The organism is Microbacterium sp. ZW CA_36, assembly GCF_044987475.1.
In the GTDB taxonomy this organism is placed as follows: domain Bacteria; phylum Actinomycetota; class Actinomycetes; order Actinomycetales; family Microbacteriaceae; genus Microbacterium.
In genome coordinates this window covers 283,475-329,727 of sequence record NZ_JBJDRL010000001.1, presented here as the reverse complement: position 1 = coordinate 329,727, position 46,253 = coordinate 283,475, and the positions used below count along the sequence as shown (strand labels likewise).

The following is a 46,253-nucleotide window of genomic DNA, read 5'->3' as shown; positions in this document are numbered from 1 at the left end:
GGAGGGGGTGCCGTCACCCGCGGCCGCGGCCGCGGCGTCGGCACCCCCTCCCGTCGAAGCCCCTCCGGTTCCCGCGGGACCGGTCACGCTGGAGCGCCTGCAGCAGGCCTGGCCGCAGGTGCTCGGTCAGCTCGAGAACGTCAGTCGCTCGTCGTGGATGCTCGCCTCCGGCGCTCGTACCGCTGCACTCGACGACGACGTGCTCACGCTCACCTTCTCGAGCCAGAGCGACGTCGCGAAGTTCAAGCAGCTCGCCGCCGGCAAGGGCCCGAGCGAAGACCTGCGCCAGGCGATCCTGGCCGTGCTCGGCATCCGTGTGAAGTACATCGCCCGTCATGACGCGGGCGGCGGTCCGGGTGGTCCGGCGCCATCCGGTCCGGCGAGTCCGTCGGCCTCCGGTCCCGGACGCGAGGCACCGCAGCGCCCGGTTGCTCCTGAGACACCTGCCGCTCCGCGAACGCCTGCGACGGCACCTGCCGCCCCCGCCGCAGCACGACCCTCGACCTCGTCAGGACCCCGTGCGTCGGCATCCGGTCCCACCCAGCGCGGCCCGGTCTCGGCGCCCCGCGCCTCGGCATCCGGGGCTGCGTCGACAGCGTCGGCTGCGGCCGCCCCCGTGACCGACTGGGCCGTCGCGGCGATCCCTTCCGACGACGACGCCCCGCCGCCCGACCCGGGCCCGGCGGCGCTGCCCACCGAGACGCCCGGCCAGTTCGCGGTCGACGACGAGCCCGAAGATGCGGCGACCTCGATGGCGCGCGTCGCAACCCTGGCGCCCCCGCGCGAGGGAGACGTTCTTCCGCGCACCGAGGTCGTCCCCTCGATCGAGCGCGACGACGACGAGCCCGAAGACGAGCCGGATGCCGTCGCCGACGTCCCGGTGCCGCCGACGGTCGCGCCGCCCCTGACTCCGGTGGTCACGACCCGCAACGGCGGCGTGCAGCGCTACGGCGAGGCGGTGGTGCGCCAGGTTCTCGGCGCCACCTTCGTGCGCGAGGAGCCCTACGAGCCGCCGACGAGGTTCAGCTAGCCCATGTACGACGGCATCGTCCAAGATCTCATCGACGAATTCGGCCGCCTGCCCGGGATCGGCCCGAAGTCGGCGCAGCGCATCGCCTTCCACATTCTGCAGACGCCCAACTTCGACGTGTCGCATCTCGCCGAGCTGCTCAGCGTCGTACGCGAGAGGGTGCGCTTCTGCGAGGTCTGCGGCAACGTCTCCGAGCAGGAGCGCTGCTCGATCTGCCGCGACCCCCGCCGCAACCTGACCCTCATCTGCGTCGTCGAAGACGCGAAGGACGTCGCCGCGATCGAGCGCACGCGGGAGTTCCGCGGGCTCTATCACGTGCTCGGCGGCGCGATCAGCCCGATCGCCGGCATCGGTCCGGACGACCTGCGCATCACCCAGCTGATGCAGCGGCTCGCCGACGGCACGGTGCAGGAGGTCATCCTCGCCACGAACCCGAATCTCGAGGGCGAGGCGACCGCCACCTACCTGAGCCGGCTGCTGCACACGCTCGAGATCTCGGTCACCCGTCTGGCGTCGGGCCTTCCCGTCGGAGGCGACCTGGAGTACGCCGACGAGGTCACGCTGGGCCGGGCGTTCGAGGGCCGACGCTCGGTCTGATCTCGACGGATGTCGGAACTCCGCCGTAGATTGGCGGTCGGCCGCCTCGCGCCGGGGTGCCGGTTCCCGGATGCTGAGTCCCGAGGCCTGCGCACCGATCCGTGCCGCGGCGGACGATCACTTGACGGAGAGACACCATATGAACTCCTCGCAGCGCTTCGACACGCGCGCGTGGCTGCTGTTCGCCGCGATGGCAGTGCTGTGGGGCATTCCCTATCTCTTCATCAGCATCGCCGTGGAGTCGTACTCTCCGGCTGCGGTGGTGGCGGGCCGCACGCTTCTCGGCGCCGTGCTGCTCCTGCCGTTCGCGATCCGGCAGAAGGCGCTGCGCCCCGCGTTCGCCAAGATCGGCTGGGTGCTGCTGTTCGGCGCCATCGAGATGGCGGGGCCCTTCCTGCTCCTCGGTCATGCCGAGCAGACGCTGCCGTCGGGGCTCACCGGTCTGCTCGTCGCGACCGTTCCGCTGTTCGCGGCGATCATCGCGTTCGGCGGAGGTGACCGTTCGGTTCTCAGCCCGGCGCGCAGCATCGGCCTCTTCATCGGCTTCGTCGGCGTCTTCGTGATCGTCGCAGGCCCCGGCCTCGCGGTCGAAGGCGGCGGCGGTCTCATCGCGGTCGGCGAGGTCCTGCTCGTCGCGCTGCTGTACGCGATCGCGCCGTTCGTCATCGCGACCAAGCTGCGCGACGTGCCCTCGCTCGGCTCCATCACCCTCGCGCTCCTCGCTGTCGGGATCTTCTACACGCCGATCGCGTTCCTGACGCAGCACCAGGTGCCGACCCTCGAGGGCACGCTGTCGCTCATCGCGCTGGCCGTCCTGTGCACGGCGGTGGCGTTCATCACGTTCTTCGCGCTGATCGCGCGCGTGGGCCCGGTGCGGGCGCCGCTGTTCACCTACGTCAACCCCGTCGTCGCGATCGTGCTCGGCACGCTCATCCTCGGCGAGCCGCTCACCCTCGGCCTGCTGATCGGAGTCCCGCTGGTGATCGCCGGGTGCTGGCTCGCCGCCACCGGCGGCACGGTGCGAGCTCGCAGGGCCACGGCCGACCTGCCGCCGATCGGCCCGAGCTGACCGCTGCCGGCGCGGCCGGCATCCTCCCCGCGTCAGCGGAGCACTTCGACGAGCACGATCCACGACACCAGCAGCGCCGCGACCACCGCGATGAGGGAGCCGGCCGCGAACCACAGCAGTCCGCCCGGCTGACCCGCCGCCAGCAGCGCGCCGCCGACGAAGTAGGCGAGCGGAGCGATGAAGCCGACCGCGGACTTGCCGGCGCGAAGCCGGTTGGCCGGATGCCGGTTCTCGAAGATCCGCCGTGCCGCCTGCACCTGAAAGACGCCGGCGCCGAGCGCGAGCACGATCATCGCGACCCCGTAGGGGAGCGCGCCGACCTCGGGGATGAGTCCGACCGCCGACCCGATGAGCGCGAGGACGAGACCGGAGATGCCCGCGGCGAGACGCGCCGTGAGAGAAGCCTCTTTGATGATGTCGCCGATGTTGACGCTCGCCGCGACGATGACGAGACCGGCCAGAGCCGCCGTCGCGCCGACCATCGCGACGTTGAACTCCGACCATGCCTCGATCTGCTCCATGCTCGGATGCTAGCGCCGAGACACATGGCCGGTGGCGCATGGGAGCGTCCGTAAGATGGAGCGTCGGGTGAAGTTCAGAAGCTCTGGTGCGGCATCCGTTCTCGCCCACCCCTGACATACGCGTGGAGTTCGATGTGGCGCTGATCGTCCAGAAGTACGGCGGATCGTCGGTCGCGGATGCCGAGAGCATCAAGCGCGTCGCGAAGCGCATCGTCGACACGCGCCGCGCCGGGCACGACGTCGTCGTCGCCGTGAGCGCGATGGGCGACACCACCGACGAGCTGCTCGATCTGGCGGGGCAGGTCGCGCCGATCCCCGCACCGCGCGAGCTCGACATGCTGCTCTCGAGCGGTGAGCGCATCTCGATGGCGCTGCTCGCCATGGCCATCCACTCGATGGGGTTCGAGGCCCGCTCGTTCACCGGCAGCCAGGCCGGCATGATCACGACCGCCGATCACGGCTCCGCGCGCATCGTCGACGTCACGCCGATCCGCCTGCGTGAGGCCCTCGACGAGGGCGCGATCGTCATCGTCGCCGGCTTCCAGGGGTTCAACCGCGACACACGCGACATCACGACGCTCGGCCGCGGGGGCTCCGACACCACCGCCGTCGCGCTGGCGGCGGCACTCCAGGCCGACGTCTGCGAGATCTACAGCGACGTCGACGGCATCTTCACCGCCGACCCCCGCGTCGTGCCGAAGGCGAAGAAGCTGACCGTCGTGTCGGCGGAGGAGATGCTCGAGCTCGCCGCCAACGGCGCGAAGGTGCTGTACATCCGCGCCGTCGAGTACGCGCGGCGCCACCGCGTGCTGATCCACGCCCGCTCCACGTTCAGCTCGGGCGTGGGGACCTATGTGCTCGGCCCGGGGATGAGCGTCCCCGAGGGCGAAAAGGGAGAAGAGATGGAAGAGCCGATCGTCGCCGGGGTCGCCACCGACCTGGGTCAGGCCAAGATCACCGTCATCGGCGTGCCCGACGTGCCGGGCAAGGCGGCCGAGATCTTCAAGGTCATCGCGAAGTCCGGGGCGAACGTCGACATGATCGTGCAGAACGTGTCGGCCGCCGCGACCGGCCGCACCGACATCTCGTTCACGCTCCCCAAGACCGATGCCGCGACGGCGCTGAAGGCCCTCGCCGGCGACCAGTCCGACATCGGCTTCGAGAACCTCGTCCACGACGACCAGATCGGCAAGCTCTCGGTCGTCGGCGCGGGCATGCGCACGCACTCGGGTGTATCGGCGACGCTGTTCGAGGCGCTCAGCGTCGCCGGCATCAACATCGAGATGATCTCGACGTCCGAGATCCGCATCTCGGTCGTGGTGCGCGGAGACGATCTGGCCGAGGCCGCGCGCGTCGTCCACACCGCCTACGGCCTGGACGGCGACATCGAGGCCACCGTCTACGCCGGCACCGGCCGCTGACCCCGACTCGCTCGGCGGCGGTCCCGCCTCATGCCACGAGATCAGGTGATGTCACCGGTGCAGGAGGATTCCTCGCGCAACGTCCTGTCCTCGTGAGATCACCTGACCCTGTGACGCCCGCCGCCCGCGGGCAGCAGCTGGCGCCGCGCCCGCCTCACGACGACACGCAGCCCTGGAGCAGCCCGTAACGGCGGACCTCGCCGCTGCGGCAGGGCGGTAGAATCGGGCAACCCCGCGCGTCCGACGGTGCCCGCGCGTCCGCTCCACGCTTGTGCCCACGCTGAGGAACACCATGACCCGCATCTCCGATTCAGGACTCTCCGTCGCCATCGTCGGCGCCACCGGCCAGGTCGGCGGCGCCATGATCGACATCCTCGAGGAGCGCGGGTTCCCGGTGCGCGAGATCCGCGCCTTCGCCACCGCACGCTCGGCCGGATCCGACATCATCTTCCAGGGCAAGGCCGTGACCGTGGAGGATGTCGCCACCGCCGAACTCGGCGGCATCGACATCGCCCTCTTTTCGGCCGGCGCCACGGGCAGCCGTGCGCACGCCCCGCGCTTCGCCGAGGCGGGAGCCGTCGTCATCGACAATTCCAGCGCATGGCGCATGGATCCCGACGTGCCGCTCGTCGTGAGCGAGGTCAACCCGCACGCGATCGCCGAGGCGCGCAAGGGCATCATCGCGAATCCCAACTGCACCACCATGGCCGCGATGCCGGCGCTGAAGGTGCTCGATAACGAGGCCGGTCTCGAGCGGCTCATCGTCAGCACGTACCAGGCCGTCAGCGGCTCGGGCCTCGCCGGGGTTCAGGAGCTGCTCGGCCAGGTCGAGGGCGTGCTCGCTCAGGGCGACGTCGAGCGGCTCGCCCGCGACGGCTCGGCGCTGGACTTCCCCCAGCCCGAGAAGTACATCGCTCCGATCGCCTTCGACGTCATCCCCTTCGCCGGGAACCTGGTCGACGACGGCCTCAACGAGACCGACGAGGAGAAGAAGCTCCGCAACGAGAGCCGCAAGATCCTCGAGCTGCCCGACCTCCGCGTCGCCGGCACCTGCGTGCGCGTGCCGGTCTTCACCGGCCACTCGCTCAGCATCAACGTGGAGTTCGCCCGCGACATCACGCCCGAGCGTGCGCGCGAGGTGCTCTCGAGCGCCCCCGGCGTGAAGCTCGAGGAGGTGCCGACGCCGCTGCAGGCTGCCGGCACCGACCCGGCATACGTCGGTCGCATCCGTGCCGACCAGTCCGCGCCGGAGGGCAAGGGGCTGGTGCTCTTCATCTCGAACGACAACCTGCGCAAGGGTGCGGCGCTCAACGCCGTGCAGATCGCGGAGCTCGTCGCTGCCAACCTGGGCGTCAGCGTCTGACCTTCCCTTCGACGACTCGAATGCGAGCGGATGCCGCGGCCGCGGCATCCGCTCGCTTGTCGTTTCGGCAAGAACCGCAGGACTTTCGGGGGAGGAGCCGGCGCCCGGTCAGGGGTGCTTTCCGGCGGAACTAGAATCATCTGGTGACCGAAACGCCCTCCGACGCCCTGCCCAGCCCTGACGACAGCGATCTCCCCACGGGGACGGTCGACGTTCTGCTGATCGGCGGCGGCATCATGAGTGCGACGCTCGGCACGCTGCTGCAGCAGCTGCAGCCCGACCTCAAGATCGCGGTCTTCGAGCGGCTGAGCGATGTCGCGCAGGAGAGCTCCAACCCCTGGAACAACGCCGGCACCGGCCACGCAGCGCTCTGCGAGCTGAACTACATGCCCGAGGGCAAGGACGGCACGGTCGATCCCGCCAAGGCGATCTCGATCAACGAGCAGTTCCAGCAGAGCCGTCAGCTGTGGTCGTCGCTCGTCGAGGCCGGCGTGCTCGACGCCCCGTCGACGTTCATCAACTCCACCCCGCACATGACCTTCGTGCGCGGTGAGAAGGACGTCGCCTACCTCAAGAAGCGCTACGAAGCGCTGAAGGACGAGCCGCTGTTCGCCGGCATCGAGTACAGCGAGGACTCCCGGGTCATCAACCAGTGGGCGCCGCTGCTCATGCAGAAGCGCCGCAAGGGCGAGCCGTTCGCGGCGACCCGGATGCCGGCGGGCACCGACGTCGACTTCGGTGCGCTGACCCACCAGCTCATCGACCGGCTCGCCGAGAACGGCGCGGACGTGCGCCTCAACACCGAAGTCCGTCGCCTGAAGCGCCTGCCCGACGGCTCGTGGCGCGTCAAGTACCGTCGCACCGTCGGTCGCACGCCCGGCGAGATCCGCGCGAAGTTCGTCTTCGTGGGCGCCGGCGGCTGGGCCCTGAAGCTGCTGCAACGGTCCGGCATCCCCGAGATCTCGGGCTACGGCGTGTTCCCGATCGGGGGGCAGTTCCTGAAGACCTCGAACCCGGCGGTCGTCGCCCAGCACAAGGCGAAGGTGTACTCGCAGGCGTCGGTGGGTGCCCCGCCGATGTCGGTGCCGCACCTCGACACGCGCGTCGTCGACGGCGAGGCGTCTCTTCTCTTCGGCCCGTTCGCGACGTTCAGCCCCAAATTCCTCAAGACCGGGTCGTGGTTCGACATCGTCGGCCAGGTGCGACCGGGCAACCTGGGTCCGATGCTCAAGGTCGCGTGGGACAACCCCAGCCTCATCACCTATCTCGTCGGTGAGCTGCTGAAGAACCACGCCAAGAAGGTCGACAGCCTCCGCGTCTTCATGCCGACCGCGAAGGACGAGGACTGGGAGATCATCCAGGCCGGCCAGCGCGCCCAGGTCATGAAGAAGGACCCGGAGAAGGGCGGCGTGCTGCAGTTCGGCACCGAGGTCGTCACCGGCGCCGACGGCACCATCGCGGGCCTTCTCGGTGCGTCACCGGGGGCGTCGACCGCGGTGTCGATCATGCTCGGTCTGCTGAAGACCTGCTTCCCCGACCGCATCGACGCGTGGGAGCCGCGTCTGCGCGAGCTCATCCCGACCTACGGCGACACCCTCAACGCTCGGCCCGAGGTCGCGCAGGAGCTGCTCGGCGAGACCGCGGAGACACTCGCCCTCACCGCCTAGCGCGCGTGGGGCAGTGGTCGCTGCATCCGTCGAGCCTCGACCGGAACGCCCGACCGTGGGAGCGCGAGTGCTCGCCCCCTAGGGTGGGGGCATGCGAGCACGGCTCACCTGGCGCGTCTGGGCGATCGCCGTCGCCCTGATCCTCGTCGTCGTGGTGGCCGGTGCCGTCGTTCTCGTCCGCGCGGCGGCGTCCGACGGTGGCGCCGGGGGAGTCGCCCTGCGATCGAGCGCCGGTGGCGCGGCGGCACTGCGGGTGGCGGCATCCGTCGACGACTTCGCCTACGACTCGTTCGAGGCCGATTACTGGCTCGGAAGGGATGCCGGCGGCCGGAGCCAGCTCTACACGACCGAGACGATCGTCGCCCGCTTCCCGGACTTCGACCAGAACAAGGGCATCGTCCGGTGGATCCCGCAGGCGGATTCGGGCATCGCGCACGACCCCGTGATCGTCAGTGTCACGGGTGCCGGCGGCGAACCGATCCCCTGGTGGACCGAGGAGGACGAGGAATTCGTCTATGTCCTGACCGGGGACGACACCTACGTGCAGGGGACGCAGACCTACGTCATCACCTACACGATGAGCGACGTCGTGCTGCGCTACGAAGACACCGACGCCGATGAGTTCTACTGGGACACCGTCGGCACCGACCACGCGCAGTCGTTCGGCGAGGTGCGTGCGCACGTGCACCTCCTGGGCGACGCGGCCGCAGGGCTGCAGCCTCACCGGGTCTCCTGCTACAGCGGACCCGCCGATTCCACCGAGCCCTGCGACATCCAGGCGGCGCCGCCGACCGCGCCTCCCGATGAGATCGCGGTGTGGGCTCTGGGGCATGGCATCACGGCAGTGGGGGAGCGGCAGCTCGCCTTCACCGCCGCCGAAGCAGGCGTCGGGCAAGACGAGAACGTCACCGTGGCGATCGGCTTCGAGCTGGGTACGTTCTCGGCGCCGACACCGCCACCGCCTCCGCCGTACCCCTGGTGGGAGTGGATCCTGCCCGTCCTGGGGCTTCTCGCCGGGTTCGGCGGACTGGTGTTCGTCCTCGCGATGAGGCGCTTCCTGCGCCGCAATCCCGATCGCTCGCCGGTCATCGTGCAGTACTCGCCACCGGTCGATGAGTCGCCGACGCTGTCGGCCGGTGTCCTCGGCGTGCCCGCGAAGGGGCTCGCCGCCCACGTCGTCGACCTCGCGGTGCGAGACAAGGTCGAGATCACGGCATCCGGCGATCGGTCCGACGCCGACGATTTCGACGTCATCCTGCGGGATGCGAACGGGCTCGAGCACGACGATCGACGCATCGTGATGACGCTGTTCGGAAGGGATGCCGCACCGGGCGACCGCGTGGACCTGGGGGTGTTCGCCAAGAAGCCGCCGGTCCGGGCGGTGACCTATGTGCGCCGCATCGAGGACGCGACGGTCGATCGCGGCTATCGCAGCAAGACCCCTGGCTGGGTCGGCGGGGTTCGCGGCCTGCTGCAGTTCGGCGGCCTGGCGGTCGCCGTGATGCTGACGTTCTTCCTGGACGCGGTGCCGTCGGTGCTGACGGATCTCGGCGCACTCGGCGGCTGGATCAATTTCCTCTCGATCGCGAGCGCGTTCGGCGCCTTCATCGTGCTGCCGTTCATCGGCCTCCCCAAGACGACGCTCACGTTCGCCGGCGGCACGCACAAGACGTACCTGGAGGGCATCCGCGCGTACCTGCGCCTGGCTGAGGAGGATCGCCTCCGGGCGGCGCAGACACCGCGGACCGCCGACCTCGTGTCGGGCGGACGCCGCGCCTACACCGACGCCCCGAACGCACCCGGGGCGGAGGTCGTCAACCTGTACGAGCGGCTCCTGCCGTACGCGGTGCTGTTCGGCATGCAGCGCGAGTGGGTCTCGGTGATCCGTGCTGCGCAGCCCGCCGAAACGCCCGTGGCACGCGTCGCCCTGTTCGACTCGGTCACGTCCGACTCGCTGTCGAATGCGTCCTCGTCCATCGGACGCCTCGCCGCCACACCCGTCTCGCGCGGAAGCTCCTCGAGCTCGTCCGGGTCGTCGTTCTCGAGCAGCTGGTCATCGTCGGGCGGTTCCTCCGGCGGCGGATTCTCGGGCGGCGGGGGAGGAGGTGGCGGCTTCGGCGGGCGGTGACGCCGCCACCGACTACGCTCGATCCGTGGCCAAGCTCTACTTCCGCTATGGGGCGATGAACTCCGGCAAGTCGACGTCGCTCCTGCAGGCCGCGTACAACTACGAGGAGCGCGGTCAGCATGTGCTGCTTGCCAAGCCCTTGATCGACACCAAGGGTGCCGACCAGATCGACAGCCGCCTCGGCGTCAAGCGCACGGTCGACTTCCTCGTCGGCCCCGACGACGACATCCGTGCCCTGTTCGCCGAGCACCGCGCGCGTGTGAGGGCGGATGCCGCGGCCACGCTGGTTCCGGAATCCGAGGAGCACGAGGTCGACGTCGCATGCTTCCTCATCGACGAGGCGCAGTTCCTCACCCGCGAGCAGGTGGACGACCTGCTGCGTATCGTCGTGTTCGACGGCGTCCCCGTGCTGGCCTACGGCATCCGCACCGACTTCCAGACGCAGGCGTTCCCCGGCTCGGCGCGGCTGCTGGAGCTGGCCCACAGCCTCGAAGAGCTCAAGACGATCTGCCGCTGCGGTCGTAAGGCGCTGTTCAACGCCCGCCTGGTCGGGGGCCGGTTCGTCTTCGACGGTGACCAGGTCGCCATCGACGAGCTCACTGCGGACCGCATCACGTACGAATCGCTGTGCGCCGAGGACTACCTGCGCGCGTCGGGCGGGCGCCTGGAGTGACCCCCGGGCGGGGGGCGCTCAGGCGGTCTCGGGCGCGCGTCCGCGGCGACGAGGGAGCGGCACCAGCATCGAGGTCGTTCGCTGGTAGTCCCGATACGCGGGGTATTTCGCGGCGGAGATCGACTCGGTGAAGATCGTCGAGCCGATGAAGAGGACCGTGAGCAGCGCGGGCCCGGCGATGGTCCAGTTGAGCCAGCCGCCGCCCTCGGCGACGAGAGCAACCGCACCGAGCGCGTAGAACGCCCACCACTGCGCCTGCTCGAAGAAGAAGTTCGGGTGCCGGCTGTAGGCGAACAGGCCGGTGGTGAGGAAGGGCGGCTCGAGCGTGCCGCCGGCCGCCTTCTTCGCCTGGTGGAAGTTCCATTGCTGCTGGTCGGCCACGGTCTCGCCCACCAGGAGCGCCGCGAAGACCACTGCGAATGCGGCATCCCACCCGTTGAAAGGCGCTGGATGCTGCCAGGCGATGAGGGCCGGCAGCGTGATGAGCACCAACAGGGCGCTCTGGAACCCGACGATGAAGAGCAGGTTGAACACCTGGAACTGCCACCGCTTCATCCGCCCGCGCAGGACCGCCCAGCGGTAGTCCTCCATGCCGGTGTAGCCGCCCTTGCGCGCGAAGTTGAAGGTCAGCCGCACACCCCAGGCGGTCACCAGCACCGCCATCACGACCAAGCGCGTGGCGTCGGCTCCGGCGGCGAGGGCGGCACCGGCGAAGATCCACACGTAGATCACCGGGACGATCGACCAGATCCGGTCGATCCACGACGTCTCGTTCGTGATGAGCGAGGTGATCCAGCAGAACGCGGCAGCGACGCCCGCGACGATGAGGACGAGGGGGAGGGGATCCATGCGGTCAGAGTATCGCTCCCGGGCGACATCGCGCGTCACACGGGTTGTCTGTGGTCGGACCACACGTTATCGTGGTCTGACCACACCGTGCTCTTCATCGAGGAGGGCAGGCGGATCCGACATCGACGAGGAGATCCGTGGCAGGGACCCCCACTTCCCCGGCGATCGCACCGGCGCGCGCCTGGCGTGTCGTGCTCGAGAGGATCGAGACCGACCTGCTCGACGGCACGCTGCGCCCGGGCGATCGGCTCGCCCCCGAGCGCGAGCTCGCCGCCACCCTCGGGGTCGGTCGGTCCAGCGTGCGCGAGGCGCTGCGCGTGCTCGAAGTGATGGGCCTGATCCGCACCGGCACCGGCTCGGGGCCGACGTCCGGCGCCATCATCATCGCGACACCCGAGGGCGGCATGTCGGCCCTGCTGCGGCTGCAGGTCGCCGCGCAGGGCTTCCCCTTCGACGACGTCGTCGCGACCCGTCTCGTGCTCGAATCCGCCGTCGTGGACGCGGTCGCGACCGACCCGGCGCTGTCCACGGCGCGCGCCCGTGACGTCCTAGACGCGATGGACGCCGTCGACCTCACCGCACCGGAGTTCCTCGCGCTCGACGCGCAGCTGCACCTCGCCCTGGCCGAGGCGTCGGGCAACGTCGTGATCGCCGCCATGATGGCGGGCCTGCGCACGGCGATCGAGTCGTACGTGCAGGCGGGCGCCGCCGGCATCGCGCAATGGGATGCCGCGGCCGACCGCCTCCGCCGTGAGCACCACGCGATCCTCGACGCCGTCGACGCGGGCGATGCGGTCCGCGCCCGAACCCTCGTCCACGACCACATCGTCGGCTACTACGCCTCGGCGGGCCTCGCGCGCGCCGCCGCCACCGACCCCGTCCCCGGATCCGCTGCGACGGGTCCGACCTCCTGAAAGGCAACCCCATGGTCCAGCGCCAGCTCCCCAAGCCTGCTGAGCTGCTCGAGCTCATGCAGTTCAAGAAGCCCGAACTCGACGGCCGCAAGCGCCGGCTCGAGGCGGCGCTCACGATCCACGACCTGCGGACGATCGCGAAGCGTCGCACGCCCAAGGCGGCCTTCGACTACACCGACGGCGCCGCCGAGGGCGAGTTCTCGCTCGCGCGTGCGCGCCAGGCGTTCGAAGACGTCGAGTTCCACCCCGACATCCTGCGACCGGCCGAGCACGTCGACATGTCCACCGAGATCCTCGGGGGTCCGTCGGCGCTGCCCTTCGGCATCGCGCCGACCGGCTTCACGCGCCTCATGCAGACCGAGGGTGAGACCGCCGGCGCGGGTGCAGCCGGGGCCGCAGGAATCCCGTTCACGCTCTCGACGCTCGGCACCACGTCGATCGAGGACGTGAAGAAGGCCAACCCGCACGGGCGCAACTGGTTCCAGCTGTATGTCATGCGCGACCGCGAGATCTCGTACAACCTGGCGCGCCGCGCGGCGGCCGCCGGCTTCGACACGCTGCAGTTCACCGTCGACACGCCCGTCGCGGGCGCGCGCCTGCGCGACAAGCGCAACGGCTTCTCGATCCCGCCGCAGCTGACGCTGGGCACGATCATCAACGCCATCCCGCGGCCGTGGTGGTGGTACGACTTCCTCACCACGCCGAAGCTCGAGTTCGCCTCGCTCTCGACCACCGGCGGCACGGTGGGCGAGCTGCTGAACTCGGCGATGGACCCGACGATCAGCTACGACGACCTCGCGATCATCCGCGACATCTGGCCGGGCAAGATCGTGGTCAAGGGCGTGCAGAACGTCGCGGACTCGAAGCGGCTCATCGATGCCGGCGTCGACGGCATCATCCTCTCGAACCACGGCGGGCGCCAGCTCGACCGCGCGCCGATCCCCTTCCGGCTCCTGCCCGAGGTGGTGCGCGAGGTCGGCAAGGATGCGACCGTCATGGTCGACACGGGCATCATGAACGGCGCCGACATCGTCGCCTCGATCGCGCTCGGTGCGAAGTTCACCCTCATCGGCCGCGCGTACCTCTACGGCCTCATGGCGGGTGGCCGCCAGGGCGTCGACCGCACGATCGCCATTCTCCGCAGCGAGATCGAGCGCACCATGAAGCTGCTCGGCGTCTCCACCCTCGCCGAGCTGGAGCCGCGCCACGTCACCCAGCTGACGCGCCTGATGCCGCTTGCGGGCGCGCCGGCTGAGGCTGTCGGCGGCGGGGCACCGCGCGTGCGTGTCGCGTCCGGCGCGGCAGCGCGGGCTCCGAGGACGACGGCGAACGGCAAGACGGATGCTGCGGCATCCCGTCCGGCGAAGACCACGGCGTCGAAGGGCACCACGTCGCGCCCCCAGGGCTGATCCGTTCGACGCTTCGCTCGCTCAACGCCCGCACCGGTCTCGTCGGGCGTTGAGCGAGCGAGGAACGAGCGAGACGAAACGCCCGGGGCTCGGCACAGTCGCGAAGCTCGGGGCGTTTCGTCTCGGTCGCTGGCGCTCCCTCGCTCAACGACCGGGGGGCTCTGCGTCGCATGCTCGACGGTCCGAGGGAGCGGGTCGTCGCAGTCCGGTCGTTAAGCGAGCGACGGCTGAGCCAGGATTCCGGTCGTTGAGCGAGCGAGGAACGAGCGAGACGAAACGCGTGGGGCTCACGCCGGCCCCCGGCAAACGCGTCAGACGCGGACGGGAAGCGTGGGGATGAGCTCTTCGAGGTAGTCGGCGGTGTCTTCCCAGCCCTCGACCGCGTGGCAGCGCACGCCGATCGCGAGGACGGGGTAGTCGTTGCCGTCCGGGTCGAGGCGGTCGCCGACGAAGAGCATGTCGTCGAGTGCGATGCCGGTCTGCTCGGCGAGTCGGCGCATGCCGTAGGCCTTGTCGATGCCCTGCTCGGTGATGTCGACAGACGTCGAGCCGCCCGAGCGCACCTCGAGGTCGGGCAGCAGGGCAGCCACCGCGGCACGCAGGGCGTTCTTCTTCTCGCCGGTCGGGTCCCACGCGGTCTTGGCGGAGACGGGAGCCTGCTGGCCGAGCGCCGAGAAGGTGATCTGCGAGCCGCGGTCCTCGAGGATGTCGCCCCACGTCTCGGATTCCCAGAGCCCGAGGCGACGCGCCTCACCCTCGACGGCAGCGAGTGCCCGCGACTTCTGATCGTCGGTGAGCGAGCGCTTGTAGACCGTGACGACCTCGTCCTCGGTCAGGCGGTAGTACTGGGTGCCGCAGGTCGGCAGCAGGTGCAGTCGAGCGAGCGCGGCAGGGGACGCCTCCGGAAGCCGGTCGACGACCTGCGTCGTGAACTGACCGAGCTGACCACCGGAGATGATCGCCACCTCGACGCGCTCGGCCAGCGCGATGAGCAGCCCGCCGATGCGCTCGTCGATCTGGCTCTTGGAGGGTGCGAGGGTGTCGTCGAGGTCGAAGGCGACGAGAAGGGGCGGGATGCTGTCCGTCACGGTGTCCGTCCTTTCATGCCAGAGGCTCCGCCTCGCGGCGGAGCCTCTTCGCTGTCGGGGTGACAGGATTTGAACCTGCGGCCTCTTCGTCCCGAACGAAGCGCGCTACCAAGCTGCGCCACACCCCGTCGACAACCCCATGAGTCTACCTGATCGTGAGCCGTGCTCCGAACCGAGGGCGTCGGGACGCGACGATCGCGACGCCGATGCTGACCAGGCCGATGGCGATCGCCGGGGCGTGCGGACGGCACTGACATCGAGCCCGGTCGCGGCGAGCGCGGCCGGCGGAGGACTCGGAGCGACGTCGGCAGCGGCGGGGCCAGGCGTCGTCACAGCGGGCGTCGGGGCGGGCGTCGGCTCCACCGCAGGCGGCGCGACGACGGCGACCTGCGACGGTTCGCCGAAACGCTCGGTCCACACGAATTCCGGTCCGGTGTGGGCCGCCACCGCGGCGATCTGGTCGGCACCGCTCACGCTCCACACCGCTGTGTAGAAGCCGGGGGCCGTCATCTCCCACGGTGATGTGACGGTGTACGCCGCTGTCGGACCGAGGACGGGATCGGTCGTGACCTGCAGAGTTCCTGCGGCCGTCGCATCTTCGGGAACCTCCGAGTTCGGAGCCGGCTCAGCATCGGTGCGGTAGACGACCGCACGGGCGGTCACGGGCAGATATGAGCCGTCCCCGGAACGGGGCCACGATCCGTCCTCTGCAGCGAACGTGACCTGGTCGATGTACGGACCTGGAGCCGTCTCCCGCGCCGGCACCTGTGTCGCGATGGACGGCGAGAACGGGGGGACGCGCGGGGCGGCATCGGCTCCCGCGATGTCGAACGGCACAGCGCCGGCGGGACCGGCGGTCTGCTGGCCGCCCGGCGTGGTGTAGTGGCGCACTGCGGCGGGCGGGCCCGCGGTCAAGCGGCCTGTGCCGCTGACGGTGTACGCGCGGCCCGGCTCAGGCTGGACCGTGCGGATGGCGTAGGTCGTGCCCGCCGTTGCGCCCTCCAGCGTGGGTGTACCCGTCGTGGCGAAGACGGCGTTCACAAGGGTCACGGTCCCGGTCGCGGCGCTCGTGGCGTCGACGCGCACCGTGCCGGTCCGGTGGTCTGCGGGGTCGGTCGAGAACGCCAGACTTCCGCTCGCGTCGACCGCGTTCTGCGCCGCGCGGACGGCCTCGTCGTAGTAGGCGACAGCCCGCTCCTGGACGGCCAGGTCATGCTGCGGCGCGAGTGCAGACATCGTCCAGTGGATCGCGCCGGCAAGCGAGTCGCCCCGGTATCCGAACGCGTGGAGCGTCTCCTCGCGGTTCGCGATCGCTTTGACGGCCCACGCCACCGCGGCAGCCTGGACGGGATCATCGGTCTGCCCGTAGGCGGACACCAGGAGATTGATCCCGGCGAGCTGCTGCGACGACAGCCCGGCGGCCGATCCACTGATGCCGTGGTCGCTGCTCGGCCCGGTGGGAGCAGGCGCACCCGGGGTGATGCAGTACGTATGCACGCCGTCGATCAGCATCGAGCCATGCCATCCGTAGGCCGAGATCGGTGCCCACGTGCCGAATCCGGTACCGCGCTCGGCGGCGTCGGCGCGCGGCGGTGCTGCGACGTCTATGACGAAGAGCACCGCCAGGACGACGATGACGAGGATATAGGCGGGCAGAGGGAGAGTGCGCGATCGAAGCAAACGCACGAGGCGGGAGGGGCGACGCGGTGTCAGGGGGAAGGACGGAGGTTCTGTTCTCGGCACATTGCGAGACTGCCCGCCCCGTGTGTTCCCTGGGCCACCGTCGCGCCGATCTGTGGACCAAGCGCGCGAAGCCCCGCTTGGGGAGGAGTCGAGCGCTACGCCTGAGCCACGAGGGTCAGAAGCGATGCCTCGGGCCGGCACGCGAAGCGCACGGGTGCGTAGATCGAGTGTCCGAGACCCGCGCTGACGTTCAACGGCACCGTGCGCCCGCCGTGCGTCCACGAGCTGAGTCCGCGCGCCTGCTTCAGTGGGATGTCGCAGTTCGCGACAAGAGCGCCGAAGCCGGGGATGCGCACCTGACCGCCGTGCGTGTGGCCGGCGAAGACGGCGTCGGCGCCAAGGTCGACGAAGTCGTCGAGCACGCGCCGGTAGGGGGCGTGCGTCACACCGAGCGTGAGGTCGGCGGACTCCTGGCTGCGCAGCGCCGACAGCGGGCCGGGGAGGGCGTCGAGCTTGTCCCACTCGCGGTGGGCGTCGCTGACGCCGAACGCCGCGATACGGCGGCCCGCGGCATCCATCGTTCCGACGCGGTTGTTGAGGTCGAGCCAGCCGAGCTCGTCGGTGAGGTACTCGTCGAGCGCCTGGGTGTCGAGCGGCTCGGACGTGTGCTTGACCTTCGACGGCCCGGTGAAGTACTTCAGGGGGTTGCGGGGGGAGGGAGCAGCGTGGTCGTTCGAGCCGTGGACGAAGACGCCCGGGATGCCGCGCAGCGGGTCGAAGGCCGCGCGCAGACCGCGAAGGCCGTCGACGTGACCCATGTTGTCGCCGGTGTTCACGACGAGGTCGGGCTCGAGCTCGGCGAGGGCCGCGATCCACTCCTGCTTGCGATGCTGCCACGGCGCCATGTGCGCGTCGGAGAGATGGAGGACCCTGATCGGCGCGGAACCGGCGGGAAGCATCGGAACGTCATGGAAGCGGACCGTGAACAGGTAGCGCTCGATGCCGACGCCCCAGATCGCGGCGCCCGCGCCGACCGCCCCCACCGTGCCGAGCACGGTGAGGGCGGTGCGAGTTGCTGCAGGCGGCACTAGTCGTCGTCACCGCCGCCGGGCCCGCGGCCCCCGCCGCCGCAGACTGCGGCCGTGTAGTCGACGGCGATCGACGTGTTGCGGTTCACGACGCTGCCGGCGGACGGGTTGGTCGCGCCCGCTCTCGTCTGAGCGCCCAGTGCGGCGTCGGCCGTACAGCTGCCGTCGCTCACGTTGCCGAAGCCCGCGCTGCGCAACGCCTTCTTGGCGTCCTCGAGCGTGCTCCCCGACACGTTGGGGATCGTGAGACCCTCTCCGTTGCTGGGGTTGATGGTGACGGTGCTGCCGCCCGCGACCTTGCCTGCGCCCGGGTTCTGAGCGCCTACGACACCCGCGGGCTGGTCGGAGTCCACCGGGTCGCCGACGCTCACGCTGAAGCCGGCGTCCTCGAGCGTCTTGGTCGCCTGCTCGATGGTCTGGCCGACGACGTTGGGGAGGTCGGTCAGCACCTGCTTGGTCAGCTCGGAATCCGGGCCTGCGAACCTGTCGCCGCCATAGGCTGCGTTCGCCGCCGCCTGCACGTCTCGCGTGATGCGGTACCGGATATCAGACAGGCGGACGCCGTTGTACGAGGTCTTGAAAATGTCGCCGCCGCCCTGGACGTTGCCTGCCCACGTCGCCGTCGCGACCTTCGTGCTCGACTCGATGAGCCACGACTGGATCTCTTCGTGCGTGCCGGTCTTTCCGATGAGAGGCGTGCCGTCGCGCGGGTTGCCCTGGTTTCCGGTGCCACCGTTCATCACGCCCTGAAGGGCATAGGCCGCCGTCGCCGCAACACGGGGCTCGAGAACCTGGTTGCACGTCCGTTCGGGCTTCGGCAGGTCGTTGCCATCGGAGTCGGTGATCCGGTCGATCACCTGCGGCTGGCAGTAGATGCCATTGTTGGCGACCGTCGCATACGCCTCGGCCATCGCGAGGGGCGAGACGTTCGCGGTGCCGATCACCGAGTTGAGGTTCTCCATCTTGATGGGATCGCCGTTGCCCTGCGTGACGCCCATCTTCGTGGCGACGTTTGCGATGTCGCAGAGGTCGAGCTTCTCCGCCATGGCGAAGTAGCCGGTGTTCAGCGAAGACGCGGTGAACTGCATCGGCGTGCCGACGCGGCCTCGATCTCCGGCGAAGTTCCCTGTGGGCTTGGTCGCCGTGTTCGTCCACGTCTCGCCGCAGACGGTCAGCTTCTTGAACAGGCGGAGCGTGCCGTTGAGCGTCTCGTTCACGGACTTGCCCTTCTCGAGCCAGTCGAGGAGTGTGAAGAGCTTGAACGTCGACCCGGCGTTGAAGCCGGTCGAGTTGCCGAACTGCAGATCGCCGGCGTAGACCTGCGCCGAGTAATTCAAGTCGGGCGCGACGGAGGCGTCCTCACTGAACTTGGTGTTCTGCGCCATCGCGAGGATTCGGCCGGTGCCGGCCTCAACGCTCACGGTGGTGGAACCGAAACGACCGGGCGAGGGAACAGTCGTGCCCTGGCGCATCTCGATCGAGGACGGCGCGTAAGTGGCCATAGCCTGCTCGGCGGGGGCCTGGACGCGCGGGTCGAGCGTCGTGTAGACGTTGAGGCCACCACGCTGGAGCGTTTCCTGGCGGTCCTCGGCGGTCTCGCCGAAAGCCGGGTCATTGAGGATGACGTACTTGACGTACTGGCAGAAGTAGGCGGCGCCGCCGGCGTTGGCGCAGCCGGTCTTGGGCGGGTTGATGGCCGGCGTGATCGGCCAGACCGCGGCCTCGACGTACTGCTCGCGCGTGATCTTGCCGTCGTCGAGCATGCGGCTCAGCACGTACAGCTGGCGGACCTTCGTGGAGGTGTAGCCGTCGGCCGCGGCGAGCTTCTGCTCCTCCGTGATCTCACCCGAGGCAACGAGGTCGTCGAGCACGGTGAGGTTCGCGCCTTCGTCGATGACCCCGTCCGGCGCCTTGTTGAACGTCGCGCCGTCGGCGCCGAAGATCGAACCGCCCGTCCTATCGATGCGGTAGTTGTTGGGGTTCTGCACCATGCCGGCCAGCGTTGCCGCCTGCGCCACGGTGAGGTTCGCGGCGCTGGTGGTGAAGTAGTAGCGCGCGGCGGCCTCGATGCCGTAAGTGATGCCGCCGAAGTTGGCGATGTTGAGATAGCCGAGAAGGATGTCGTTCTTCGAGTACTTCTGCTCGAGGGCGATCGCGTAGCGCATCTCCTGCAGCTTGCGCGTGTAGCCCTCGGAGCCCTCTGCGGTCGTCGCATCGGTCCAGCAGTTGAGGAGCGCCTGGTCGCGACTGACCTTGACCACCGCCGCACCGTTCTCGTCGAGGACCGGCTCGCCGGCCTCGTCGGTCTCGTACTCCGTCTCGGCGTTCTGCTCGCACTTCTGGATCAGCACGTTCTTCACGTACTGCTGGCTGATCGACGAGCCGCCCTGCGTCTCCGAGGCGCCTCCCGCGTTGGACAGCAGAGCGCGTGTCGTGCCGATGAGGTCGATGCCGCCGTGCTGGTAGTAGCGCGGGTCCTCACTGGACAGGAGCGCGTCGTACATGACGGGGTTGATCTGGTCGAAGGACACCGGGGTGCGGTCCTGCTCGAGGAACTGCGTCATCAGGCTCGGCTGACCCGTGGCGGGATCGGTGTAGTAGAAGTTGCTCGGCAGCATGAGCTTGTCGATCTCGAGCGAGCTCGGCAGATTGTCGAACATCGTGATCGCGCGCTCGGCCGCAGTGCTCGTGATGGCGACCGCGGGGGTGATCGTCGCTGCGATGAGGACACCGGCTGCGGCGCTGAGGCCCACGAGCCCGGCGAGTCCGCCGAGCACACCTGTGGCCGTGCGTTTGGTATCAGGCATAGGCTTGATCGTAGGGGAGATACCTGGGCGATTCCCTCAGAGACGTGCGCCCGCTGAGGTGTTTCCCAGCCTTCACCTGCCGTCCTTTCCGCATATCCGAGGAGTCGCGATGACGACGTGGGAGTACCTCACCACGCCCCTTCTGATCCACAACACCGCCGCGATCCTCAACAACTGGGGCAAGCAGGGCTGGGAGCTCGTCCAGGTCGTCCCAGGTCCCGAGGGCGGTCTCGTCGCCTACCTGAAGCGCCCTGTCGGCGGGGGACAGCAGAATGCGGGGCTGGATGCCGCAGCCCAGGCCGCCCAGCAGTTCGAGGGGGCGTGACCATGACCGTCAGCGACCGTCTCGCCGAACTCGGCATCGCCCTTCCCGACGTCGTCCCGCCCGTCGCCGCGTACGTGCCCGCCAAGGCGCACGGCGACCTCGTCTACACCGCCGGCCAGCTGCCGATGGTCTCGGGCGCGCTGCCCGCGGTCGGCAAGGTGGGCGAGGGCGAAGGGCTCGTCCCCGCGGCCGACGCCAAGGGATACGCCCGCCAGAGCGCCCTCAACGCCATCGCCGCCGCGGCGGCCGCCGTCGGCGGGGTCGACCGCCTCACCGGCGTGGTCAAGGTCACCGGCTTCGTCGCATCCGTTCCCGAGTTCACCGGCCAGCCGGGCGTGATCAACGGCGCCAGCGAGGTCCTCGGTGAGGTCTTCGGCGACGTGGGAAGGCACGCGCGATCGGCGGTCGGCGTCCCCGTGCTGCCGCTCGACGCCCCCGTCGAGGTCGAGGTCGTCTTCTCGTACGCCTGACACCAAACGACAGAGCGGATGCCGCAGCCCTGGGCTGCGGCATCCGCTCTTCTCGTTCGCCCGATGTCGGTCGTTGAGCGAGTGAGGAACCAGCGAGACGAAACGCCCCGGACTCTCCGCACTGTCCCGGGGCGTGTCGTCTGCGGGCGCTAGAGCGCCCTTCGCTCAACGACCGGGGTCTTACCTCACCTGGGCCGAGATCACCGACATGACCGCCGTGTCGGCCAGGGTCGTCGTGTCGCCGACCTCGCGGCCCTCGGCGACATCGCGCAGCAGGCGACGCATGATCTTGCCGGAGCGGGTCTTGGGCAGCTCGCCCACGATGTAGACGTCGCGAGGACGCGCGATCGGTCCGATCTGCTCGCCGACCCACAGGCGCAGGCTCTGCGCGAGGCCGTCGGGGGCGTGGGCGGACAGGTACGACTGCTTGATGATGACGAACGCCACGACCGCCTGGCCCGTCGTCTCATCGGACGCGCCCACGACGGCAGCCTCGGCGACGGCTTCATTGCCGACCAGCGCCGACTCGATCTCGGTGGTCGACAGGCGGTGGCCGGACACGTTCATGACGTCGTCCACGCGGCCGAGCAGCCAGACGTCGCCGTCGTCGTCGAGTCGCGCGCCGTCGCCGGCGAAGTAGTAGCCCTGCGTCTGGAACTTCTCCCAGTACGTCTCGACGAAGCGGTCGGGGTCGCCCCAGATGCCGCGCAGCATCGACGGCCACGGCTCGGTGACCACGAGGAGCCCGCCGTTGCCGTTGCCCACATGGGTGCCGTCCTCGTCGACGACGTCGATCGAGATGCCGGGCAGGGGGACCTGCGCCGAGCCGGGCTTCGTCTCGGTGACGCCGGGCAGCGCCGACACCATGATCGACCCGGTCTCGGTCTGCCACCATGTGTCGACGATCGGCGCGGTCTTGCCGCCGATGATCTTGCGGTACCACATCCACGCCTCGGGGTTGATGGGCTCGCCCACTGATCCGAGCAGCCGCAGCGACGACAGGTCGAACTGCTTGGGGATCGCCCGCCCGAGCTTCATGAAGGAGCGGATCGCCGTGGGCGCGGTGTAGAGCACGGTGACCCCGTACTTCTGCACGATCTCCCACCATCGGCCCGGGTGCGGGGTGTCGGGCGTTCCCTCGTAGAGCACCTGGGTCGCACCGTTCGCGAGCGGACCGTAGGTGACATAGGAATGGCCGGTCACCCAGCCGATGTCGGCGGTGCACCAGTACACGTCGGTCTCGGGGTGGATGTCGTGGACGACCTTGTTGGTGAAGGCCGACTGCGTGAGGTAGCCGCCGGAGGTGTGGAGGATCCCCTTCGGCTTCCCGGTCGTGCCCGACGTATAGAGGATGAACAGCGGGTTCTCTGCAGGGAAGGCCTGTGCCTCGTGCTCGCCGGACGCGGCCGGGATGACATCGTGCCACCACAGGTCGCGACCGTCGGTCCAGTCGACCTCGTTGTCGCCGCGCTTGACGACGAGAACGTGCTCGACGGTCTCCTGCTCGCCGGTTCCGCGATCGCCCAGGGCGAGGTCGACGGCGGGCTTGAGCGGGGAGACCTTGCCCTTGCGGTAGCCGCCGTCGGCGGTGATGACGAGCTTGGCTCCGGCGTCGTCGATGCGGGACCGCAGGCTGTCGGCAGAGAAGCCGCCGAAGACGACCGAGTGGATGGCGCCGATGCGGGCGACCGCCAGCATCGAGGCGACCGCCTCGGGGATCATCGGCAGGTAGATCGCGACGCGGTCGCCCTGGCCGATGCCGAGCCCCTCGAGCACGTTCGCGAGGCGCTTGACCTCGTCGGTGAGCTCCGCGTACGTGACGCGACGCTCGTCGCCGGGCTCGCCCTCCCAGAGCAGCGCGACGCGATCGCCGTTGCCTGCCTCGAGGTGACGGTCGAGGCAGTTGTAGGCGACGTTGAGCTCCCCGTCGGCGAACCACTTCGCGAACGGCGGATTCGACCAGTCCAGGACCTCGGTGAAGGGCGTGTGCCAGTGGAGGTCGCGCGCCTTGTCGGCCCAGAATCCGAGCCGGTCGGTCTTCGCCTGCTCGTAGAGCTCGGCCGTCGCGACCGCGTTCTCGGCGAACTGGGTCGTGGGTGCGAAGTGCCGCTTCTCGGTGAGCAGGTGGTCGATCTGGCTGCTGCCGGACTGCGTGACAGGTGACTGTTCGCTCATGGGAGCGCGCTCCTTTGCGGGCTGAGGTGGACGCCGAGGGGTGTCGGCGAGTCTGCCAGGAAATGTACCCAGAGGCGCCGGAGGCGACTACCCCCGATAGTAGGTGGCGAGGTGATGTTGGACTCGGACCGATATATCAGTGAGAATCCTCTCCTTTTCGTTTTGTCAGGCCTCCTACCTCGCATATGCTGACCGTTGGCCGAACTTCGATTCTGGCATTGCGGCGCCCGACGTCACCCCCCGAATTCGGGCCCGCGCTTGGCGGCATCCCATTCCCCCCATGGGATGCCGCCTCTAATTTTTGGGAGCGGTCCCGCTCCACCTGTCACCGGTTCCTCCCCAACCGCTGATGGGCGTGAGTCATCCACGGATCGCTCGGTTCGCCGTCAGACGACGGTCGGTCGCTCATAGCGTCGGGGCATGTCCGCTCCCTTCGTCGCCCGCCCCCGCTCCGGGGTCGCCCCTGCGTCGGCGGTGAACGACGGATGGGATGCCGGCACCCGCTCCGCCCGGGAGGGTGCTGACGCGGCAGCCGTGGGGGTTCGGCGTCCGGTGGCGGTGGCGAAGAGCGCGGCTGCCGAGCGGGGAACGGTCCAGCACGCGGTGGCTGATCGCGCGTCGCGCGCCCCCACACCTGTCGAACGCGCCGGCGCAGCACTCGCAGGGCGGTCAGCGCGTGGTGCCTGGGTGCCGGAGCGCGGCGCTGCCGCGGACGACACGGCACTCGCGGGCGTGCTCCGCGATGGCGGCTCGGAGACGCCGCCCCCGCGCGGCGATGGACTGCGCGATCGCCGCGAGGCGCCGCCTCCCGCGCGGAGAACCGCCGAAGAGCGGCCCGCGGTGCTCGCGCCCTTCGCGGCGTACCTCGACGAACCCGACGTCACGGACCTCTTCGTCAACGGCGGCGCGGGACTCTTCGTCGACCGCGGTGCGGGGGTCGTCGCGGCACGCGAGTGGCGGGCCACAGAAGAAGAAGTACGCGATCTCGCCGTCGCAATCATCGGTGCGGGCGGGCGGCACATCGATGACGCGACGCCGTGCGTCGACGTGCGGTTCGAGGGAGGCATACGCGTGCACGCCGTGCTGCCGCCGATCGCACCGGAGGGGACAGTGCTCTCGATCCGCGTGCCGCGTCTGGAGGTCGCGACGCTCGACGACCTGCAGCGCACGGGCATGTTCGACGAACGCATGCGGCGCCGGCTCGGCGAGGCGATCGCGGGGCGCGCGAATCTCCTGGTCTCCGGCGCGGCCGGCGCCGGGAAGACCACCCTGCTCGCCGCACTGCTCGCCGAGGCTCCCGACCATGAGCGGATCGTGACCATCGAGGATGTCGCAGAGCTGCGGATCGCGCACCCGCATCACGTCCGGCTGGAGGCGCGCCAGCCCAACATCGAGGGCGCCGGTGGCATCGGCCTGGCGCGACTGGTGCGCGAAGCCCTCCGCATGCGCCCTGACCGGCTCGTGGTCGGCGAGTGCCGCGGCGACGAGGTGCGCGAGCTGCTGTCGGCGCTCAACACCGGTCACGACGGCGGCGCCGGGACGGTGCACGCGAACAGCCTGCAGGACGTGCCCGTCCGGCTCGAGGCGCTCGGCGCCCTCGCGGGGCTCGACGATCATGCCCTGGCACGCCAGGCGGCCAGCGCGATCGGGCTGGTGCTGCACGTCGAGAGGGGCGCGGACGGAGCGCGGCGCATCGTCGCGGCCGGGCGGCCGGTGATGGACGGCGACGGTCGCCTCGCCATCGAGGAGGCGCGATGGGTCGGCGAGCGATGACGCGCCCGCAGCCGGCGTCCGATAGGTCGGGCCGGTTCAGCGGTCTGGCGTCGCGGGGGCGCTTGCTGCGGCGCGGGCAGTCGGCCCCGTCGCCGGCCGCGGATGTCGCTGCGACGGTGCTGCGGCTCGCCGTACTGCTGCAGGCCGGGGTGTCTCCCGCCAGGGCGTGGCAGCACCTCGCCGACGCGGGTGATCCATCGGCGGCACTGGTCGTGTCGTCGATCGACGCGGGGATGCCCCTGCCCGCGGCGGTGGCGGCAGCCGGACCGGGCGCATGGCCCGATGTAGCGGCGGCCTGTCAGGTCGCCCTCGTCGTCGGAGCGCCCCTCGCCGAGTGCCTGCGCGGGCTGGCCGTCGCGTTGCGCGACGCGCACGAGGCGGCCGACGATGTGCGTGTCGCGCTCGCCGAACCGGCCGGGACGGCGCGGCTGATGAGCTGGTTGCCGCTCGTGGCGGTCGGATTGGGAGCAGCGCTGGGCTTCGACACGTTCGGGACGCTCTTCACCAACCCCCTGGGACTCGCCTGCCTCGCCGGTGGTGCGATCCTCATGGTGATGGCGCAGCGCTGGACGTCGCGCCTGGTGCGCGGCGCGCACGCGTCCGATGACATCCCGGGTCTCGAAGCCGAGCTGATCGCGATCGCGCTGACGGGCGGTGTCTCGATCGATCGGGCGCGCTCGGTCGTGCGCGATGCCCGCGCATCCTTCACCGCACGGCCGCCGACCGCCGAGAACGTCGGGGTCGGGCTTGCGCCGGCGCCACGTGACGCCGACGCCGCACGCGAGGCCGGAAGCGATGACGTGGATGCCGTGCTGGCGCTCTCCCGCACCGCCGGCGTGCCGGCGGTGGAGCTGCTGCGCGCGTCCGCCTCCCACGAGCGCCACCGGGCCCGCATCGACGGGCGGCTCCGCGTCGCGCGACTCTCATCGCGACTGCTGCTCCCGCTCGGAGTCTGCACGCTGCCCGCATTCCTCCTGCTCGGAGTCGCCCCGATGATGCTGAGCGTCATGTCGACGATGTCGGTCTCGCTGTGACAGCGACGGCGCCGAAGGCCTCCGGCCCGGCACGCGACGGCGGGCGCTCGGCTCACCGCGTCCCGACTCCCTGAACCGTGCCCGCACACCCTTCGATCGAACGGAGAAATCATGTCCTTCCCCTGGAGCACGCCCTCGTTGCCGACTCTGACCCGTCGACGCGCGGAGCGCCTCTTCCGCCCGCAGCGCATCGCAGGCACGCCGGCCGACGACACGGGCGCCGCGACCGCCGAGTACGCCATCGCGACGATGGCGGCCGTGGCGTTCGCGGGCCTCCTGGTCGTCATCATGCGCAGCGACGAGGTGCGCGGCATCCTCACGGACCTCGTGCGACGCGCGCTCACGGTGGCATGAGCCGCCCGCGGCTGGGCGACGACCGCGGGTCGGTCGTCGCCGAGTTCGCGGTCGCGCTGCCCGCCCTCGTGCTCGTGCTCGTCGTCGGAGTCGGAGCGCTCGCCGGCGCGTCGCGGCAAGTGCGCCTGCAGGATGCCGTGGCGGACGCCGCGCGCCTGAGCGCGCGCGGCGAGTCGGACGAGCGTGCGCGGTCCGCCGTGTCGGCGGCGGTGGCAGGGGCATCCGTCGACATCGTCCCGCGCGGCGAGCTGGTGTGCGTGAGCGCGTCCGCGTCGGCGCTGTTCGGGCTCCGGATCACCGCCACCGGCTGCGCGCTGGGCGGCGGCCTGTGACACGGCGCGGGGGTCGCACCTCGCCCGCCCCGGGGGGCGAGGTGTCCGCTCCGCGGCCTCGTCGATCGGGCGACGTGTCCGCTCCGCGGCCTCGTCGATCGGGCGACGTGTCCGCTCCGCGCCGCGGCGTCGGGCCGACTGAGGGCGGCGGCTGATGCCGGGAACGATGGCGGTCACCGGTATCGTGGCCGCCGCGGCGGTCCTCGCGTCAGGTCTCGCGATGGTCGGCGGCGCGGCGGTCGCCGGGCAGCGGCTGGCATCCGCGGCGGACGCCGGGGCCCTTGCCGCAGCGGACGCTGCATCGGGCGCGATCCCGGGAGTTCCGTGCGAGCGTGCAGCCGAGGTCGCCGGCACGTTCGGAGCAACCGTGGAGGACTGCCGACTGGACGGGCTCATCGCGACGATCACCGTCTCCGCGCAGCTGGGACCGGTGACCGCGCGGGCCGCGGCACGCGCAGGCCCACCGCTGTGATCCCGGCTCACAGCGCCTGTACCGATAACTGGCGTGTATGGTTTGCGTCGAAGAAAGGACGCCCCCGTTGGCAGAAGGCAAGAAGCTCGTCATCGTCGAGTCACCGACGAAGATGAGGTCGATCCAGGGGTATCTCGGCGACGGCTACGAGGTGCTGAGCTCGGTCGGCCACATCCGCGACCTCGCGGATAAGCGCGACATCCCGGCAGACAAGAAGCAGGCGTACGGGAAGTACTCGATCGACGTCGAGAACGGCTTCGACCCCTATTACGTCGAGAGCGAGCGCGGCAAGAAGACCGTCGCCGAGCTCAAGCGCGCGCTGAAGGGGGCGGACGAGCTCCTGCTCGCCACCGATGAAGATCGCGAAGGCGAAGCCATCGCGTGGCATCTGCTCCAGACGCTCAAGCCCAAGGTCCCGGTCAAGCGCATGGTGTTCCACGAGATCACCAAGGACGCGATCCAGGCCGCCGTCGGCAACACGCGCGAACTCGACCTCGCGCTCGTCGATGCCCAGGAGACCCGGCGCATCCTCGACCGCCTGTACGGCTGGGACGTCAGCCCCGTGCTCTGGTACAAGGTTCAGCAGGGCACCTCGGCGGGCCGTGTGCAGTCGGCCGCCACCCGCCTCGTGGTCGACCGCGAGCGCGAGCGGATGGCTTTCGTGTCGGCGTCCTACTGGGACATCGAGGCGCTCGCTGCGCCGAACCGGCCGCAGGGCATCGACGAGTCGTTCTCGACGCGCCTCGCGCGCCTCGACGGCGCAGTTCTCGCCCGCGGCACCGACTTCGACGACAAGGGCCAGCTGAAGAAGGCCGTCGTCGTCCTCGACGAGGCGCAGGTGCGCGAGCTCGCCGCGGCCATCGAAGCTGCGGGCGAGGCATCCGTCACCGCTCTGGAGTCCAAGCCCGGAACCCGCAGCCCCAAGCCCCCCTTCACGACGTCCACGCTCCAGCAGGAGGCCGGGCGCAAGCTCTCGATGAGCGCCAAGCACGCCATGGGCGTCGCACAGCGGCTCTACGAGAAGGGGTACATCACTTATATGCGCACGGACTCGACCGCACTGTCGACGCAGGCCATCGAGGCCGCGCGCGAGCAGGCGGTCGCGATGTACGGCGCCGCGTCGGTGCCGCTGAACCCGCGCACCTACCGCAACAACAGCAAGAACGCCCAGGAGGCGCACGAGGCGATCCGCCCGTCGGGCGAGACCTTCCGCACGCCCTCCGACGTGTCGAGTCAGCTCGACCGCGACGAACTCCGCCTGTACGACCTCATCTGGAAGCGCACGATGGCGAGCCAGATGTCCGACGCGAAGTACGAGACCACCACCGTGACCCTCGAGGTCGCGGCGGGCGGGCGTCGTGCCGAGTTCACGGCATCCGGAACCGTCTACACCTTCAAGGGCTTCCTCGAGGCCTATGAAGAGGGCCGCGACGAGAAGCGCAGCGACGCCGACAAGTCCGATGACCAGGCGCTTCCCGCGATGGCCGTGGGCGACGTGCTGCGGCTTCGCGAGGTCGAGCCGAAGGGGCACTCGACGAGCCCCAAGCCGCGCTACACCGAGGCCAGCCTCGTCAAGGCGCTGGAGGAGAAGGGCATCGGCCGCCCGTCGACCTTCGCGAGCATCATCGACGTGATCCTGAACCGCGGCTACGTCACCAAGCGCGGCCAGGCCCTGATCCCGAGCTGGCTCGCGTTCAGCGTGGTGCGCCTGCTCGAACAGCACTTCGCCGACCTCGTCGACTACGACTTCACCGCGGCGCTCGAGGACGACCTCGACGCCATCGCACGCGGCGAGCAGAAGCGCCAGGACTGGCTGCAGGAGTTCTACTTCGGCTCCACCGACCACGTCGGTCTCCGCAACATCGTCGAGAACCTCGGCGAGATCGACGCCCGCGCACTCAACTCCACGCCGATCGGCGATGTCGCGACCCTGCGGTTCGGCAAGTACGGGCCGTACCTCGAGGTGCCCGACAAGGAGAATCCGGATGCCGAGCCCCGCCGCGTCAACATCCCCGAGGATCTCGCGCCCGACGAGCTGACCCCGTCGCGGGCGCAGGAGCTCATCGACGCGCCCGTCGCGGGCGACCGCGTGCTGGGTGAGAACCCGGCGAGCGGCAAGCTCGTGGTCGTGAAGGACGGACGCTTCGGCCCGTACGTGCAGGAGACCGACCCGCCGGCGGCGGAAGAGGTCGACGAGGAGACCGGCGAGGTCGTCGCGGTCGAGCCCGAGCCCGAGCCCGCCCCGAAGAAGCGCGGCGCGAAGAAGGAGGCCGCGCCCAAACCGCGGACGGCGTCCCTCTTCAAGTCGATGTCGGTCGACACCATCGACCTCGACACCGCACTCCAGCTGCTCGACCTTCCGCGCACCGTCGGCCTCGACCCCGAGACCCAGGAGCCGATCACCGCGCAGAACGGCCGGTACGGTCCCTACCTCAAGAAGGGCACCGACTCGCGGACGCTGCAGAGCGAGCAGCAGATCTTCGACATCACGCTCGATGAGGCGCTCGCCGTCTACGCGCAGCCGAAGTACGGCGCCCGCGGCGCCTCCTCGGCGCTGAAGGAGTTCGAAGCCGACCCCACGAGCGGCAAGGCGATCAAGCTCAAGGACGGCCGGTTCGGTCCGTACGTCACCGACGGCGAGACGAACGCGACGATCCCGAAGGGCGAGGACGCGATGGAGGTCACGTTCGAGCGCGCGGTGCAGCTGCTGGCCGACAAGCGGGCGAAGGGTCCGGCCAAGCGTCCGGCGCGGCGCACGACGACCACGCGCAAGCCCGCGGCGAAGAAGTGACGGCGGACACCGAGCCCCGATCGGTTCCTGAGCCCTCCGGAGGGCGGCCGTCGGCGACCGGACTGTTCGTCACGTTCGAGGGCGGCGACGGGGTCGGCAAGACGACCCAGGCGGCGCTCCTCGACGAGTGGCTGACGGATGCCGGACGCACCGTGGTGCGCACGCGTGAGCCGGGCGGAACCGAGGTGGGCGTGCTCATCCGCGACATCGTCCTGCACCACCGGGGCGAGGTCGCCGCCCGCGCCGAAGCACTGCTGTACGCCGCGGATCGCGCGCACCACGTCGAGACGCTGGTGCGTCCCGCGCTCGCGCGCGGCGAGGTCGTGATCCAGGACCGTTACCTGGACTCTTCCGTCGCCTACCAGGGCGCCGGACGCGTGCTCGGCCGTGATGAGGTGCGCCAGCTGTCGCTGTGGGCGACGGACGCCCTGCTGCCCGACGTGACCGTGCTGCTCGACCTCGACCCCGCGACGGCGCGCGCGCGGCTCGACGCCGACGACAAGCCGTTCGACCGGCTCGAGGCCGAGAAGGAGCACTTCCACGCCCGCGTGCGCGAGGAGTTCCTGGCCCTCGCGACCGCCGAACCCGCCCGCTTCCTCGTACTCGACGCGTCCCGCCCCGTCGACGAGCTCGCCGCCGCCGTGCGCGAGCGTGTGGCCACCCTGCTGGGCTGACCGTACGCTGGGCGGCCGGCATCCGTTCCGAGTTCGGGTGATTTCACCGGGCCGCTGGCATCCGTTCCGAGTTCAGGTGATTTCACCGGGGTAGGACGCTTTGCGCGCAGATCGTCCTGCCTTCGCCACATCACCTGATCTGGTGACTCGCAGATGCCCCGGTGCGGACGGACGTCCCCGGTGCGGACGGACGTCCCCGGTGCGGACGGACGTCCCCGGTGCGGACGGACGTCCCCGGTGCGGACGGATGCTCGAGGAGGGATGCCCCGACGGATGCCCCGGTGCGACGGATGCTCGGGGAGGGATGCCCCGGTGCGGACGGACGTCCCCGGTACGGGGGTGGTTCCCGCGCTCGTGTCTGCTGCGAGATCAGGTGATTTCACCGGGGTAGGACGCTTGCCCGCAGATCGTCCTGCCTTCGCCACATCACCTGATCTGGAGACGTGGTCGCGGAGGCTATCGACCGAGGCGCGCGCTGTCAGCCCCCGCGGTTAGGCTGGGCGGGATGGATGCCGCGACCCAGCCTGCCAGCGCGCACGAGCGCGACGAGCGCGACGGCGCGGGCAGCGGAGCGGCCCTGCCGTGGGGCGATGTGTGGGGACAGCCCGAGGCGGTCGCCGCACTGCGTGAGGCGGCATCCGACCCCGCGTCGATGACGCATGCGTGGCTCATCACCGGCCCCCCAGGGTCGGGCCGCTCGACGCTGGCGCACGCGTTCGCGGCGGCCCTCATCGCGGAGCCGGGCGACGAGCGGGCGATGCAGCAGGTGCTGGCGGGCACCCATCCCGATCTGACGGCGCTGCGCACCGAAGGCGTCATCATCTCCATCAAGGACGCCCGGGCGCTCGTCGAGCGCTCGTACTTCTCACCATCGCTGGGCCGCTACCGGGTCATCGTCATGGAAGACGCCGATCGCATGGCCGAGCGCACGTCGAACGTTCTGCTCAAGGCGCTCGAGGAGCCTCCCGAGCGGACCGTGTGGGTGCTGTGCGCTCCGAGCGACGCCGACCTCCTGCCCACGATCCGCTCGCGCGTGCGCACCCTGCGGCTGCGGGAGCCCGATATCGCCGACGTCGCCGATCTCATCGTGCGGCGGAGCGCCGTCGATCCGGTGATCGCCGAGCAGTCGGCGCGGCACGCCCAGCGTCACATCGGCATGGCCCAGCGGCTGGCGACGGATGCCGCGGCCCGCGCGCGCCGCGATGCCACGCTGCGGGGGGTCCTGGCGGTGCGGGGCGTCGGAGACGCCGTCGAGGTGGCCGGAGCGATCGTCGCCGCGGCGACAGACGACGCCAAGGCGCTCACGGCGGAACGCGACGAGGCGGAGCGCGCCTCGCTCCTGCGCACCCTCGGCATCGCCGAAGGCGGCGCGATCCCGCCGGCGGTGCGCTCACAGCTGTCAGCCCTCGAGGACGATCAGAAGCGCCGCGCCACGCGCAGCCTGCGCGACGGCATCGATCGCGTGCTGACCGACCTCGAGTCCATGTTCCGCGATGTGCTGATGCTGCAGTTCGGCCGCGACGCCGTCCTCATCAACCGCGAGCTCGAGCCCGACCTGCGTGCGCTCGCCGTCGCGTGGACGCCGGAGCGCACCCTGACCGTCGTGGATCGCATCGGCGTCACCCGTGAGAATCTCGAACTGAACGCCGCGCCGGCGCTGGCGCTGGAGAGCATGCTCGTCACCGTCGCAAGCGGAAGGACCCCGTGAACCAGACCCGCCCCCGCCGAGGCCCTCGGCCACCGCGCTTCGACAGACTCGGCGACCGGTGGAGGATCCCTGCCCTCGTGGCCGGCCTGGCTGCGGCATCCGTCCTGCTGAGCGGCTGTCTCTCCGCGATGATCCCCGATGCGTCGCCGCGTCCGACATCGAGCAAGGCGGCCGACGTCGACGGCGTGCCGGCAGACCTGCTGCCGTTCTACGAACAGGACCTCGCCTGGACCGACTGCGACGGCTTCGACTGCACCACGGTGACCGCCCCGCTGGACTGGGCGGACCCGTCGAAGGGCGAGATCGAGCTGTCGGTCATCCGCAGCCGTGCCGAGGGGAGCGGCGAGCCCATCGGGTCGCTGCTCACCAACCCGGGCGGGCCCGGAGCGAGCGGCGTGGGGCTCATCCGCGACTCGGTCTCGTTCGCCGTGAGCGACCCGGTGCGCCAGCGGTTCGACGTGATCGGTTTCGATCCGCGCGGCGTCGGCGAGTCGACGGCTGTCACCTGCTTCGACGCGAGCGCGATGGACGCGTACCTCTTCGACATCCCGCAGGGCGCCCGCGGAACGGATGCCTGGACCGACGAGCTCCTGGCCCGGCACCAGGAGTTCGGCGAGGCGTGCGAGGCGAACAGCGACGGCATCCTGCCGTACATCACGACCGACAACGCCGCCCGTGACATGGATCTGCTCCGCGCGGTGCTCGGCGACACCGAGCTCAACTATCTCGGCTACTCGTACGGCACGTTCCTCGGAGCCACGTACGCGAAGCTGTTCCCCGAGAAGGTCGGGCGCCTCGTTCTGGACGGCGCCATCGATCCGTCCATCCCGGGGCTCGACGTCGGGATCACCCAGGGCATCGGCTTCGAATCGGCTCTGCGTGCCTACATGGCGGACTGCCTCACCGACGACGAGTGCCCGTTCCGCGGCACGGTGGACGAGGCGATGGCCGATCTCGGGACGCTGCTGGCAAGCGTCGACCGCGACCCTATCCCGAACGGCGACGGGCGCATGCTGGGCGCCGACTCGCTCATGACGGCGATCGTGGCCGCCCTGTACTCGCAGGACAGCTGGGCTTACCTGACCACGGCGCTCAGCGACGTGCTCGAGGGCAACGCCGACGTGGCGTTCCAGCTCGCCGACTTCTACTACAACCGTCAGGACGGCGCCTACCTCGACAACCAGACCGAGGCCTTCCGCGCGTACAACTGCATGGACTACCCGGTCGACGCGACCGATGAGGAGCAGGCCGCCGCAGAGGCGCTGCTCGCTGCCGAGGCGCCGACCGTCGCCCCGTACTGGAGCGGACCCGACCCCTGCGAGGTCTGGCCGTACCCGGCGACGGGCGTGCGCGAGCGCATCACGGCCGAGGGCGCCGCGCCGATCGTCGTCGTGGGCACGACGAACGATCCCGCGACACCGTACGAGTGGTCGGTCTCGCTGGCCGAGCAGCTGTCGTCCGGCGTGCTGGTGACCCGGGTCGGCGAAGGCCACACCGGCTACAACAAGGGCAACGCGTGCGTCGACTCCGCGGTGGAGACCTACCTGCTCGACGGTACGCCGCCCGAGGACGGCCTGCGCTGCGAGTGAACCCCGACGCATGACAGAGCGGATGCCGCAGCCGCGGCATCCGCTCTCTCATGCCGGCGCGGCCGCCGGAGCGCTCCGCGCCGGAGCGGAGCCCTCGCCGTCGGAGCACTCAGCGCCGGAGCGGAGCCCTCGCCGCCGGAGCGCTCAGCGCCGCAGCCCTCAGCGCGGCAGTTCTCACCGCGGCAGTTCTCAGCGCCGCAGCACGCGGCGGGCGAGAGCGTTGCCGATGAACTGCACGGCCTGCACGATCACGATGATCACGAGCACCGCCGCCCACGTGACCCACGGGTTGAACTGCTTGAAGCCGTAGACGATCGCGAACTCGCCGAGGCCGCCGGCCGCCACCGCGCCGGCGATGGCGGTCATGTCGACCAGCGCCACCACGATGAACGTGTAGCCGAGGATCAGCGGGCCGAGCGCCTCGCGGGGGAGCAGGCGCAGGAGGATCCGCGAGCGGCTCGCACCGGTGGCCCGGGCCGCCTCGATGACACCGGGGCGTACCGTGAGCAGGTTCTGCTCGACGATGCGGCTGATGGCGAACAGCGACGCGATGGTGATCGCGAAGATCCCGAACTCGGGGCCGATCCCGGGGATGCCGAGGCTGCGGGCGATCGGCTGCACCGCGGCGAGCAGGATCACGAACGGGATCGGCCGGAAGAAGTTGACGATCACGTTGATGGTCCCGAAGAGGAACCGGTTGGGGAAGAGGCTTCCGGGTCGCGTCGCGTACAGTGCCAGGCCGACGAACAGGCCGGCGATGCCGCCGAACACGAGGCTGAGCGACACCACGTACAGGGTCTCGGCCGTCGCGGCCCAGAGCTCGGGAAGCAGATCGACGAGCCTATCCACGGGCGTCCTCCTCGATGAGCGGCGCGAACGCCGACGCGGCGTCGATGGCCCGCTGCACGGCATCCGCCTCTCCGGTCAGCGCCAGGGTCAGATGCCCGAACACGCGCCCGGCGATGTCGTTGATCCCGCCGTGGATGAGCTCGAACCGCACGCCGTGCGACGAGAGTGCGGCGAACACGTCCGCCTGGGTGATGTCGCCCTCGCGCACCGTGAACGTCACGATCCGGCCGGGGTGGCGATCCCGGAGCGTCCGCAGCTGGTCGCCGGCGGGCACGTCCTCGATGATGCTCGCGACGAACCGGCGCGTCGCCGCGTGACGGGGTGCCGACAGTACGTCGAAGACCGCTCCGCTCTCGATGATGCGCCCGTTCTCCATCACGACCACGCGGTCGGCGAGCGTGCGGATGACGTCCATCTCGTGGGTGATGACGAGGATCGTGACGCCGAGCTCCGCGTTGATGCGTGCGAGGAGGGCGAGCACCTCCTGGGTGGTGTCGGGATCGAGCGCGCTCGTCGCCTCATCGGCCAGCAGGATGCGCGGGCTCGTCGCGAGCGCCCGGGCGATGCCGACGCGCTGCTTCTGCCCGCCCGAGAGCTGCTCGGGATAGCTGCGCGCCTTGTCGGCCAGGCCGACGAAGCGCAGCAGGTCGTCCACGCGCGCCGCGATCTCGGCCCGCGGGCGGCCGGCGACCTCGAGGGGGTAGGCGACGTTCTTCGCCACTGTGCGCGAGTCGAAGAGGTTGAACTGTTGGAAGATCATGCCGATGTCGCCGCGCAGTTCACGGAGTTCGCGCTCGCGAAGCCGGGTGATGTCGCGGCCGTCGATCTCGACGGTGCCGCTGGTCGGGGTCTCCAGTGCGTTCACCAGGCGCAGCACGGTGCTCTTGCCGGCGCCGGAGTAGCCGATGATGCCGCACACCTCGCCGGCCGCGACGTCGAGCGAGACGTCGTCGACGGCGACGATGGGCGGGGCGTCCTTGGCGGACGCCGGGAAGGTCTTGGTCACGCCGTTCAGGCGGATGAGGGTCATGGGTGCTCCTCGGCGGAACGCGCGTGTGCGGCCCGGGCGCACGAGGCGCCGGCAGGCCGCACAGGCGAGTGCCGCGGTGTGGCGGTCTTACGAGTTGGCGCGGATGTCGTCCTCGACGTCGGTGAGCGACGTCAGGAGCTCGTCGACAGGCGTCTTGACGAGCACGGCGGTGCCGCCCGACGCCTCGACGACGCCATCGAGCACGTCCTGCGTGTTCTGGTAGATCTCCACGAGCTTGAGGTACGTCGGGTTGTCGGCGTCCTCGGCCTTGGCCGCGAAGATATTGATGTACGGGAACGCGTTCGGGTCCGACGGGTCGTCGGTCGCGATCGCGTCCTCGGGCGTGAGTCCGGCGTCTGCGAGGAAGTCGTTGTTCACGATCGACGCGGCGACGTCGGGCAGGGATGTCGCGGTGAACGCGGCGTCGAGCGCCTCGACCTTCACCTTCGACTCGGGGAGCACATCGGCGACGGTGGAGAACACCGAGCCGCCGTCTGCCAGCTCGATGAGTCCGGCCGACTGCAGCACGAGAAGCCCGCGGGCCTGGTTCGACTCGTCGTTGGGCACGGCGACCGTGGAGCCCTCGGGGATGTCGTCGACCGACGCGTACTGCGACGAGTACAGGCCCAGCGGGTAGATCGCGGTGGCGCCGATCGGCTGCAGGTCGTCGTCGCTCTGCACGTTGTAGGTCGCGAGGTAGATGATGTGCTGGAACTGGTTGAGATCCAGCTCGTCGGCCGAGAGCGCGGGGTTCGGCTGCGTGTACTCGCTGAAGTTGACGAGCTCGACCTCGATGCCCTCGTCGGCGGCCGCCTCCTTGTAGGTCTCCCAGTACGGGTCGCCGGAGTCGACGACGCCGATGCGGACCACCTCGTCCTCGGCGGACCCGCCGGCGGCGGCATCCGTCCCGTTTCCGGCGCATCCGGCGAGGAGGAGGGCGAGCGGCAGCGCGAGCGCTGCGGTGGTGATGAGCTTCTTGGGCGTGGACATGTGCGTGCTCCTGTGGATCGAGGCCCGTGTCGGCGGGTGACCGCGTGCACGATCCACGGGACCGCGCACGCTTCGTCGCGGACCGCGTTCGAACCTACGTGGCGCCCGCCGCTCGTTCGAACCGGGCCGTAACACGTCGACACCCAGCGAGCGCCGACGCCGGGGGAGGAGGCCGAGCCGCAGGCGACCCGTCGTGTTCGCGAGCACTCGCGAGACCCTGTAAGATCGTTGCTTGTGCATCGCGCAAGCGAGGCGCGCCACCTTAGCTCAGTCGGCAGAGCGATTCACTCGTAATGAATAGGTCAAGGGTTCGATTCCCTTAGGTGGCTCCACATACAGATCTGGGGCGATCGCACGTCGGTGCCACAGTTCCCGCGCGTGCGGCTGTGGATGTCGTCGAGGCCTTCGGGGTTTCTCGATACTGGCAGACGCGCCGGCAGATCTCGCGCCCGACTCCCTGACGGACCTCGCATCCGACATCGCGCTCGAAGGCTGTTCGTGCCCGCTCCGGGAGCCATGGAAGACCCCGCAAGCCGCGCGCGACGGCCCCGCTTCGCGTGGACAGGAACCGGTTTCTCAACTAGCGTGAGCTCATGCCACTCGTCGACGACGCGAGCCTGTATCGCAACCCCATCATCGATGCTGATGTGCCCGATCCCGACGCCATCCGCGTGGGCGACAGCTTCTACCTCGTCGCGTCGAGCTTCCACCGTGCACCGGGATTGCCGGTCTTCGTCTCCGACGACCTCGTCGAGTGGAAGCGCGTCGGCTATGCGCTCGAGCGCAACGAGCCCGCTGCGTGGTTCGCTCTGCCACGGCGCGGGGGCGGAGTGTGGGCGCCGTCGATCAGGTACCACGACGGCCTCTTCCACGTGGTGTACCCCGATCCCGATCAGGGCGTGTTCGTGGTCACCGCGGCGAACCCGGCCGGTCCCTGGTCGCCCCCTTGGCTGCTGCTCGCAGGCTTGGGCATCATCGACCCGTGCCCGCTCTGGGACGATGACGGACGTACGTACCTCGTGCACGGCTGGGCGCGCTCCCGCTCGGGACGGAAGAATGTGCTCACAGTCGTCCCGGTCGACGCCCAGCTGACGAAGACCACCGGACCCGCCGTTGATGTCATCGACGGCGATCGACTGGACGGGTTCACGACCCTCGAGGGGCCGAAGTTCTATCGCCGCGCCGGCGAGTACTGGATCTTCGCACCGGCCGGTGGGGTCGCGAAGGGGTGGCAGACCGCGTTCCGTTCCCGGAGCCCATACGGGCCGTACGAGCACCGGATCGTGCTGTCGCAGGGCGACACTCCCGTCAACGGGCCTCATCAGGGCGCGTGGGTCGAGGATGGCGACGGCGGCGATTGGTTCCTCCACTTTCAGGATCGCGGGGTCTACGGCCGAGTGCTGCACCTTCAGCCCATGGCATGGGGGGAGGATGGCTGGCCGGTCATGGGCGAAGCGGTCGCCGGCGGGCCGGCGCAGCCAGTGGTGCAACACCCGTCCCCACGAGGCTCGCAGCAGGGGCTGCGCACACTCGCACACCGGGACGCCTTCGCCGACGGGCTGCCGAGTGCCGACTGGCAGTGGGAGGCGAACCCGGACCCGGATGCCGTCTTCCCTCCGGATGCCGGGCATGGCGGTGCGGGGGGACTGCTGCTGCGTGGCAGCCCTGACGCCGGAGATCTGCGCACGCTTCCGCGGGTGCTCTCGCAGCCGCTGCCGGGCCAACGGTCGACGGCGAGCGTCGACGTGGAACTCGTCGACGCTCGACGAGGGGCTCGCGCCGGAATCGCCGTGCTCGGACTGGCGTATGTGTGGGCCGGTGTCCGACGTGTAGACGGCGGCGTCGAGGCCGTCGTCGCAGTGCGGGAGCAGGAGGACGCGCGCGAGCGCGTGCTCAGCCGTATGCCCCTGGGCTCTCCGGAGGTGCGGGTCACCCTCGAAGTGGATGCCGATGCCCGCGTCTACGTGAGCGTCGAGGCGGGAACTGCCAGGATCGAGGTGGATCCGCAGTTCCGCGCCGTCGAGGGGCACTGGGTGGGGGCCGCCATCTCCCTCTTTGCGGCACACCCGCAAGGAGCGGATGAGACGGTCGCGCGCTTCGCGGATTTCGACATCACTATGGGGGAGGGGTGAGGATGGCGGGCAAACGCACGCGCACGACACCGACACGTGCGACGACGATCAACGACATCGCCCACGCCGCAGGCGTGTCCAAGGCGACGGTATCCCGAGTGCTCAACGGCTTGCCGACCGTGAACCCCGAGATCGCGCGCATGGTGCGCGCAGTCATCGACGAACTCGGCTACACACCCAGCCAGACGGCGCGCTCACTGTCCCTCGGGGTCAGCCGCACAGTGGGCGTCCTCGTGCCCGACCTCGGCAACCCGATGTTCCATCAGGTGCTGCACGGCTTCAACCAGGCAGCCGCGCGCGACGGCTATCACGTCGTCGTGTCGGACTCGTTTGAGAACGCCGACGCCGAGCCCGAGCTCGCGCGCGATCTGCGCGACCGTACCGACGCCGTGGCGCTGTTCTCGCCGCGAATGACCCGACCGGATCTGCTCGGGCTGCTGCCGCGCGTCGCCCCCGTCGCCGTGTTCAACCGCACGACCGGCAAGAACGCCGGCTCCGTCCTCATCGACTATCACGAAGGGCTGATAGTGCTCGCCCGTCACCTCATCTCGCTCGGGCATCGGCGGATCGCGTACCTCGCCGGGCCCGCCTACGCACGGGCGAACTGGGAGCGCGAGCGCGGCCTCGCGGAGGTCCGGGAGGCCGAGTCCGCCGTCGAGATCATCGACGTGCCGTGCGGCCACTCCTTCGAGGACGGCTACAACTCCTGGCCGGCGTTGCGCGATACCGGGGCCTCTGCGGTGATCGCGTACAACGACGTCGTGGCGCTCGGCCTGCTCGGACGCCTGTCGGAAGAGGGCGTCCCCGTGCCCGGAAGGCTTTCTGTCGCGGGGTTCGATGACATCCCGTTCGCGCGCTACTCGTCCCCGTCGCTGACGACCATGACGGCCGGGCTCAGCGGCATCGGCGAGCAGCTGTGGGCAGTGCTGCGCGCCGAGATCACCGCGGAGCCGCTGAGGGAGCCGATCATGTTCTCGCCTGAGCTCGCCCCGCGTGGAAGCACGAGGGCACCGCAGTGACGATCCCGCTGCTGGGCGCCGGCACCGCGGCAGTGTCGCTTCACGACGGCGTCGACCTTCCGCGCACCCTCTCGCCGCGCCCGTTCCTGACGGCGACGACACCGTCCGGGACGCCGGTGACCCAGGTCTCTCCCGGTGACCACGTCCATCACCTGGGCGCGAGCCTCGCCCTCCCTGATGTCGAGGGCACGACGTTCTGGGGCGGCCGCACGTATCGGCGAGCGCATGGCTCTGTAATGCTCGACAACCACGGTACTCAGCTCGTGCAGGAGCAGGATGCCGCTCCCGGCCGACTGCGGCAGCGCATCGCGTGGGTGGATCCGCGAGGTCGTGCTCTGCTGGAGGAGATGCGGGTCATCACCGCTCACGAGGAGAACGGGTATTTGGAGGTCGCCTGGACGTCTTCCCTGAGCCCGACGTCCGGGGTGGTGACGTTCGGCAGTCCGCAGACCAACGGCCGCGCCGGCGCTTTCTACGGGGGCATCTTCTGGCGGACGGCCTTCGTGGGGGCTCGGGTCGAGACGGCGGACGGAGACGGCATCGACAACGCACACGGCTCGCGCTCGCCTTGGCTCGCGATCGAGTCGTCGACCGCGTCACTCGTCGCCGCAACGACGACCTCGATGCCGTGGTTCGTGCGCACCGAGGGGTATGTGGGGTTCCTGCCGGCGGTCGCTGTGACCGAGCCGCGACGTCTTGCGCCGGGGGACACGCTGCTGCTGGACCTCGCGGTGTCCATCTCGGACAACCCTCAGAGGGATCCGGATGCCGTCACGTCGCGGCTGCTCGCGCGGCTCCGCGAAGGCGCCCCGGAGGCGGCCGGAGCTGCGGCGTGAGCAGTCCGCTGCGGGAGTTCGTCGAGCGGGCCCATGCGGCGGGCATCACCATCCATACTCTCGAGGTCGGCGTCGAGGGACGCACGGTCGCCCGCCAGGAGATCGCGCCGTTCGGTACGGAGATTCCGCACCGCATGTACTCGGTCTCGAAGTCGATCACCGCCCTCGCCGTGCTGCTGCTCGTCGAGGAAGACCGGCTGCGGCTCGATGCCCCGATCGTGACGTACTTCCCCGAGATGGAGCCGACGTCGCCATGGCTCGCCGCCACCCGAATCGACGACATGCTCGCGATGACAGGGCCGCACAGCCGAACAACGTTCGATGACACCGGAGAATGGCTGGCGTCGTACTTCCGCCGTCCGCCCACTCACCGCCCGGCCTCCCAGTTCGTGTATGACACCAGTGCGTCGTACACCCTCGCCGCGCTGGTCGAACGGTGCGGGGGAGCGCCGCTGCTCGAGTACCTCCGCCCCCGTGTGCTCGAGCCGCTGGGGATCGGCGCCGGTGCGCGGTTCCTGGCTGGCCCCGACGGGTTCAGCCACGGCGGCTCGGGGCTCATCGCGGCTCCCCACGATCTCGTCCGGCTGGCCGAGGTGATCAACGGGGCAGGGAGCTGCCGCGGCGTGCGGGTCCTGCCGGAGCGCGTCGTGCGACGCTTGCTCGAGCTGCGCTCCGACCCGGGCATGCAGGCATGGGGCGCGCCCTTCCGCGCCGGCTACGGGCGTCACGTGTGGCTGCCGCGCGCTGGCGCGTGGATGATGTTCGGCCTCGGCGGCCAGATCGTCCACGGGGAACCGGAGCGGTCGCTGGTGGCGGTGGTCACTGCCGATGCCACGCCCATCACGGGAGGTGATCAACGGCTCGTCGAGATGCTTCTGACCGCACTCTCACACGACCAACTCGATGACCCGGGTGCGTTAGACATGCCGCTCGGCGCTCACGATCCCGCCCACGCCCGGTCGCTCAGCGGAGCGTTCACCGTGATCACCGGCGACGGAGCCCCGGATCGGGTGGCGCTCACTGTTGATTCGGCCGGCGGCGAAGTGCGCATCGGCGGCAACGCCCCGCTGCGGTTCTCGACGGGGGGCCGCACGGTGACGGACGGCGCACTCGGCCGGGGCGTCATCGCGGCGCGGTGGTCGCGGCCCGGCGTTCTCGAACTGCTGCTGTCTGCGGCATCCGACGACATCTCGTCCGTCCACATGCGCATCGTGGTGAGCGACGATGACATCGTGACCGTGCAGTCGCATGGATCCGGGCCCGAGATCGGCGCTGCGTGGACCTGGGTGGGTAGCTACCGCCCCGCTGGGAGCGGGCGGCCGGTCAGCAGCCCCTGGCTGGACAACGCCTCGTAGACGAGATCGGCGACCATCTCAGCGCCCTCGGCGCGGAGATGCGTGTTGTCCTGCTGCCCGTCGGGATAGCCGGTCCACGCGGCGGGATCCAGCCACATGAAAGCCCGTTTGCTCTCTTCCTCGCCCTGGCTCTGCCACAGTTCCGCGGTCTGGGAGGTCAGATCGATGAGCGGCGCGCTCTCGACCTGAGCGACCGTCCTCGTCTGGTCGGGATAGAGACCGTGCGTGGGCTGAAGTCGTCCGTCGACGAAGTGGCGGCGCTCGATGGGGGTCAAGAGCACCGGTGTGGCGCCGTGCGCGCGGCCAGCCGCGACGAACCGGCGTAGATTCGCTGGGAAGGCGACCTCCGGATCACTGAAGCGCTCGCCCTCCTTGCCGTCGTTGTGCCCGAAGCACACGAGCAGGAGATCACCGTCGTGCACATCGTCCAGCGCTCGGTCGAGCAGTCCCGTGGCGATGAAGCTCCGCGTGGATGCTCCGGGCCGCGCATGGTTGATCACCTCGAGATCCTCGCGCGCACCGAGCGTCTGTCCCCAGCCGGCGAGCGGGGCGCGGTCGGCGGGGTAGTCGGCGGCTGTCGAGTCGCCGGTCACGATGAGTCGCACGATTCAGCCCTTCACGGATCCGATCAGCGCGCCCTTCACGAAGTAGCGCTGGACGAACGGGTACACAAGCAGCATGGGCAGCGTGGCGACGAAGATCACCGCCATGCGCACCGACTGCGCCGGCGGCACGATGTCGACCGCGCTCTCGTCGGCGTTCATGCCGCTCGCGACGATCACGACCTGACGCAGCAGCACCTGGATCGGCCACAGCTCCGACTTGTTGATGTACAGGATCGCGCTCTGATAGGTGTTCCAGTAGTACACGGCGTAGAACAGACCGATGGTGGCGATCGAGGCCATCGACAGCGGCAGCACGATTCGCCAGAACACCCCGAGCTCGGAGCATCCGTCGATCCGCGCGGCTTCTTCCAGGCTGTCCGGGATGCCCTGGAAGAAGCTCCGCATGATGATGAAGTTGAACGCGTTGATGGCGACGGGGATGGTCAGCGACCACAAGGTGTCCATCATCCCGAGGTTCTTGACGAGGATGAACGTCGGGATCATGCCGCCGGAGAACAGGATCGTGAAGAGCACGAGGAAGTTGATGACGCGGCGACCCTTGAGGTGCCTCTTGGACAGGGCGTACGCCATCAGCGTGGTGAGCACGAGGCTGATCAGCGTGCCGCCGATCGTGACCACCGCCGAGACGCCCAAGGCGCGGAAGATCGTCGGCGTGGAGAAGATGTAGCGGTAGGCGTCGAGGCTGAACGTCTCGGGCCAGAGGATGAACGCCCGGGTGGCGAGTTCGCCGGGAGTCGCGAGGGAGCTCGCGAGCACGTTCACGAACGGCAACAGGCACAGCAGCGCGAACGTGGACAGGATGAGCCCATTCACGATCACGAATACGCGCCGGCCAGGCGTCATGCGCCGCCGCCTGCGGTCCTGCTGGCGGATCCGGATCGGGATAGTCGCGCTGTCGAGGCGAGGCGAGGTGGTCATGGCGTCCTCCGAGGTGTGGGCTTGCGCGCTGCGAACAGCGCAGCAGCGACGAAGAAGAAGAAAGCGACCGGGTACAGCAGCAGCTGCGTCCCGACCAGGCAGGCGAGCCCCGCTCCGGCGAACCACCAACCGGCCGCGCTGCGACGCGGCTGGTGATGCGCGAAGAAGAGGCCGACCGCCCAGAGCAACGCGACGAGCACGAGGGAGTATCCGAACCAGGCGGCCAGGGTGTTGAGGGCCACGTCGGCGTCGGCGTCTGAGATCTCGACGCCGTTCTGACGCAGCGCCGGGACCACCCCGGTGCGAAGGGTCTCGTCACTGCTGCGCGTGATCAGCAGCGCGAACCCGCCTTGCAGCAAGGCGGCGCCCACCAGTCCGATGCTCGCGATGATCACCTCGGCGCGCCGGCGGAACGGCGCCGGGGCTCGTCGCACGCGTGGGGATTCGGCCATGAGCGTCATACCCGTCCGCCCTGCACGAGCACATCCGCGGTGTCATCGGCGATCACCGCGGGGCCGGTCGGACCTACGACGCGGAGGCCGGTGACGCGCATGCCGGACACGAAGCGGGCGTGCACCCCCTCGGCCGCCATCGCCGGCACGCCGTCGGCCATCGCCGGAACAGCGGGAACAGCGTCGGCCGCGAACGATACGACGAAATCGTCCAGCGTGAGGTCCTCGAGGGGGGCCTCGGGAAGGCCGGAGACCCATGCCGCGCATGACTGGACGTTCGTCGCGGTGATGTGCGACAGATGGATGCCGCGGAAGCGGGGAGTCCCGTCGTCCACTGGCTGCGGAGTCCGGTCCGACACGATCGGCAGCTTGCCCTCCGGGCCGCAGAAGTAGAAAGGGTTGATCACGAGCGGGCACATCACGGCGTCCATGACGATGTTGCTCACGCGGACATCGGCGACGGTGCCCCCGCGGCCGCGACGCGACTTGATGCGGATGCCGCGGTCGGTGCCCTGGAAGACGCAGTTCGAGATGACGACGCCGCGCACGCCACCGCTCATCTCGCTGCCGATCACGACGCCGCCGTGGCCGTGGACCATCGTGCAGTTCGTGATGGTGATGTTCTCGCACGGGACACGATCGAGCGCCAGCTCGCTGCCCGCCTTGATCGCGATGCAATCGTCACCGACGTCGATATGGCAGTCGCTGATGCGGACGTTGCGGCACGACTCCGGGTTGATCCCGTCGGTGTTCGGCGAGTCCGGCGGATTCTTGATCCGGATGCCCGTGATCCGCACGTCCTCGCAGAGCAGCGGGTGCACGGTCCAGGCGGGAGAGTCGCGCAGAGTCACGCCCGAGATCTCGACTGCGGTGCACTCATGCAGGCCGATCAGCGTCGGTCGGGGAAACGAGAGGACATCCCGGCGCATCGCATCCCACCACCAGGCGCCGCCGCCCTCGATGCGGCCGCGGCCGGTGATCGCCACGTCGGTCTCGCCCCGCGCATAGATGCAGGGCGAGTGGATGGTCGTGGCCGCGCCCCCCCAGCGCGCGCCGATCGGAGGATAGAGGGCGGGATCGGCGACGAAACGCAGCACCGCGCCGGCCTCGAGGTGAAGCTCCACGTGGGAGCGCAGGCGCAGAGCACCGGTCTCGTGCACGCCCGGGGAGATCGTCACACGACCGCCACCGGCATCCGCGGCGTCGTCGATGGCGGCCTGCAGTGCCGCCGTGGCGTGCACCACTCGGCGGGCACCGTTCGGCATCCTCATGCTCTGCACCTGCGTCCCGTCACGTCACTCGTTCTCGGCGTACGAGGCGGTGAACTCCTCGATGATGGTGTCGAGGCCCTGCCCGCCCAGCTTCTCGATCGCCTCCTCGTAGCCGTCCATGTCGAGCTGGCCGACCATGTACTTGTTGTACGCGTCGTTCGCGCCCTGCAGGATCGTCGTCCAGCTCCGGTCGTACTCGTCGGACGACAGCGGCAGTGCGATGTTGATCACGGCGAACTCGGTGTTCTCCGCCATCTTCTCGTTGCCCTCGTCGACATACGGGGTCGTGCTCTTGAAGGTCACGACGGTGTCGGACGGGCGGGAGGACGAGTACGGCTGCACCTCCTGCTCCCACTTCGTCTGGTCGATGATGGTGAGGACGTCGTCGGCGTCGACCGTGTAGTGCTCGCCCTCGATGCCGTTGGTCATCGCGATGAACGGCTCCTCGTCCAGCAGCTTGTCGATGAACGCGAGGATGGACGTGAGCTCCGCCTCATCCTTCACCTGCGTCTTCGACATCGCGAACCAGCCGCCGAAGCCGCCGTTGGTGTCCGACAAGATGCGGCGCGGCACATCCTCGAACGTCATGTCGTTGATCAGCGCCCATGCCATGGGCGAGTCCGGGTTGGCGCTCTTGGCGATGTTCATGTAGTTCCGCGCCTCGAAGAGGCCCGTCACCACGATGCCGCCCTTGCCCTGTGCGATGGCGTCCTGCTGGTTGGACTTCTGCATGGTCACGAACTCACCGTTGACCGCGCCCTGCTCGTAGAG

39 protein-coding genes, 2 tRNA genes and 1 pseudogene (1 of these 42 cut by a window edge) are annotated in these 46,253 nt (G+C 69.8%); 26 read left to right on the top strand and 16 right to left on the bottom strand.

Going from position 1 to position 46,253, the window contains the following annotated elements:
• From ACI3KX_RS01510 to ACI3KX_RS01500, 3 genes and pseudogenes are all read left to right on the top strand, one after another.
• Window positions 1–1,030, top strand: a pseudogene (locus tag ACI3KX_RS01510) (DNA polymerase III subunit gamma and tau); the annotation flags it as partial.
• A gap of 3 nt (window positions 1,031–1,033) precedes the next feature.
• Window positions 1,034–1,627, top strand: coding sequence for a recombination mediator RecR (gene recR / locus ACI3KX_RS01505; protein ID WP_349428237.1), 594 nt, complete (start codon window positions 1,034–1,036; stop codon window positions 1,625–1,627).
• 139 nt (window positions 1,628–1,766) lie between these two features.
• A complete protein-coding gene (locus ACI3KX_RS01500; protein WP_404907258.1) occupies window positions 1,767–2,696 on the top strand; it encodes a DMT family transporter in 930 nt (309 codons plus the stop codon).
• A 32-nt stretch (window positions 2,697–2,728) separates the two neighbouring features.
• Here ACI3KX_RS01500 and ACI3KX_RS01495 read toward each other — a convergent pair whose 3' ends face one another.
• A complete protein-coding gene (locus ACI3KX_RS01495; protein ID WP_363353720.1) occupies window positions 2,729–3,217 on the bottom strand; it encodes a hypothetical protein in 489 nt (162 codons plus the stop codon).
• Window positions 3,218–3,351: 134 nt separating this feature from the next.
• Here ACI3KX_RS01495 and ACI3KX_RS01490 point away from each other — a divergent pair, with 134 nt between their 5' ends.
• The 5 genes from ACI3KX_RS01490 (at window position 3,352) to ACI3KX_RS01470 (ending at window position 10,469) form a co-directional block, all read left to right on the top strand.
• Window positions 3,352–4,638 carry an aspartate kinase gene (locus ACI3KX_RS01490; protein WP_363353718.1) on the top strand — a complete coding sequence of 429 codons (1,287 nt, stop codon included), beginning with the start codon at window positions 3,352–3,354 and terminating at the stop codon, window positions 4,636–4,638.
• Window positions 4,639–4,930: 292 nt separating this feature from the next.
• Window positions 4,931–6,001 (top strand): aspartate-semialdehyde dehydrogenase, encoded by a 1,071-nt coding sequence (locus tag ACI3KX_RS01485; RefSeq protein ID WP_349428234.1) that lies wholly within the window; start codon window positions 4,931–4,933, stop codon window positions 5,999–6,001.
• A 167-nt stretch (window positions 6,002–6,168) separates the two neighbouring features.
• Window positions 6,169–7,668, top strand: a complete 1,500-nt coding sequence (locus ACI3KX_RS01480) for a malate:quinone oxidoreductase (protein WP_404907267.1) — start codon at window positions 6,169–6,171, stop codon at window positions 7,666–7,668.
• 91 nt (window positions 7,669–7,759) lie between these two features.
• Window positions 7,760–9,796, top strand: a complete 2,037-nt coding sequence (locus ACI3KX_RS01475; RefSeq protein WP_404907255.1) for a DUF2207 domain-containing protein — start codon at window positions 7,760–7,762, stop codon at window positions 9,794–9,796.
• Window positions 9,797–9,821: 25 nt separating this feature from the next.
• Complete coding sequence (locus tag ACI3KX_RS01470) at window positions 9,822–10,469, top strand: thymidine kinase (protein WP_331912316.1); 648 nt, start codon at window positions 9,822–9,824, stop codon at window positions 10,467–10,469.
• A gap of 18 nt (window positions 10,470–10,487) precedes the next feature.
• Here ACI3KX_RS01470 and ACI3KX_RS01465 read toward each other — a convergent pair whose 3' ends face one another.
• Window positions 10,488–11,318 (bottom strand): DUF1295 domain-containing protein, encoded by an 831-nt coding sequence (locus ACI3KX_RS01465; protein WP_404907253.1) that lies wholly within the window; start codon window positions 11,316–11,318, stop codon window positions 10,488–10,490.
• Window positions 11,319–11,455: 137 nt separating this feature from the next.
• On the opposite strand from ACI3KX_RS01465, the gene ACI3KX_RS01460 reads away from it, so the two are divergent.
• The gene (locus tag ACI3KX_RS01460) at window positions 11,456–12,232 is read left to right on the top strand and encodes a FadR/GntR family transcriptional regulator (protein WP_404907251.1); all 777 of its coding nucleotides are present in this window, start codon (window positions 11,456–11,458) and stop codon (window positions 12,230–12,232) included.
• Between the two features lie 11 nt (window positions 12,233–12,243).
• Window positions 12,244–13,641 carry an alpha-hydroxy acid oxidase gene (locus tag ACI3KX_RS01455; protein ID WP_363353709.1) on the top strand — a complete coding sequence of 466 codons (1,398 nt, stop codon included), beginning with the start codon at window positions 12,244–12,246 and terminating at the stop codon, window positions 13,639–13,641.
• 311 nt (window positions 13,642–13,952) lie between these two features.
• Here the strand turns inward: ACI3KX_RS01455 and ACI3KX_RS01450 are convergent, their stop codons facing one another.
• The 5 genes from ACI3KX_RS01450 to ACI3KX_RS01430 all read right to left on the bottom strand — a co-directional run bounded on the left by ACI3KX_RS01450 (window position 13,953) and on the right by ACI3KX_RS01430 (window position 20,307).
• Entirely contained in the window at window positions 13,953–14,729 is a 777-nt protein-coding gene (locus tag ACI3KX_RS01450; protein WP_363353707.1) for an HAD-IIB family hydrolase, read from the bottom strand.
• A gap of 54 nt (window positions 14,730–14,783) precedes the next feature.
• Window positions 14,784–14,857, bottom strand: a tRNA-Pro gene (locus ACI3KX_RS01445).
• A complete protein-coding gene (locus ACI3KX_RS01440; protein WP_404907249.1) occupies window positions 14,835–16,415 on the bottom strand; it encodes a hypothetical protein in 1,581 nt (526 codons plus the stop codon). The genes ACI3KX_RS01445 and ACI3KX_RS01440 overlap by 23 nt, the downstream gene beginning before the upstream one ends.
• 152 nt (window positions 16,416–16,567) lie before the next feature.
• On the bottom strand, window positions 16,568–17,500 hold the full coding sequence (locus ACI3KX_RS01435) for a metallophosphoesterase (protein ID WP_349428227.1): 933 nt from the start codon (window positions 17,498–17,500) through the stop codon (window positions 16,568–16,570).
• Window positions 17,500–20,307: a transglycosylase domain-containing protein gene (locus tag ACI3KX_RS01430; RefSeq protein WP_404907248.1), complete on the bottom strand. Its 2,808-nt coding sequence runs from the start codon at window positions 20,305–20,307 to the stop codon at window positions 17,500–17,502. The genes ACI3KX_RS01435 and ACI3KX_RS01430 overlap by 1 nt, the downstream gene beginning before the upstream one ends.
• Before the next feature lie 109 nt (window positions 20,308–20,416).
• Between ACI3KX_RS01430 and ACI3KX_RS01425 the strand changes: the two genes are divergently transcribed.
• A complete protein-coding gene (locus ACI3KX_RS01425; RefSeq protein ID WP_308869972.1) occupies window positions 20,417–20,632 on the top strand; it encodes a hypothetical protein in 216 nt (71 codons plus the stop codon).
• Window positions 20,633–20,634: 2 nt separating this feature from the next.
• On the top strand, window positions 20,635–21,102 hold the full coding sequence (locus ACI3KX_RS01420; RefSeq protein ID WP_404907246.1) for a RidA family protein: 468 nt from the start codon (window positions 20,635–20,637) through the stop codon (window positions 21,100–21,102).
• A 180-nt stretch (window positions 21,103–21,282) separates the two neighbouring features.
• On the opposite strand, the gene acs is transcribed toward ACI3KX_RS01420, so the two are convergent.
• The gene (acs, locus tag ACI3KX_RS01415) at window positions 21,283–23,277 is read right to left on the bottom strand and encodes an acetate--CoA ligase (protein ID WP_363353698.1); all 1,995 of its coding nucleotides are present in this window, start codon (window positions 23,275–23,277) and stop codon (window positions 21,283–21,285) included.
• Window positions 23,278–23,697: 420 nt separating this feature from the next.
• Here acs and ACI3KX_RS01410 point away from each other — a divergent pair, with 420 nt between their 5' ends.
• The 9 genes from ACI3KX_RS01410 (at window position 23,698) to ACI3KX_RS01370 (ending at window position 34,004) form a co-directional block, all read left to right on the top strand.
• Window positions 23,698–25,050 carry a TadA family conjugal transfer-associated ATPase gene (locus tag ACI3KX_RS01410; RefSeq protein WP_404907244.1) on the top strand — a complete coding sequence of 451 codons (1,353 nt, stop codon included), beginning with the start codon at window positions 23,698–23,700 and terminating at the stop codon, window positions 25,048–25,050.
• On the top strand, window positions 25,032–26,084 hold the full coding sequence (locus ACI3KX_RS01405) for a type II secretion system F family protein (protein ID WP_404907242.1): 1,053 nt from the start codon (window positions 25,032–25,034) through the stop codon (window positions 26,082–26,084). The genes ACI3KX_RS01410 and ACI3KX_RS01405 overlap by 19 nt, the downstream gene beginning before the upstream one ends.
• 111 nt (window positions 26,085–26,195) lie before the next feature.
• Window positions 26,196–26,438 carry a DUF4244 domain-containing protein gene (locus ACI3KX_RS01400; RefSeq protein WP_363353694.1) on the top strand — a complete coding sequence of 81 codons (243 nt, stop codon included), beginning with the start codon at window positions 26,196–26,198 and terminating at the stop codon, window positions 26,436–26,438.
• Window positions 26,435–26,770, top strand: a complete 336-nt coding sequence (locus ACI3KX_RS01395; protein WP_363353692.1) for a TadE family type IV pilus minor pilin — start codon at window positions 26,435–26,437, stop codon at window positions 26,768–26,770. The genes ACI3KX_RS01400 and ACI3KX_RS01395 overlap by 4 nt, the downstream gene beginning before the upstream one ends.
• 154 nt (window positions 26,771–26,924) lie before the next feature.
• Entirely contained in the window at window positions 26,925–27,242 is a 318-nt protein-coding gene (locus ACI3KX_RS01390; RefSeq protein ID WP_363353690.1) for an Rv3654c family TadE-like protein, read from the top strand.
• 67 nt (window positions 27,243–27,309) lie between these two features.
• Window positions 27,310–30,033: a type I DNA topoisomerase gene (gene topA / locus ACI3KX_RS01385; RefSeq protein ID WP_363353688.1), complete on the top strand. Its 2,724-nt coding sequence runs from the start codon at window positions 27,310–27,312 to the stop codon at window positions 30,031–30,033.
• Between the two features lie 62 nt (window positions 30,034–30,095).
• The gene (gene tmk, locus ACI3KX_RS01380; protein ID WP_363355713.1) at window positions 30,096–30,707 is read left to right on the top strand and encodes a dTMP kinase; all 612 of its coding nucleotides are present in this window, start codon (window positions 30,096–30,098) and stop codon (window positions 30,705–30,707) included.
• 505 nt (window positions 30,708–31,212) lie between these two features.
• Window positions 31,213–32,415, top strand: coding sequence for a DNA polymerase III subunit delta' (locus ACI3KX_RS01375; RefSeq protein WP_404907240.1), 1,203 nt, complete (start codon window positions 31,213–31,215; stop codon window positions 32,413–32,415).
• A complete protein-coding gene (locus tag ACI3KX_RS01370) occupies window positions 32,412–34,004 on the top strand; it encodes an alpha/beta hydrolase (protein WP_404907238.1) in 1,593 nt (530 codons plus the stop codon). Before ACI3KX_RS01375 ends, ACI3KX_RS01370 begins: the two co-directional genes overlap by 4 nt.
• A 189-nt stretch (window positions 34,005–34,193) precedes the next feature.
• Here the strand turns inward: ACI3KX_RS01370 and ACI3KX_RS01365 are convergent, their stop codons facing one another.
• The 3 genes from ACI3KX_RS01365 to ACI3KX_RS01355 all read right to left on the bottom strand — a co-directional run bounded on the left by ACI3KX_RS01365 (window position 34,194) and on the right by ACI3KX_RS01355 (window position 36,873).
• Complete coding sequence (locus tag ACI3KX_RS01365) at window positions 34,194–34,853, bottom strand: methionine ABC transporter permease (protein WP_163620537.1); 660 nt, start codon at window positions 34,851–34,853, stop codon at window positions 34,194–34,196.
• A complete protein-coding gene (locus ACI3KX_RS01360) occupies window positions 34,846–35,883 on the bottom strand; it encodes a methionine ABC transporter ATP-binding protein (RefSeq protein WP_404907235.1) in 1,038 nt (345 codons plus the stop codon). The genes ACI3KX_RS01365 and ACI3KX_RS01360 overlap by 8 nt, the downstream gene beginning before the upstream one ends.
• An 87-nt stretch (window positions 35,884–35,970) precedes the next feature.
• Window positions 35,971–36,873 (bottom strand): MetQ/NlpA family ABC transporter substrate-binding protein, encoded by a 903-nt coding sequence (locus tag ACI3KX_RS01355; protein WP_363353682.1) that lies wholly within the window; start codon window positions 36,871–36,873, stop codon window positions 35,971–35,973.
• Window positions 36,874–37,129: 256 nt separating this feature from the next.
• Between ACI3KX_RS01355 and ACI3KX_RS01350 the strand changes: the two genes are divergently transcribed.
• The 5 genes from ACI3KX_RS01350 (at window position 37,130) to ACI3KX_RS01330 (ending at window position 42,215) form a co-directional block, all read left to right on the top strand.
• Window positions 37,130–37,205, top strand: a tRNA-Thr gene (locus tag ACI3KX_RS01350).
• Window positions 37,206–37,466: 261 nt separating this feature from the next.
• A complete protein-coding gene (locus ACI3KX_RS01345; protein WP_404907233.1) occupies window positions 37,467–39,005 on the top strand; it encodes a family 43 glycosylhydrolase in 1,539 nt (512 codons plus the stop codon).
• 2 nt (window positions 39,006–39,007) lie between these two features.
• Entirely contained in the window at window positions 39,008–40,024 is a 1,017-nt protein-coding gene (locus tag ACI3KX_RS01340) for a LacI family DNA-binding transcriptional regulator (RefSeq protein ID WP_363353462.1), read from the top strand.
• Window positions 40,021–40,860, top strand: a complete 840-nt coding sequence (locus ACI3KX_RS01335; protein WP_363353460.1) for a DUF6807 family protein — start codon at window positions 40,021–40,023, stop codon at window positions 40,858–40,860. The genes ACI3KX_RS01340 and ACI3KX_RS01335 overlap by 4 nt, the downstream gene beginning before the upstream one ends.
• A complete protein-coding gene (locus ACI3KX_RS01330; protein ID WP_404907231.1) occupies window positions 40,857–42,215 on the top strand; it encodes a serine hydrolase domain-containing protein in 1,359 nt (452 codons plus the stop codon). The genes ACI3KX_RS01335 and ACI3KX_RS01330 overlap by 4 nt, the downstream gene beginning before the upstream one ends.
• Here ACI3KX_RS01330 and ACI3KX_RS01325 read toward each other — a convergent pair.
• The 5 genes in view from ACI3KX_RS01325 to ACI3KX_RS01305 are tightly spaced (at most 24 nt apart) and all read right to left on the bottom strand, a layout consistent with a single transcriptional unit that may run on beyond the window.
• The gene (locus ACI3KX_RS01325) at window positions 42,155–42,820 is read right to left on the bottom strand and encodes a rhamnogalacturonan acetylesterase (protein WP_404907229.1); all 666 of its coding nucleotides are present in this window, start codon (window positions 42,818–42,820) and stop codon (window positions 42,155–42,157) included. The two genes, ACI3KX_RS01330 and ACI3KX_RS01325, sit on opposite strands and share 61 nt — an antisense overlap.
• Window positions 42,821–42,823: 3 nt before the next feature.
• On the bottom strand, window positions 42,824–43,759 hold the full coding sequence (locus tag ACI3KX_RS01320) for a carbohydrate ABC transporter permease (protein WP_363353454.1): 936 nt from the start codon (window positions 43,757–43,759) through the stop codon (window positions 42,824–42,826).
• On the bottom strand, window positions 43,756–44,211 hold the full coding sequence (locus ACI3KX_RS01315; protein WP_363353452.1) for a hypothetical protein: 456 nt from the start codon (window positions 44,209–44,211) through the stop codon (window positions 43,756–43,758). Before ACI3KX_RS01315 ends, ACI3KX_RS01320 begins: the two co-directional genes overlap by 4 nt.
• Before the next feature lie 5 nt (window positions 44,212–44,216).
• Window positions 44,217–45,482 (bottom strand): glycoside hydrolase family 28 protein, encoded by a 1,266-nt coding sequence (locus ACI3KX_RS01310; RefSeq protein WP_404907228.1) that lies wholly within the window; start codon window positions 45,480–45,482, stop codon window positions 44,217–44,219.
• Window positions 45,483–45,506: 24 nt separating this feature from the next.
• Window positions 45,507–46,253: the 3' portion of an extracellular solute-binding protein gene (locus ACI3KX_RS01305; RefSeq protein ID WP_404907226.1), read on the bottom strand. The gene runs 774 nt beyond the window's last position; 747 of the gene's 1,521 nt are visible here — the last part of the coding sequence; its start codon lies off the right edge, out of view; its stop codon occupies window positions 45,507–45,509.

Bases quoted from the DNA above. Each gene is read 5' to 3' on its own strand.
- ACI3KX_RS01310 (WP_404907228.1), bottom strand. From the start codon at position 45,482: ATGAGGATGCCGAACGGTGCCCGCCGAGTGGTGCACGCCACGGCGGCA.
- ACI3KX_RS01455 (WP_363353709.1), top strand. From the start codon at position 12,244: ATGGTCCAGCGCCAGCTCCCCAAGCCTGCTGAGCTGCTCGAGCTCATG.
- ACI3KX_RS01500 (WP_404907258.1), top strand. From the start codon at position 1,767: ATGAACTCCTCGCAGCGCTTCGACACGCGCGCGTGGCTGCTGTTCGCC.
- ACI3KX_RS01485 (WP_349428234.1), top strand. From the start codon at position 4,931: ATGACCCGCATCTCCGATTCAGGACTCTCCGTCGCCATCGTCGGCGCC.
- ACI3KX_RS01430 (WP_404907248.1), bottom strand. From the start codon at position 20,307: ATGCCTGATACCAAACGCACGGCCACAGGTGTGCTCGGCGGACTCGCC.
- ACI3KX_RS01420 (WP_404907246.1), top strand. From the start codon at position 20,635: ATGACCGTCAGCGACCGTCTCGCCGAACTCGGCATCGCCCTTCCCGAC.
- ACI3KX_RS01400 (WP_363353694.1), top strand. From the start codon at position 26,196: ATGTCCTTCCCCTGGAGCACGCCCTCGTTGCCGACTCTGACCCGTCGA.
- ACI3KX_RS01345 (WP_404907233.1), top strand. From the start codon at position 37,467: ATGCCACTCGTCGACGACGCGAGCCTGTATCGCAACCCCATCATCGAT.
- ACI3KX_RS01395 (WP_363353692.1), top strand. From the start codon at position 26,435: ATGAGCCGCCCGCGGCTGGGCGACGACCGCGGGTCGGTCGTCGCCGAG.
- ACI3KX_RS01495 (WP_363353720.1), bottom strand. From the start codon at position 3,217: ATGGAGCAGATCGAGGCATGGTCGGAGTTCAACGTCGCGATGGTCGGC.
- ACI3KX_RS01320 (WP_363353454.1), bottom strand. From the start codon at position 43,759: ATGACCACCTCGCCTCGCCTCGACAGCGCGACTATCCCGATCCGGATC.
- ACI3KX_RS01355 (WP_363353682.1), bottom strand. From the start codon at position 36,873: ATGTCCACGCCCAAGAAGCTCATCACCACCGCAGCGCTCGCGCTGCCG.
- recR (WP_349428237.1), top strand. From the start codon at position 1,034: ATGTACGACGGCATCGTCCAAGATCTCATCGACGAATTCGGCCGCCTG.
- ACI3KX_RS01475 (WP_404907255.1), top strand. From the start codon at position 7,760: ATGCGAGCACGGCTCACCTGGCGCGTCTGGGCGATCGCCGTCGCCCTG.
- acs (WP_363353698.1), bottom strand. From the start codon at position 23,277: ATGAGCGAACAGTCACCTGTCACGCAGTCCGGCAGCAGCCAGATCGAC.
- ACI3KX_RS01390 (WP_363353690.1), top strand. From the start codon at position 26,925: ATGCCGGGAACGATGGCGGTCACCGGTATCGTGGCCGCCGCGGCGGTC.
- ACI3KX_RS01360 (WP_404907235.1), bottom strand. From the start codon at position 35,883: ATGACCCTCATCCGCCTGAACGGCGTGACCAAGACCTTCCCGGCGTCC.
- ACI3KX_RS01465 (WP_404907253.1), bottom strand. From the start codon at position 11,318: ATGGATCCCCTCCCCCTCGTCCTCATCGTCGCGGGCGTCGCTGCCGCG.
- ACI3KX_RS01410 (WP_404907244.1), top strand. From the start codon at position 23,698: ATGTCCGCTCCCTTCGTCGCCCGCCCCCGCTCCGGGGTCGCCCCTGCG.
- ACI3KX_RS01375 (WP_404907240.1), top strand. From the start codon at position 31,213: ATGGATGCCGCGACCCAGCCTGCCAGCGCGCACGAGCGCGACGAGCGC.
- ACI3KX_RS01405 (WP_404907242.1), top strand. From the start codon at position 25,032: ATGGGTCGGCGAGCGATGACGCGCCCGCAGCCGGCGTCCGATAGGTCG.
- ACI3KX_RS01340 (WP_363353462.1), top strand. From the start codon at position 39,008: ATGGCGGGCAAACGCACGCGCACGACACCGACACGTGCGACGACGATC.
- ACI3KX_RS01425 (WP_308869972.1), top strand. From the start codon at position 20,417: ATGACGACGTGGGAGTACCTCACCACGCCCCTTCTGATCCACAACACC.
- ACI3KX_RS01315 (WP_363353452.1), bottom strand. From the start codon at position 44,211: ATGGCCGAATCCCCACGCGTGCGACGAGCCCCGGCGCCGTTCCGCCGG.